Annotated in this window: 47 protein-coding genes (1 of these 47 running past the window's edge); 17 read left to right on the top strand and 30 right to left on the bottom strand. The window is 66.4% G+C overall.

Features of this window, described 5'->3' with window-relative positions; translation table 11 throughout:
• The 4 genes from M4578_RS15245 to M4578_RS15230 form a co-directional block, all read left to right on the top strand.
• On the top strand, nt 1-1634 hold the 3' portion of the coding sequence (locus tag M4578_RS15245; RefSeq protein ID WP_258094152.1) for a GMC family oxidoreductase. It extends 7 nt beyond the left edge of the window; only the last 1634 of its 1641 coding nucleotides appear in the window; the start codon falls outside the window, past its left edge; it ends in the stop codon at nt 1632-1634.
• Nucleotides 1635-1668: 34 nt separating this feature from the next.
• The gene (locus M4578_RS15240) at nt 1669-4002 is read left to right on the top strand and encodes a xanthine dehydrogenase family protein molybdopterin-binding subunit (protein WP_258094151.1); all 2334 of its coding nucleotides are present in this window, start codon (nt 1669-1671) and stop codon (nt 4000-4002) included.
• Between the two features lie 458 nt (nt 4003-4460).
• Nucleotides 4461-5552, top strand: coding sequence for a carboxynorspermidine decarboxylase (locus M4578_RS15235; protein WP_258094150.1), 1092 nt, complete (start codon nt 4461-4463; stop codon nt 5550-5552).
• 83 nt (nt 5553-5635) lie between these two features.
• On the top strand, nt 5636-6889 hold the full coding sequence (locus M4578_RS15230; protein WP_258094149.1) for a saccharopine dehydrogenase family protein: 1254 nt from the start codon (nt 5636-5638) through the stop codon (nt 6887-6889).
• A gap of 57 nt (nt 6890-6946) precedes the next feature.
• Here M4578_RS15230 and M4578_RS15225 read toward each other — a convergent pair whose 3' ends face one another.
• The gene (locus M4578_RS15225) at nt 6947-7741 is read right to left on the bottom strand and encodes a MurR/RpiR family transcriptional regulator (RefSeq protein ID WP_258094148.1); all 795 of its coding nucleotides are present in this window, start codon (nt 7739-7741) and stop codon (nt 6947-6949) included.
• 236 nt (nt 7742-7977) lie between these two features.
• Nucleotides 7978-8793 carry a sugar phosphate isomerase/epimerase family protein gene (locus M4578_RS15220; protein WP_258094147.1) on the bottom strand — a complete coding sequence of 272 codons (816 nt, stop codon included), beginning with the start codon at nt 8791-8793 and terminating at the stop codon, nt 7978-7980.
• Nucleotides 8794-9106: 313 nt separating this feature from the next.
• Between M4578_RS15220 and M4578_RS15215 the strand changes: the two genes are divergently transcribed.
• From M4578_RS15215 to M4578_RS15190, 6 genes are all read left to right on the top strand, one after another.
• The gene (locus M4578_RS15215; RefSeq protein ID WP_258094146.1) at nt 9107-10747 is read left to right on the top strand and encodes an ABC transporter substrate-binding protein; all 1641 of its coding nucleotides are present in this window, start codon (nt 9107-9109) and stop codon (nt 10745-10747) included.
• 111 nt (nt 10748-10858) lie between these two features.
• Nucleotides 10859-11860, top strand: coding sequence for an ABC transporter ATP-binding protein (locus tag M4578_RS15210; protein ID WP_258094145.1), 1002 nt, complete (start codon nt 10859-10861; stop codon nt 11858-11860).
• The gene (locus M4578_RS15205) at nt 11857-12840 is read left to right on the top strand and encodes an ABC transporter ATP-binding protein (RefSeq protein ID WP_258094144.1); all 984 of its coding nucleotides are present in this window, start codon (nt 11857-11859) and stop codon (nt 12838-12840) included. Before M4578_RS15210 ends, M4578_RS15205 begins: the two co-directional genes overlap by 4 nt.
• Nucleotides 12841-12850: 10 nt before the next feature.
• Complete coding sequence (locus tag M4578_RS15200) at nt 12851-13765, top strand: ABC transporter permease (RefSeq protein ID WP_258094143.1); 915 nt, start codon at nt 12851-12853, stop codon at nt 13763-13765.
• Between the two features lie 21 nt (nt 13766-13786).
• Nucleotides 13787-14656, top strand: a complete 870-nt coding sequence (locus tag M4578_RS15195; RefSeq protein WP_258094142.1) for an ABC transporter permease — start codon at nt 13787-13789, stop codon at nt 14654-14656.
• Nucleotides 14657-14679: 23 nt separating this feature from the next.
• Entirely contained in the window at nt 14680-15420 is a 741-nt protein-coding gene (locus tag M4578_RS15190) for a glycerophosphodiester phosphodiesterase family protein (RefSeq protein ID WP_258094141.1), read from the top strand.
• Between the two features lie 77 nt (nt 15421-15497).
• Here the strand turns inward: M4578_RS15190 and M4578_RS15185 are convergent, their stop codons facing one another.
• From M4578_RS15185 to M4578_RS15145, 9 genes are all read right to left on the bottom strand, one after another.
• Nucleotides 15498-16295, bottom strand: a complete 798-nt coding sequence (locus M4578_RS15185) for an amino acid ABC transporter ATP-binding protein (RefSeq protein WP_274705649.1) — start codon at nt 16293-16295, stop codon at nt 15498-15500.
• A 1-nt stretch (nt 16296) separates the two neighbouring features.
• A complete protein-coding gene (locus M4578_RS15180; protein WP_258094140.1) occupies nt 16297-17268 on the bottom strand; it encodes an amino acid ABC transporter permease in 972 nt (323 codons plus the stop codon).
• Nucleotides 17265-17654, bottom strand: a complete 390-nt coding sequence (locus M4578_RS15175; protein WP_258094139.1) for a RidA family protein — start codon at nt 17652-17654, stop codon at nt 17265-17267. Before M4578_RS15175 ends, M4578_RS15180 begins: the two co-directional genes overlap by 4 nt.
• The gene (locus M4578_RS15170) at nt 17651-18379 is read right to left on the bottom strand and encodes a helix-turn-helix transcriptional regulator (RefSeq protein WP_258094138.1); all 729 of its coding nucleotides are present in this window, start codon (nt 18377-18379) and stop codon (nt 17651-17653) included. The genes M4578_RS15175 and M4578_RS15170 overlap by 4 nt, the downstream gene beginning before the upstream one ends.
• Nucleotides 18380-18408: 29 nt before the next feature.
• Nucleotides 18409-18804: a PaaI family thioesterase gene (locus tag M4578_RS15165; protein ID WP_258094137.1), complete on the bottom strand. Its 396-nt coding sequence runs from the start codon at nt 18802-18804 to the stop codon at nt 18409-18411.
• Nucleotides 18801-19919, bottom strand: a complete 1119-nt coding sequence (locus tag M4578_RS15160) for an aminotransferase class V-fold PLP-dependent enzyme (RefSeq protein WP_258094136.1) — start codon at nt 19917-19919, stop codon at nt 18801-18803. The genes M4578_RS15165 and M4578_RS15160 overlap by 4 nt, the downstream gene beginning before the upstream one ends.
• Nucleotides 19912-20679, bottom strand: coding sequence for an enoyl-CoA hydratase/isomerase family protein (locus M4578_RS15155; protein WP_258094135.1), 768 nt, complete (start codon nt 20677-20679; stop codon nt 19912-19914). The genes M4578_RS15160 and M4578_RS15155 overlap by 8 nt, the downstream gene beginning before the upstream one ends.
• Complete coding sequence (locus M4578_RS15150) at nt 20676-21851, bottom strand: CaiB/BaiF CoA transferase family protein (protein WP_258094134.1); 1176 nt, start codon at nt 21849-21851, stop codon at nt 20676-20678. The genes M4578_RS15155 and M4578_RS15150 overlap by 4 nt, the downstream gene beginning before the upstream one ends.
• Nucleotides 21852-21925: 74 nt before the next feature.
• Nucleotides 21926-22822, bottom strand: a complete 897-nt coding sequence (locus M4578_RS15145) for a transporter substrate-binding domain-containing protein (protein WP_258094133.1) — start codon at nt 22820-22822, stop codon at nt 21926-21928.
• 852 nt (nt 22823-23674) lie between these two features.
• On the opposite strand from M4578_RS15145, the gene M4578_RS15140 reads away from it, so the two are divergent.
• Nucleotides 23675-27745 carry a Calx-beta domain-containing protein gene (locus M4578_RS15140; protein WP_258094132.1) on the top strand — a complete coding sequence of 1357 codons (4071 nt, stop codon included), beginning with the start codon at nt 23675-23677 and terminating at the stop codon, nt 27743-27745.
• 450 nt (nt 27746-28195) lie between these two features.
• On the opposite strand, the gene M4578_RS15135 is transcribed toward M4578_RS15140, so the two are convergent.
• Complete coding sequence (locus tag M4578_RS15135; RefSeq protein ID WP_258094131.1) at nt 28196-29419, bottom strand: surface lipoprotein assembly modifier; 1224 nt, start codon at nt 29417-29419, stop codon at nt 28196-28198.
• 119 nt (nt 29420-29538) lie between these two features.
• Nucleotides 29539-30243, bottom strand: coding sequence for a hypothetical protein (locus M4578_RS15130; protein ID WP_258094130.1), 705 nt, complete (start codon nt 30241-30243; stop codon nt 29539-29541).
• Between the two features lie 158 nt (nt 30244-30401).
• Between M4578_RS15130 and M4578_RS15125 the strand changes: the two genes are divergently transcribed.
• Together M4578_RS15125 and M4578_RS15120 are read left to right on the top strand one after the other, a co-directional pair.
• Nucleotides 30402-32636, top strand: a complete 2235-nt coding sequence (locus M4578_RS15125; RefSeq protein ID WP_258094129.1) for a sensor histidine kinase — start codon at nt 30402-30404, stop codon at nt 32634-32636.
• A complete protein-coding gene (locus M4578_RS15120) occupies nt 32636-33289 on the top strand; it encodes a response regulator transcription factor (protein WP_258094128.1) in 654 nt (217 codons plus the stop codon). The genes M4578_RS15125 and M4578_RS15120 overlap by 1 nt, the downstream gene beginning before the upstream one ends.
• Before the next feature lie 483 nt (nt 33290-33772).
• Here the strand turns inward: M4578_RS15120 and M4578_RS15115 are convergent, their stop codons facing one another.
• The 9 genes from M4578_RS15115 to M4578_RS15075 all read right to left on the bottom strand — a co-directional run bounded on the left by M4578_RS15115 (nt 33773) and on the right by M4578_RS15075 (nt 42771).
• Complete coding sequence (locus M4578_RS15115) at nt 33773-34882, bottom strand: NAD(P)/FAD-dependent oxidoreductase (RefSeq protein ID WP_258094127.1); 1110 nt, start codon at nt 34880-34882, stop codon at nt 33773-33775.
• Nucleotides 34879-35982, bottom strand: coding sequence for an alpha-hydroxy acid oxidase (locus M4578_RS15110; protein ID WP_258094126.1), 1104 nt, complete (start codon nt 35980-35982; stop codon nt 34879-34881). The genes M4578_RS15115 and M4578_RS15110 overlap by 4 nt, the downstream gene beginning before the upstream one ends.
• Nucleotides 35983-35994: 12 nt before the next feature.
• A complete protein-coding gene (locus tag M4578_RS15105) occupies nt 35995-36852 on the bottom strand; it encodes an ATP-binding cassette domain-containing protein (RefSeq protein WP_258094125.1) in 858 nt (285 codons plus the stop codon).
• Nucleotides 36849-37670, bottom strand: a complete 822-nt coding sequence (locus tag M4578_RS15100; protein WP_258094124.1) for an ABC transporter ATP-binding protein — start codon at nt 37668-37670, stop codon at nt 36849-36851. Before M4578_RS15100 ends, M4578_RS15105 begins: the two co-directional genes overlap by 4 nt.
• 1 nt (nt 37671) lies before the next feature.
• A complete protein-coding gene (locus tag M4578_RS15095; protein WP_258094123.1) occupies nt 37672-38583 on the bottom strand; it encodes an ABC transporter permease subunit in 912 nt (303 codons plus the stop codon).
• Nucleotides 38576-39583, bottom strand: a complete 1008-nt coding sequence (locus tag M4578_RS15090) for an ABC transporter permease subunit (protein ID WP_258094122.1) — start codon at nt 39581-39583, stop codon at nt 38576-38578. Before M4578_RS15090 ends, M4578_RS15095 begins: the two co-directional genes overlap by 8 nt.
• Before the next feature lie 97 nt (nt 39584-39680).
• On the bottom strand, nt 39681-40031 hold the full coding sequence (locus M4578_RS15085; protein WP_258094121.1) for a RidA family protein: 351 nt from the start codon (nt 40029-40031) through the stop codon (nt 39681-39683).
• A 32-nt stretch (nt 40032-40063) separates the two neighbouring features.
• A complete protein-coding gene (locus M4578_RS15080; RefSeq protein WP_258094120.1) occupies nt 40064-41167 on the bottom strand; it encodes an NAD(P)/FAD-dependent oxidoreductase in 1104 nt (367 codons plus the stop codon).
• Nucleotides 41164-42771 (bottom strand): ABC transporter substrate-binding protein, encoded by a 1608-nt coding sequence (locus M4578_RS15075; protein ID WP_258094119.1) that lies wholly within the window; start codon nt 42769-42771, stop codon nt 41164-41166. Before M4578_RS15075 ends, M4578_RS15080 begins: the two co-directional genes overlap by 4 nt.
• Before the next feature lie 163 nt (nt 42772-42934).
• Here M4578_RS15075 and M4578_RS15070 point away from each other — a divergent pair, with 163 nt between their 5' ends.
• Nucleotides 42935-43873 (top strand): LysR substrate-binding domain-containing protein, encoded by a 939-nt coding sequence (locus M4578_RS15070; RefSeq protein ID WP_258094118.1) that lies wholly within the window; start codon nt 42935-42937, stop codon nt 43871-43873.
• A gap of 64 nt (nt 43874-43937) precedes the next feature.
• Here the strand turns inward: M4578_RS15070 and M4578_RS15065 are convergent, their stop codons facing one another.
• From M4578_RS15065 to M4578_RS15045, 5 genes are all read right to left on the bottom strand, one after another.
• The gene (locus tag M4578_RS15065; RefSeq protein WP_258094117.1) at nt 43938-44867 is read right to left on the bottom strand and encodes a CobW family GTP-binding protein; all 930 of its coding nucleotides are present in this window, start codon (nt 44865-44867) and stop codon (nt 43938-43940) included.
• A complete protein-coding gene (locus M4578_RS15060; RefSeq protein ID WP_258094116.1) occupies nt 44857-46470 on the bottom strand; it encodes an amidohydrolase in 1614 nt (537 codons plus the stop codon). The genes M4578_RS15065 and M4578_RS15060 overlap by 11 nt, the downstream gene beginning before the upstream one ends.
• Before the next feature lie 57 nt (nt 46471-46527).
• Nucleotides 46528-48027: an ABC transporter permease gene (locus tag M4578_RS15055; RefSeq protein WP_258094115.1), complete on the bottom strand. Its 1500-nt coding sequence runs from the start codon at nt 48025-48027 to the stop codon at nt 46528-46530.
• Nucleotides 48024-49088, bottom strand: a complete 1065-nt coding sequence (locus M4578_RS15050; RefSeq protein WP_258094114.1) for a quaternary amine ABC transporter ATP-binding protein — start codon at nt 49086-49088, stop codon at nt 48024-48026. Before M4578_RS15050 ends, M4578_RS15055 begins: the two co-directional genes overlap by 4 nt.
• 79 nt (nt 49089-49167) lie before the next feature.
• Nucleotides 49168-50070: an ABC transporter substrate-binding protein gene (locus M4578_RS15045; RefSeq protein ID WP_258094113.1), complete on the bottom strand. Its 903-nt coding sequence runs from the start codon at nt 50068-50070 to the stop codon at nt 49168-49170.
• Between the two features lie 198 nt (nt 50071-50268).
• Here M4578_RS15045 and M4578_RS15040 point away from each other — a divergent pair, with 198 nt between their 5' ends.
• Nucleotides 50269-50961, top strand: coding sequence for a GntR family transcriptional regulator (locus tag M4578_RS15040; RefSeq protein ID WP_258094112.1), 693 nt, complete (start codon nt 50269-50271; stop codon nt 50959-50961).
• A gap of 41 nt (nt 50962-51002) precedes the next feature.
• Here M4578_RS15040 and M4578_RS15035 read toward each other — a convergent pair whose 3' ends face one another.
• The 3 genes from M4578_RS15035 to pdxR all read right to left on the bottom strand — a co-directional run bounded on the left by M4578_RS15035 (nt 51003) and on the right by pdxR (nt 56477).
• On the bottom strand, nt 51003-53447 hold the full coding sequence (locus M4578_RS15035) for a GcvT family protein (protein WP_258094111.1): 2445 nt from the start codon (nt 53445-53447) through the stop codon (nt 51003-51005).
• Between the two features lie 79 nt (nt 53448-53526).
• Complete coding sequence (locus M4578_RS15030; RefSeq protein WP_258094110.1) at nt 53527-54861, bottom strand: aspartate aminotransferase family protein; 1335 nt, start codon at nt 54859-54861, stop codon at nt 53527-53529.
• Between the two features lie 146 nt (nt 54862-55007).
• Complete coding sequence (gene pdxR / locus M4578_RS15025; RefSeq protein ID WP_258094109.1) at nt 55008-56477, bottom strand: MocR-like pyridoxine biosynthesis transcription factor PdxR; 1470 nt, start codon at nt 56475-56477, stop codon at nt 55008-55010.
• A gap of 545 nt (nt 56478-57022) precedes the next feature.
• Between pdxR and M4578_RS15020 the strand changes: the two genes are divergently transcribed.
• Both M4578_RS15020 and M4578_RS15015 read left to right on the top strand, forming a co-directional pair.
• Nucleotides 57023-57307, top strand: coding sequence for a helix-turn-helix domain-containing protein (locus M4578_RS15020; protein ID WP_258094108.1), 285 nt, complete (start codon nt 57023-57025; stop codon nt 57305-57307).
• Nucleotides 57307-57671, top strand: a 365-nt coding sequence (locus M4578_RS15015; RefSeq protein WP_258094107.1) for a HipA N-terminal domain-containing protein, incomplete at its 3' end; no start/stop codon positions are given. The genes M4578_RS15020 and M4578_RS15015, both read left to right, overlap by 1 nt.

The following is a 57671-nucleotide window of genomic DNA, read 5'->3' as shown; positions in this document are numbered from 1 at the left end:
CACCGTCCTTTGATTATATCGTCGTCGGCTCCGGCTCGGCGGGCGGCGTCATCGCTGCCCGGCTGAGCGAGAGCGGCAAGCATTCGGTGCTTTGCCTCGAGGCGGGCACCGAAACAGAACGCTATATCTGGAGCCGTTCGCCCATCGGCAGCGCCTTCATGATCCAGAACCCCAAGGTGAACTGGAACGATTTCTCCGAGCCGAACCCGAGCCATGGCAACCGGCCGATCCATGTCGCCCATGGCAAGATCCTCGGCGGGTCGAGCGCGATGAACGGCACCCTGGTCAACCGGGGCCAGAAGCGCGACTACGACAACTGGGCGCAGATGGGCTGCACCGGCTGGAGCTTTGACGAGCTGCTGCCCTATTTCAAGAAGGTCGAGAACACCCGGATCGGCGCGGACAAGGATCGCGGCCGGGACGGCCCGATCACCGTCACCCGATACGACAAGATCACGCCCTTCTTCGATCTGTTCATCGACTCGGCCAAGGCCGCAGGGCTGCCCTATAACGACGATTATCTGGGCGACACGCAGGAAGGCGTGGCGATGACCCAGATCTCGGTCAGAAAGGGCCGCCGCAACAGCACCGCGACCCAGTATCTGGCGCCCGCGCGCAAGCGGCCCAACCTGACCATCTGGGGCGGGGCCGAGGCGCTGTCCCTGACCTTCGACGGGCGGCGCTGCACCGGGCTGCGCCTGCGCCGCAAGGGCCGGGTGGAAGAGATCCGCGCCAACCGCGAGGTGATCGTCTGCGCCGGGACCATCAACAGCCCCAAACTTCTGGAGCTGTCGGGGATCGGAAATCCCGAGGTCCTGCTGCGCCACGGCATCGCGACGGTACAGGCGCTGCCCGGTGTCGGCGAGAACCTGCGCGAGCATTACGGGCCGCAGATGAAATGGCGGCTGAACCAGAGCGGTATCTCCTTTGCCAATCGCGGCCACGGCTGGCGCTTCCTGCGCGAGATCCTGCGCTATGTGACCTATGGCGGCGGCTTTATCGGCCAGGGGATCGGCGGTATCCGGGTTTGCGCGCGCTCGCATGAGGGCGTGGAGGAGGGCGACATCCAGATGGTCGTCAATCCGTTCCTCGTCGATGTCATCGGCGGCAAGAACGGCGTGGGCGGCAAGCGGCGGATGTCGCGGGTCGAGGCGTTTTTCGTCACCCCGCAGATCCAGCGGCCCGAAAGCGCGGGCAGCATCCATATCAAATCCGCCGATCCTTCTGTCCCGCCGGCCATCGACTACAGGTTTCTGGAAACCGAGAACGACGTGCGTGTGGCGGTCGAGGGCATCCGGCTCGCGCGGCGCATCGCCGGGGCGGCACCGCTGGCGCCGCTGATCGAGCAGGAGATGGCGCCGGGGCCCGCGACGCAAAGCGATGAGGACATCGTCGCCTTCATCCGCAACACCGGCACCACCAGCTATCATCCGGCGGGCACCTGCAAGATGGGGCAGGACAGCCTGTCGGTTGTGGATGCGGAGCTGCGGGTCAAGGGGATCGCGGGGCTTCGGGTGGCCGATGCCTCGGTGATGCCGGTGATCGTGTCCGGCAACACCAGCATCCCGACGATGATGATCGGGGAAAAGGCCGCCGCGATGATTCTGGCCGATGCGGAGCGGGATCGCGCATGATCCGCGGAACGCGGGAACAAGGCAGGGAAACGAGATGAAATTCAGTCCGGGACAAGCGGTCGCCCGCAGCGAAGACCACCGCCTTCTGACCGGCGGGGGCCGGTATTCCGACGACGTGCGCCTGCCGGGCCAGAGCTATGCCGCCATCGTGCGCGCGGATCACGCCCACGCCCGGATCGCGGAGGTCGAGACCGGCGCGGCGCTGGAGATGCCGGGCGTGCTGGCGGTGCTGACGGGACAGGACTGGGCTGCCGACGGGCTGGGCGGGATGGTCTTCAAGGGCCATCTTCTGTCGGAACCGCTGCAAAGCCCCGGCGGCGTGGTCTTCACCAACCCGCCGCGTATCCCGCTGGCCATGGAGCGCGTCCGCTATATCGGCGAGCCGATTGCGGTTGTCGTCGCCGACAGCCCGGCGCGGGCGGTGGATGCCGCCGAGGCGGTGCTGGTCGATTACGATGCGCTGCCCGCCGTGGCCGATGTGCTGGCCGCCATCGCCGAGGGCGCGCCGCGCGTCTGGGACGACTGCCCCGGAAACGCGATTTTTCTGCATGGCGAGGGCGACCGGGAGGCGACCGACCGCGCCTTCGAGACCGCGCCGCATGTGCTGCGGCAGCGGCTGGTGGTGAACCGGGTGCATGCCAATCCGATGGAGCCGCGCGCCTTTACCGGCGATTACGATGCCGGGCGCGATCACCTTACCGTCTATGCCGGGGTGCACCGGCCCTTCGAATGCCGCAACGCGCTGGCCGACCATGTCTTTCGCATTCCGCGCGACAAGGTCGATGTGGTGCCGGGCGACATCGGCGGGTCCTTCGGGCTCAAGGGCTCGATCCCGCCCGAGGTGGCGCTGGTGGCCTGGGCGTCGAAACGGGTGGGCCGTCCGGTCAAGTGGACCGCGACCCGCAGCGAGATGCTGACCGCCGACGACCACGCCCGCGACATGGTGGCCGATGCCGAGCTGGCGTTTGACGACGCGGGCAAGCTGCTGGCCTTCCGCACGCGCAACACCAACAATATCGGCGCCTATATGTCGACCAACGGTGCAGCCCCCGCGACCAACAATATCGGCTCGCATGCGGGGACCTACACCATCCCGCATATGTTCGTGGAGGTTCTGGGGGTCTGGACCAACACCAACCCGACCTCGCCCTATCGCGGTTCGGGCCGGCCGGAGGCGACCTATGCCATCGAACGGATGATCGACCTTGCGGCAAAGAAGCTGGGCATGGATCCGGTCGAGGTCCGGCGCCGAAACCTGATCCCCGAGGATGCCTTCCCCTACAAGACGCCGCTGGAGTTCACTTACGATTGCGGCGAGTTCGAAAAGGTCATGGACAAGGCCCTGGTCGCTTCGGATTACGCCGGGTTTCCCGCCCGGCGCGCGGATGCGGCGGCGCGCGGCAAGCTGCGCGGCATCGGTGTGGCGATGGGGATCGAGATCGCGACGCGACCGGGGATCGAGCATGTGGGGCTGAAGTTCGCCCCGGACGGAGGTGTCACGGTTCTGGCCGGCAGCACCAATCACGGCCAGGGGCACGAGACGATCTATACCCAGTATCTCGTCGATCGGCTGGGTCTGGACCCCGAGAGCGTGACGGTGGTCGAATCCGATACCCGGCTCATGGCCGCGGGCAACGGCACCGGCGGGTCGCGCAGCGCCGCCTTTGGCGCGGCGGCGATCCTCGAGAGCATCGGGCAATGCGTCGAGCAGGGACGGCGCATCGCCGCGCATCTGTTACAGGCCGGGGCGGCGGAGCTGGTCTTTGACGAGGGGGTTTATCGCGTCGGCGCGACCGGGCGGAGCATCGCCTTCACCGAGGTCGCCAAGGCGGCGTTCCAGCCCGAGGCCCTGCCCGAAGATCTGGCTCCCGGTCTCGGGGCGGACGGTTCGGCCCGGATCGACGCGCCGAATTTCCCGAACGGCTGCCATGTCTGCGAGGTCGAGATCGACCCGGCCTTCGGCACCGTCGAGATCGTCGCGCATACGGTCTGCGACGATGTCGGGTTCGAGCTGAACCCGATGCTGGTCAAGGGGCAGATCCAGGGCGGGGTGCTTCAGGGGCTGGGCCAGGCGCTGATGGAGAACCTTGTGTTCAGCGAGGACGGCCAGAACCTGACCGGCTCGTTCATGGACTACGCCATGCCGCGCATGACGGACAGCTGCTCGCCGCAGGTGCTGAGCCACCCGGTGCCGACCGCCACGAACCCGGCGGGGGTCAAGGGGGTGGGAGAATCCGGGACGGTCGGCTCCTTGCCTGCGGCGATGAACGCGATTGCCGATGCGCTGGCGCCGCTCGGGATCGACCACATCGATATGCCCGCAACGCCGGGCCGGGTGTGGGAGGCGATCCGCGCAGCGCGGGGATAGGGAGAGTTCGGCAGGTTTGAGGCCCATATTGCCCGGTTCCGGCATCGCTCGCCGATGGCATTGCGTAGGTCCGCCGCTGCGTGAGACCCTCTTTCAAAAGAAAAGGTCCGGGTACGCGTTCATCCGCATCGGCCTGCTGTCGCCCGTTGATTTCGAGACCCGGGGTCAGAACCCGAACCAGGCAGGTCTCCATAAGATCTGGGGCATTTCCTTTGGAATGTGCCGAGCACATTCTTTCATGGCCGTTCGGGAAATTGTTGGACATTGCGTCCAGCGACAAGGGTGGGACGTCTGGGCGGGATAGGGAGCGAAAGAGCCCCGCAAGGTCATCGCGCTGGGGCAGGGCGGGGGGAACGGGCAGCGTGCGGCTTGCAGCCCGGGGTCATGCGCTATAGACGGCCCCGGCATCTCCTGGACCGGTGCAGTCCCGTCCCGACCCGACAGAGGCCCCGACGCGTATGCAGACACCCTATTACCTCATCGACAAATCCCGTCTTCTCCCGAACATGGAAAAGATCGCCTGGCTGCGCGAGCGCTCCGGCGCCAAGGCGCTGCTGGCGCTCAAATGCTTTGCCACCTGGTCGGTCTTCGACATGATGTCGGACTATATGGACGGCACCACGTCGTCCTCGCTCTTCGAGGTGAAGCTCGGGCGAGAAAAATTCCCGGGCGAGACGCATGCCTATTCCGTCGCCTGGGCCCCGCACGAGATCGACGAGGTGCTGGCGAATTCGGACAAGGTGATCTTCAACACTGCGCAGCAGCTTGGGCGGCTCGAAGAGGTCAGCCGCGGTCATACCCGCGGGCTGCGGGTCAATCCCGGCGTCTCGACCTCGGGCTTCGATCTCGCCGATCCGGCGCGGCCGTTTTCCCGGCTTGGCGAGCATGCGCCCGAGGATATCGAACCGGTGGCCGAGCTGATCAGCGGCTTCATGTTCCACAACAATTGCGAGAACGCGAGCTTCGAGCGCTTCGACGAGATGCTGGGCCAGATCGAGGCGCGCTTCGGTCCGCTCATCCGGCGGATGAGCTGGATTTCCCTCGGCGGCGGCATCCATTTCACCGGCGAAGGCTATCCGCTGGACAGGCTCGCCGAGCGGCTGAAACGCTTTGCCGGCGAGAACGGCGTGCAGGTCTACCTTGAGCCCGGAGAAGCGGCGATCACCAACTCCACCACGCTGGAGGTCACGGTGCTCGACACGCTGTTCAACGGCAAAAATCTCGCCATCGTGGACAGCTCGATCGAGGCGCATATGCTCGACCTGCTGATCTACCGCGAAAGCGCGAAGATGGCCGAGAGCGGCGACCGGGAGTGGATGGTCTGCGGCAAGTCCTGCCTGGCGGGGGATATTTTTGGCGAGTTTCGCTTTCCGCAGGATCTGAGACCCGGTGACCGGCTGTCCATTCAGGACGCCGCAGGCTACACCATGGTGAAGAAGAACTGGTTCAACGGCGTGCAGATGCCTGCCATCGCCATTCGCGAGCTGGACGGCACCGAACGTCTGGTGCGCGGCTTTACCTACGAGGATTTCGCGGCGGCCCTGTCGTGATCTATCCGCGTCCCGAAGATGGGGCGCCTGTTGACCTGGCGACCGCCATGGCGGTGCGCCTCATCATCTGAGGGGATTCAGACTTGAAGAGAAATGTGCTCATCATCGGCGCCGGCGGCGTCGCCCAGGTGGTCGCGCATAAATGCGCGCAGAACAACGATGTGCTGGGGGATCTGCATATCGCCAGCCGGACCAAGGCGAAATGCGATGCGATCATCGCCAGCGTCGAGGAAAAAGGCGCGATGAAGGTTGCGGGCGTCTTCACCGCCCATGCCGTCGACGCCACCGATGTCGAGGCGGTGGCTGCGCTGATCCGCGAGACCGGCGCGCAGATCGTGATCAATGTCGGCACCGCCTTCGTGAACATGCATGTGCTGGATGCCTGCATCGCGACCGGCGCCGCCTATATCGACACCGCGATTCACGAAGAGCCCGACAAGATCTGCGAAACCCCGCCCTGGTATGCCAATTACGAATGGAAGCGCCGCGACACCTGCGCCGAGAAGGGCGTGACCGCGATCCTTGGCGCGGGCTTCGATCCGGGCGTGGTCAACGCCTATGCCCGCTTTGCCATCGACCAGATGGACGAGGTCAAGAGCATCGACATCGTGGACATCAACGCGGGCAACCACGGCAAGTATTTCGCCACCAATTTCGACCCGGAGATCAATTTCCGCGAATTCACCGGCGTGGTCTATTACTGGGAAGACCGGCAGTGGAAGGAGACGACCATGTTCGCCTCCGGCCATGAATGGGATCTGCCCGTGGTCGGCCCCTCCAAGGCCTATCAGTCCGGCCATGACGAGGTGCATTCGCTGGCGACCAACTATCCGCAGGCCGATGTGCGGTTCTGGATGGGGTTCGGCGATCACTATATCAACGTGTTCACCGTTCTGAAGAATATCGGCCTGCTCTCCGAACAGCCCGTCACCACCGCCGAGGGGCAGGAGGTGATCCCGCTCAAGGTGGTCAAGGCCTGTCTGCCCGATCCGGCGAGCCTCGCACCGGGATACACCGGCAAGACCTGCATCGGCGATCTGGTGAAAGGCACCAAGGGCGGCGAGGAGGTCGAGCTTTTCGTCTACAACGTGGCCGATCACAAGGATGCCTATGAAGAGGTCGGCAGCCAGGGCATCTCCTATACCGCGGGCGTGCCCCCGGTCGCGGCGGCGATGCTGGTGGCAAGCGGCGAGTGGGACGCGAAGACCATGAAGAATGTCGAGGAGCTGGACCCCAAGCCGTTCTTCACGCTGCTCGACCGCATCGGCCTGCCGACCCGCGTGATCAAGGGCGGCCTCAAGGGCGAGGACATGGCCTGGACCGACTACGCGGGCTGATGGAGAACAGGCAGTTCTGCGGCGCGGATGTGGGCCGCAGAACTGCGCGCTGGCGCGTCAGCTCCGGTTGGTCGGGCTGGCTTTGCGCCGCAGCTTGACCTGATCGGCCAGCAATTCGCACAGCACCACCTTGGCCACCGAAGGGCCGATCTCGCCGCGTTCGGGCAGGGGAGAGAGCGGTGTGGCGATGAGCAGCTTGTCGCAAAGCCCTCCCAGATCGGCGATCCGGCGGCCGGAGACGGCGATGCGATAGGCCCCGCGGTCGCCGGCCAGCGACAGCATGCGCTCGGTCTGCCGGGTCAGCCCGGTTTCCGAGATCGTCATATAGACCGAGCGGTCGTCCAGCGCGCCGACGATCTCCTCCGCGATCACGGGGTCGTCGAGACCGCGCGCCACCAGACCGATGCGCGAGAACCGATAGGCGAAAAGCCGGGCCACGATGCCCGAGACGCCTGCGCCGAAGATGTCGATGTTGCGGGCGGCGGTCAGACGGGCGGCGACCTCGCGCAGATCCTCCACGGAGGTGCCATCGACCGTCGCCCGCACCGCGTCGGAAATCCGCGTGCCGAGATCGGTCTCGCGCGGTTCGGCGCCGTTGCGATAGGCGATGTCGGAGGCGAGAGAGATCTTGAAGGCGGGAAAGCCGTCGAACCCGAGCTTGCGGCAGAACCGGACGATGCTGGCCTCGCCGCTGCCCGACAGCGCCGCGAGATCGGACATCGAGGCGCGGACCGCGACTTCGGGCTCTTTCAGGATGAAATCGGCGATCCGGGCCAGCGCGTCCGGCAGATCGTCGCGGCTGGCCTCGATCGCGCGCAGCGCGTCACGCATCAGCGGGGTCTTTTCGGACATGGTAAAGAACACCTCTCCCCGCGGGTTCCGATCCATCGCAGCATGCAGGCATGCATCGTCGTATAGTGTCGCGCGGCTTGCCGCAGCTCAAGCGCTGCGACCGCAGGGCAGGCCCGGCGCCGCCCGCTGCGGTGGCGGTGCAACAGGCGCGCGCCGGACAGGATGGGCGGAACGCGACCTCCCCGGCGCTGGTGTCAAGGCGCGGGCGGCGGAGCACGCGCCCCGCCGCCGGAGGCTCAGCGGGCGAGCCCCAGCTCTTCGAGATAGGCCGCAGAGGGGAGGATGCCGCTCTTGTCGCGCAGCTCCATGATCAGGCGGGGCTTGCTATTGAGGCGGGCCAGCGCGGCAAAGACCGCATGCCAGTTGACCGTGCCCTTGCCGATGGCCCAGTGACGGTCGGCATGGCCGTCGGCATCCTGAAGGTGGATATGCTCCAGCAGGTCACCGGCGCGATGGACGAAGAAATCGACCGGATGCGCGCCGGTGGTGCCATGGGCGTAATGGGCGTGGCCGGTGTCGATGGAGACCTTGACCGCCGGGCTGTCGAAGCTGCGGGCGAGATCGCAGCGGATGTCGGCGTCCTTGTCCTCGATATTTTCCAGCACCATGGTCACGCCGGTGTCCTCGGCACGGGCGATGACCGGGTCGAGCGTGGCATGGACCAGATCCACCACGTCCTGCCGGGCGTTCGGCATATTGTCGAGGTTGTTGTACATCCAGGTGGAATAGGGGCTGTGGATCACCATCTGCGTGGCGCCCAGGGCCGCGCAGACCGCAAGCCCCTGATCCATGCGCTGGGTGACCACTGCCCGCAGGTCGGGATCGGGGTTGGCGAGCGACAGGCCCCAGAACGGCCCGTGGATGCCAAGCCGGCCCTCGTAGCCGTCGAGCAGCGCCAGCGCCCGGTCGACCAGCGGCGCCCAGTCGCCTTTCAGCACCTCGGCGGTGATGAAATCCTGCAGCTCGAGGTCGCGCTGATCGGCGATCAGCCAGTCGCGGTGGGTTTCGAGCGTATCGAGCGGCATGGCAGCGCCAAGGGTGGGAAGGGACATCGTCAGGGCCTCTGTGGCTAGGGGATCGCCCGCCGGGGCGGCGGGCCGGTGGAGCGCTGGCGGCGCGAAAAGCGGCACCGGCGCCGCCGGGGTAGGGGCGCCATATGACGGATTGATTACAAAACTCCATATATTTGTGGATATGTGGAGAAATGCTCCACATTTCTCCGAAGGTTCAGCAAAGCGTCGCCGAACCGTCATGAAGACCGGGTTTCTACGGCCCTGTTGACGGCCGCGCCCTGCGGCCTGCCCCTCCAACCCGACCGCCCTGGGCCGTTCTCCCCGACCGCCCGGCCTTTGAGGAGACAGAGAGATGATCCGTATGAACAGACGCCATGCACTCGGTGTCATGGGCGCCACCGCCGGCGGGCTGCTGCTGCCCGCACGCCTGCGCGCCCAGGGCGCCCGCCCGTCGGTGACGGTTGCGGTGCAGAAGATCACCAACAACAACACGCTCGACCCGTGGAACGAACAGTCCAACGTGGGCGAGCGCGTGCTGTACCCCAACCTTTGGGAAGGCCTGATCCTGCGCAACTGGATGGGCGACCAGGGGCCGGTGCCCGGTCTGGCCACCGAATGGACCCGTATCGACGACAAGACGCTGGAGCTGAAGCTGCGTCAGGGCGTCAGGTTCCACAACGGCGACGAGATGACCGCCGAGGATGTCGCCTTCTCGTTCTCCAAGGAACGCGTTTTCGGCGACACCGAACCGGCGGGCGGCAAGACCATCTTCGCCGAGAACTTCAAGCCGGAGACGGCCAAGGACATTCCGGCGAACGTGCCGGGGATCGGCCGCCGCAAATGGCCGTCGCTGGCCGGGGTCGAGATCGTCGACAAATACACCGTGCGGTTCCACAACGCGACGCCGGATGTCACGCTGGAAGGCCGCCTTTACGCCGGTGGCAGCCAGATCCTGAACCGCCGCGCCTGGGACGAAGCCGCGACCTACGCCGACTGGGCGGCCAAGCCCGTCACCACCGGCCCCTATTACGTGGAAGAGCATCGCCCCGACGTGTCGCTGACGCTGCATGCCTTTGACGACTACTGGGGTGGCCGCCCGCCGCTCGAACGGATCACCTTTGTCGAGGTGCCCGAGGTGTCGAGCCGGGTGAACGGCCTGCTGTCCGGCGAATACGATTTCGCCTGCGACCTGCCGCCGGACCAGATCGGCAATGTGATGAAGGCGGACGGGTTCGAGGTGCAGAACTCGACGATCTGGAACCACCGGATTTCGGTGTTCAACACCCAGAACGAGATCCTGGCCGATCCGCTGGTGCGGCGCGCGATGACCCATGCAATCGACCGCGAGGCCATCGTTCAGGCGCTCTGGGGCGGCATGACCAACATCCCCGCCGGTCTGCAATTCGAAAGCTTCCGCGCGTCGGACATGTTCATCGAAGGCTGGACGGTGCCCGAATACAACCCGCAGCTGGCGAAAGACCTGCTGAAGCAGGCGGGCTACAAGGGCGACGCGATCCCCTACCGCCTGCTGAACAACTACTACACCAACCAGACCGCCAACGGGCAGATCATGGTCGAGATGTGGAAGCAGGTCGGCCTGAACGTCGAGATCGAGATGAAGGAGAACTGGGGCCAGATCCACGATCCGGCGGGGGTCAAGGGCGTGCGCGACTGGTCGGCCTCGAACACCATCAACGACCCGATCACCCCGATGGTGGTGCAGTTCGGCCCGAATGGCGAAATGCAGCAGAAGAAGGACTGGTCCAACGCCGAGCTGAACGACCTGTCGGTCGTGATGGAAACTTCGACCGACCGCGCCAAGCGCAAGCAGGCCATCGCCCGGATGCTGGAAATCGCCGAGCGCGAGGATCCCGCCTATCAGGTGCTGCACCAGAACGCGGTCTTCACCGGCATGCGCTCGGACCTGCACTGGAAGGCGGCGCCCGCCTTCGCGATGGATTTCCGCGCCGAGAACTGGACGACCAACGGCTGAGCTTTCGGCTCAGGATCTCCCCGGCGGGCCTTGCGCCCGCCGGGGTTTTTCCCGTTGCCGCGTCCCGCGTTCGGGGCGTGGCGGTATTCTACCGACTGGAAAGGAAAGCTCATGGCCAATCTGGTCGAGATCCGGGATCTGCGCGTCGCCTTCGACGGCGTTCCGGTCCTGCATGGGGTCGATCTGGAGGTCGCCCCCGGCGAGGCGCTGGGTCTTGTGGGCGAGAGCGGCTGCGGCAAGTCCGTGACCTGGCTCGCGGCACTGGGTCTGCTGCCGTCGAAGGCGTCGGTCACGGGCCGGGTGCAGCTCGGCGAGACCGATCTCACGGGCGCGCCGCAAAGCGCGCTCGAGACCGTGCGCGGCGGGCGCATCGCGATGATCTTTCAGGACCCGTCGAGCGCGCTGAACCCGGTGCTGAAGATCGGCAGGCAGCTTTGCGAGGCGCTGAGGCTGCATCGCGGGCTGACCGGCGCTGCGGCCAAGACCGAGGCGCTGCGGCTGATGGATCTGGTCGGCATCCCCGATGCGCGGGGGCGGTTCAGGCTCTATCCGCATGAATTCTCGGGCGGTCAGTGCCAGCGGCTGATGATCGCCATGGCGCTGGCGGGCGAGCCCGATCTGCTGATCGCCGACGAACCGACCACGGCGCTGGATGCGACGATTCAGGCGCAGATCCTGGATCTGCTGGCGCGGCTTCGGGCGGAAATGAACATGGCCACGGTGTTTATCAGCCACGATCTCGGCGCGGTGGCGCAGGTCTGCGAACGGGTCTGCGTGATGTATGCGGGCCGGATCGTCGAGCAGGGTTCGGTCGGGCAGCTGTTCGAGCATCCGCGCCATCCCTATACCCGAGGCTTGTTCGATGCGCTGCCGCGGCTCTTCGGGCCGCGGACGGCGCTGGTGCCGATCCCCGGCACCGTGCCCGATCCGCGCAACCTGCCCGGCGGCTGCGCGTTCCAGCCGCGCTGCGCCCATGCGCAGCCGTTCTGCCAGAGCGCGCTGCCGGACCTGCTGCCGCAGCGCGACGGGCGCAAGCTCGCCTGTGCCTATCCGCTGCCCGAACGCGGGCAAGGCGGAGAGCGGCAGGCCGCGCGCGAGGGCGTGTTCCAATGACCGCCTTGCTCGAAGCGACCGATCTGGTGCGTGTCTACACTGGCCGTCAGGGCCTTTTCGGAAAGGCCGCGCCGGTGCGGGCTGTCGATGGCGTCAGCCTGCGGGTGATGCCTGGCGAGACGCTGGGCATCGTCGGGGAAAGCGGGTCGGGGAAATCCACGCTGGGCCGCATGCTGCTGGGGGTGGACCCGGCGCAGGGCGGCACGGTGCGGTTCGGCGGGACGCCGATGCCGGAACGGGCCACACCCGCATGGCGGGCGCTGCGGGCGCGGATGCAGATGGTGTTTCAGGATCCGCTGGCCGCGCTCGACCGGCGCCTGACCATCGCGGCGCAGATCCGCGAGCCGCTGGAGATCCACCGCATCGGCGATGCACGGGCGCGGGCCGCGCGGGTTGGAGAGCTGATGCAGGCGGTCGGGCTGAGGCCGGATCAGGCGGGCCGTTATCCGCACGAACTGTCGGGCGGTCAACGCCAGCGGGTGGTGATCGCCCGCGCGCTGGCCTCCGGGCCCGAGCTTCTGGTCTGCGACGAGCCGGTGTCGGCGCTGGATGTGTCGATTCAGGCACAGGTCGTCAACCTGCTGCGCGAGCTGCAGCGGGAGGGGCGGCGGAGCATGGTCTTCATCAGCCACGACCTCAAGGTCGTGCGCAACCTGTGTGACCGGGTCGCGGTGATGTATCTCGGGCGCATCGTCGAGGAAGGCCCTTCGGAGCTGCTCTTCGCGCGGCCCCGGCATCCCTATACGCGCGCGCTGATCTCGTCGGTGCCCGAACCGGGCCGCCCGCTCGATGGCCGCGTGATCCTGCAGGGAGAGCCGCCGAACCCGGCAAAGCGGCCCTCCGGCTGCGCCTTTCACCCGCGCTGCGCGCTGGCAACGGATGTCTGCCGCAACACCGTGCCCGAGCTGCGGCAGACCGATCCCGAGCAGACCGCCGCCTGCCACCACGCCGACGGCACCGCCGCGTCCCGCGCCGCATGAGGAGCGACCGATGATCCGCTTTGTCACCATTCGTCTGCTGCGCGCGGTGATCACCGTGCTGGCGGTGATGACCTTCGCCTTTGTCGTGCTGCGCATGTCCGGCGACCCGGCCGAGGTTCTGCTGGGCCCCGACGTGCCGCAGACCGTCATCGACGCGTTCCGCAAGCAATGGGGTCTGGATGCGCCGCTGTGGCAACAGTACCTCTCCTATATCGGCGCGATTTTCTCGGGCGATTTCGGCCTGTCCATGCGCGACCGCTCGCCCGCGATCCAGCTGGTGATGGAGCGGGTACCCGCGACGCTGCAACTGACCATTCCGGCGCTGCTGCTGAAGCTCGGGATCGGCATTCCGGCAGGGGTCTATGCCGCGCTGCATCGCGACAGCGCGGTGGATCGTGGGGTGATCTTCCTGGCGATCCTCGGCTTCACCATCCCGTCTTTCGTGATGGGTCTGGTGCTGGTTCTGATTTTCGCGGTCACGCTGGGCGTGCTGCCCTCGGGCGGCTTTGGCAGCTGGCAGCACGCGATCCTGCCCGCGATCACCATTTCCATCGGCGGCATCGGCATCCTCGCCCGGTTCTCACGCTCGGCGATGACCGAGGTTCTGGGCCAGCCCTATATCCGCACCGCCTCGGCCAAGGGCGTCAAATGGCGCGACGTGGTGCGCGGCCACGCGCTGCCCAACGCGGCGGTGCCCATCGTCACCATCGTCGGCTTTATGGTCGGATCGCTGATCGCCGGGGCCGTGGTGGTCGAGACGATCTTTTCCTGGCCCGGCATCGGGCGGCTGCTGATCGTTTCGGTGTCGAACCGCGACCTTGCAGTGGTGCAGTGCATCCTGCTGCTGATCGCGGCGGTGATGGTGGTGTCCAACCTGATCGTCGACCTGCTGTACGGCTGGCTCGACCCGCGCCTGCGCGCGTGACCGGAACATGAGGAGAGCCGCATGACCCTTGCCAGCCAGCCCGATACCGCCCCCCGCCGCCGCCTTTTGCCGCGCCGGATGAGCTCCGTTCCCGCCGCCGTCGGCTTTGGCCTCATCTGGCTGGGGCTGGTGGTGCTCACGGCGGTTTTCGCCGACCTGATCCGCCCCTATGACATCACCCAGATGGACCTGTCGGCGCGGCTCTCGCCGCCGGGCACGCCGGGCCACTGGCTGGGCACCGACGAGCTGGGGCGCGACGTGTTCTCGCGGCTGATCCAGTCGGTGCGCGTGTCGCTGGTGATCGCCTTCGGTGCCACGATCATCTCGGCGGTGTTCGGCACGACGCTGGGCTTTCTCGCCGCGCAGTTCCGCGGGGCGGTCGAACATTTCGTGGTGATGCTGGCCGATTTCCAGGCGGCGCTGCCCTTCCTGATCATGTCGCTGGCGGTGCTGGCGTTTTTCGGCTCCTCCATGGTCCTGCTGGTCGGGCTGATGGGGTTCTACGGCTGGGAACGTTATGCGCGGATCGCGCGCGGGCTGGCGATTTCCGCCGGGGCGCAGGGCTATGCGGCGGCGGTGGTGCAGCTTGGCGCGACGCCGCGCCGGGTCTATCTGAACCATATCCTGCCGAACGTCGCATCGACGCTTATCGTGTCGATGACGCTGACCTTCCCCGAGATCATCCTGATGGAATCGGGGCTGTCCTTTCTGGGGCTGGGCGTGCAGCCGCCGGAAACCAGCCTTGGGAACATGGTGGGTTTCGGGCGCGAATATCTGACCACCGCGCCCTGGATCATGCTGGGGCCCGCCGTTGTCATCATGCTGACCACGCTGTCGATTTCGCTGGTCGGCGACTGGCTGCGCGACAGGCTCGACCCGACCATCCGCTGAGCGTGTTTGAAGGGAGACACACCATGACCGCCATCATCGGCCATCGCGGCGCGCGCGACATCTGGCCCGAAAATTCGCTGACCGGCTTTCGCGGGGCGGCGGAGCTCGGCTGCGACGCGATCGAGTTCGACGTTCATCTGACCGACGCGGGCGAGCTTGTGGTGATCCACGACCCGACGCTGGAACGCACCACCGAGGGCCGGGGCGAGCTGCGCAAGCTGGCGCCGGGCGACCGCGCCGTCACCCGGCTGAAGCACAGCGACGAGACGATCCCGACGCTGGACGAAGTGCTGGCGGTTCTGGCCCCCGCCGGGATCGCTCTGCATGTGGAAATCAAGCTTGATGCGCGGGGCGTGGCCTATCCCGGCATCGCGTCACGGGTGATCGACCGGCTGAAGGCGCACGGTGTGGCGGGCAGGGCGCATCTGACCTCCTTCGATCTCGACGTCCTGCGCGCGTGCAGGGCGCTCGCCCCCGAGATCCCGCTGCTGGTTTCGTCCGATGCGGCGCTGATCGCCGCGCAGGGCGGGCTTGAGGCGTTCATTGCCAGTGTCGGCGATCTGGCGGACATCATCGCGCTTCGCCACGATTTCCTGTCCGATGTGTTTGACATCGCGACAGGGCTCTGGCCCGCCGGGCGGCTTTGTGCCTGGACGGTCAACGATCCGGTGCTGATGCAGAGCTGGCTGGCGCGCGGCGTCGGGCACCTGACGACCGACCGCCCCGATCTCGCGCTGCAATTGCGCGACGCGATGGCTGTTTGACAGGCCGCGACCGGACGAAAGGGCCCGGACCGTTGTGCGGCCCTTTGTCTTCGCATGCCCCCGGCGCGCTGCGGTTTCTAGAGCACTTTTGCAAGAAACTCCCGCATCCGTTCGGTTTTCGGTGCGGTGAAAAGCTCCGACGGCGGCCCCTGTTCGACGATGTGGCCGCCTTCGAAAAAGACGACCCGGTCCGCGAGTTCGCGCGCAAACCCCCATTCGTGGGTCACCACGATCATCGTCATGCCCTGGCGTGCGAGGTCGGCCATGACGGCAAGGACCTCTCCCACCAGTTCCGGGTCGAGCGCCGAGGTCGGCTCGTCGAAAAGCATCAGCTTGGGCTTCATGGCAAGGGCGCGGGCAATGGCAACGCGCTGCTGCTGGCCACCGGAAAGCGCCTTGGGGTAGGCTCCGGCCCGGTCCGCGAGACCGACGCGGGCGAGAAGCTGGCGCGCGGTTGCCTCGGCGTCGGCACGGCGCTGGCCACGCACCGAGACGGGCGCCTCGGTGATGTTCTCCAGCACGGTCATGTGCGGGAAGAGGTTGAAGCTCTGGAACACCATGCCGATGTCGGCGCGCTGCCGGTCGATATGGCTTTGGGGCAGCTCGCGCAATTCGGGGCCGCGGCGGGTCTGCCGCTCCTGATAGCCGATCAGCTGACCGTCCACCTCGACGCGGCCTTCCTGGATCACTTCCAGCCGGTTGATACAGCGCAGGAAGGTGCTCTTGCCCGAGCCCGAAGGGCCGATGAGCGCGACGACTTCGCCGCGATGAATGTCGAGATCGAGCCCCTTCAGAACCTCATGGGTGCCGAAACTCTTGCGCAGGCCGCGAATGCGGACGATGGGGTCGCTGTCGGTCTGTGTCGCGTCCAGCATCTCAGGTCTCCGGGTCGGTTTCAGCGTCAATCGGGGCCGGTTTCGTGGCGGAGGCCGGGAAGATCGCGCGCCATGCACCGGTCATGCGTGTCATGACGCCGGGGGTGGCGTTGCGCAGCGCCCCGCGCGCGAAATGCCGTTCGACATGGTACTGCACGACGGCGAGCACCGTGGTCACGGCCACGTACCAGAGCGTTGCCACGACAAGCAGCGGAACCACCTGAAAGGTCCGGTTGTAGACCGCCTGGGCCGAGTAGAGCAGGTCGCCCACGGCAATGACGCTGACCATCGAGGTGCCCTTGAGCAGACCGATCAGCTGATTGCCGAAGGCCGGCAGGATCGCGCGCATGGCCTGCGGAATGACGATGCGGGTCATTTGCCGGCGACGGTTGATGCCAAGCGCCGACGCGGCCTCGAACTGGCCCTGATCCACCGAGAGGATTCCGCCACGCACGATCTCTGCCGCGTAGGCGCTTTCGTGCAGGGTCAGGGCGAGGATCGCGGCGCCGATGGGCGTGATCAGGTCGTTCGTATCCGCCGTCCAGAATGGCGGCAGGAGCGGCAGGCCGAAACGGATCTCGGGCAGCAGGTAGGCGATGTTGAAGGTGAAGAGGATCAGCACCAGCAGCGGCACCGAGCGGAAGAACCAGACATAAAGGAAGCTGGCGGCTTGCAGTACGGGATTCTGCGACAGGCGCGCCACGGCCAGAAGCGTTCCCAGGACAAAGCCCAGGACAATCGTCAGAAGCGTCAGCCAGATCGTGGCCCAGAGCCCCAGCAGGATCGTGCGGGAGGTGAAGTACTGCCCGACCACGTCCCACTGGAAGCCGGGATTGTTGGCGACCTTCCACAGCAGATCGGCGATCAGGGCAATCACGACGATGCCGATCACGGCGCGGACGGGATGACGGCGGGGCTTCAGCGGGCCGGTGAGCGGGCCGCCCTGGGGGCCATGTCCGTTGCTGTCGCTCATGCGGCGCCCCTCCGTGCGATCATTTCGATCTCGACGCGGGCCCCCTTGGGCAGCGCGGAAACTTCCACCACGGAACGGGCCGGCGCATGGCCGCCGAAGATCTCGGCATAGGCGGCATTGATCTCGGCAAAGGCCCCCATGTCGGTGACGAAGACGGTGGTCTTGATCACGTCGTCCAGCGTGGCCCCGGCGGTGGCAAGCACGGCGCGGGCGTTGGCGAGCGACTGCCGCAGTTCCCCGGCAGGGTCATCGCCCGTCAGGGCCCCGGTTGCGGGATCAATCGGGAGCTGGCCGGACACGAAGACCAGATCCCCAAAACCGACGGCATGGGAATAGGGACCGATGGCGGCGGGCGCTTCGGGGCTTTCGATAAGAGCGAGTGTCATTTCGGATCCTTGGGAGAGGATGGCGCGGCGGCGTCTGCATTGCCGCGCACTTCACTCAGGTAGTTGTAGATGGAGTGACGGGTGACCGAGAGCGCGGTGGCCAGTTGCGGCACGGATTCCCGCAGCATGAAGAACCCCTCGTTCTCGAGACGCTCGACGATGGCGATCTTGTGCGTGCGATGCATCACGTCTGGTGCGATGCCGATGTCCTCGATCGCGCGCGAAAGCAGCTCGCGCCTCAGGCTGTCCACGTCCACGGGATAGCTCTCGCGGCTTTCCCCCTCGCTCATGCCCAGCGAGGGCAGGTCGGCGGCACGGGCGTGGGTGCCCGACAGGTTCCATTCGGCGAAGGCGCTGACATGTTTCCACTCGGTGACATCGACATTCACGCAAAGACAGCCGAGCACCTCCTCCGCGTCACGGATGAAGAGCGTCGAGGACCGCAGGGTGCGTCCCTCGGGCGTGGTGGACATGTAGTTCAGGCTGTCGTTGAAATCCTGAGCCCGGATTTTGCCGAGCAGGAAATTCGTCGTCGGCCCGCCGGCTTTGCGGCCGGTCAGCCCCCCGGCGATCGCGACGATGGAGTTGGGCACGCGGGACAGGTCATGCACCACCACCTCCGACCGGGGGCCAAAGGTCGCCGCCAGCCCCGCAACCATGCCAGCCGCCTGGGCGAGATTGGGGTGAAGCTCTTGCAGCGGAACGGCTTTGACGTCGGTGGACATGCGGTTTCTCCCGGTCGGAAAGGGCAGCGTCATCGTGCTGGACGCTCGATCAGGAGGCATAATGCGCGGGCGGTGCAGAGGCGTCTACCGCTCTCGGTCTCGATGACCACCTCGTAGGAGGCGCTGGTCTTGCCAAGATGCGCGGCCCGCGCCGTCGCCACCACCCAGCCCTCGCGGGCCGAGCTGTGGTGGCTGGCGTTGAGCTCCACGCCCACGGCGATCTTGCCGAATTGGGCCGCGTGCAGCACCGCCGCGCGCGAGGCGGTGCTTTCGGCAAGCATGGCCGAGGCGCCCCCGGCGAGCAGCCCGAAGGGCTGCCGGTTCGGTGCCACCGGCATGCGGCAGACATAGGTGTCGATCCCTTCGGACACGGTCTCGATGCCCATGGTCTCGGCGAGGGGGGTGAAATCGGGTTTGGGGGTCATGCGACGGCATCCGTGGTCAGGGTGGCGAGCGTGCCGGCCGTGGCGGCGATCTCGTCCGGCGAGGTGAAGAAACCGCAGGAGAGGCGCACGGGCGCAGGGCCCGGAACGTCCCGTCCGGCCAGCCGGGTCTTGCCAAGCGCCATCAGCACGGCGCCCGCCTCCTGGCCGGCCATTGCGAAACAGACAAGCCCCGCCATCCGGGGCGCCTCGGCCAGCTCCACACCCGGCACTTGGGCGAGGGCGCTGCGCATGGCCTCTGCCGCTTCGGCCGTGGCGGCGGTGAGTTCGGCTTCGCTGCCCTGCGCGGCGCGCCAGTCGAGCGCGGCCTCCATACCGGCCCAGACCGGTTTGGGCAGCGTGCCGCGCTGAACGTCCTTCGCGGTTTCGGGCGGGGACGAGGCCCCCCCGAGCAGCGACAATGCGTCAGGCGCGATATAGAGCGCCCCGGCCCCTTCCGGGCCCATCAGCCATTTCTGGCCCGGCCAGGCATAGAAATCGACGCCCAGTGCGACAAGATCGAGGGCGATGGCGCCCGCAGCTTGCGCGCCATCCACCAAGAGCGGCACATTGGCGGCTCGGGCCGCTGCCGCGATCTGCGGCAAAGGCAGGACACGACCGTTCGCATAGCCCACATGCGACAGCATCAGCAGCGCGGCGGGCGTTTTCAGCGCGGCGGCGACGCGCGCGGCGGCTTCGGCATCGTCGGTGCCTTCGAGCGCGAGACCCTCGACCACCAGGCCCCGGCGGGCGGCAAAGGACCTGAGCAGGCCGAGCGCCGCCGGATGTTCCATGTCGCTGGTCAACAGGCGGGCGCCCGGCGGCAGGGTCAGCCGGTCGAGGACGATCGAGAGCCCGTCCACGGTGCCGGAGGTCAGGGCAATCTGCTCGGGCTGCGCGCCGACGATCCCCGCCATCCCCACGCGGCAGCGCTCCATCATCTCGTCGATCTTCACGAACCGCTTGCCGGAAATGCGGCCGCGTTCCGCGTCCTCGGCAATCGCCCGGCGCATGGCGTCGGCGGCGACGGCGGGCATCGGCCCGGCGGTGCCGGTATTGAGATAGCCGAGCCTGGCAAGCGCGGGCAGGTCGGCGCGAATATCGGACAGGTCACGCATTGCCGGTCCCCGCGAAGCTTGCGCTGGCCGCCATGGCTTCGTCGCTGGCGGCCAGTTCCGGTAGGACACGGTCGGCATAGGCAACGGTTCCGGCAAGGCTTGCCGCCCCGCCGTTGCGCAGCTCGCGCATCCAGCCGAGAGTGGCCGTCAGCGCCTTGGGAGCGGTCGCCGCCAGTTTTGCGCCGTAGCCAAGGGCGCATTCGAGCGCTTCTCCCTGCGGTACGACACGGGTCGCAAGCCCGCAGGCGGCCGCATCGGCGGTACCGATCCAGTCCTGTCCCAGAACCAGCCGCGCCGCGACCGAGGGACCGAGGCTGCGGGTCAGCAGGAAAGAACCCATGATGCAGGGGCGCCCGGCGGAGAGTTCCGGCATGCCGATCCGGGCGCCTTCGGCCACCACGACGAGATCGCAATGCAGCGCGAGCTGTAGCGAGCCACCGGCGGCCACCCCCTCGATCGCGGCGATCAGCGGTTTGGGATAGGCGGCCAGCTTTCGCTGCGTGCCTTCATAAAGCGCGTGCTGCTCGCTGCGGTCCTCTTCGCTCAGAAGCGCCGCTTCCTTGATGTCGAGCCCCGCGCCAAAGGCCTTGTCGCCCGCCCCCGTCAGGATGACCGCGCGCACGTCCTCGTCCGCCGCCATCTCGTCGAGCGCCCTGTCCAGAAGACGCATGAGACCCAGCGACATCGCGTTGCGCCGTTCGGGACGGTTGCTGGTGAGAATGGCGACATTGTCGCGGATTTCGGTGATCAATGCGCTCATTGGGCCAGCTCCCCGGCGAACTCGCTGCGCAGCTCGGCGCCGCTTTCGTCAATGCCCCGCACCCGGCGCGGCAGGCTGCGGTCGTCGAAATGGCCGAACCGCAGCGGCGGGCGAATGATCCGCAAGGGCGAGCCATCGACATTCACCGCATCGACCACACTGCCGTTGGCGTCGACCTGCGGTGTCGCGATCACTTCGCGGTAGTCCTTGACCTGCCCGGCGGTGATGCCGACGGCATTGAACTGCGCCAGCCAGAAGGCCGCGCTGTTCCTGGTCAGAACCTCGGCAATCCGCGCGTTCAGGGTCTCGCGGTTCTCGACCCGCTCCTTGACCGTCACGAAGGCGGGGTCCTCGATCCACTCCTCGTGACCGAGGATGGCGCAGAGCTTTTTCCAGTGCGGCACGATATGCGCCGAGAGCACGATCTGACCGTCCGAGACCGGAAAGACATCGGCGGGCGCCGCATAGGCGGCCTTGTTTCCGACGCGGGGCGGCACGATGCCGGAGGCGAGGAATTCGGCGTATTGCTGGGCCTGCAGGAAGATCCCCACATCAAGCATCGAGGTCCGCACGGTATCGCCCTGGCCGGTTTTGCCGCGTCCGACAAGCGCGGCGAGGATGCCGACGGTCAGCATGGCGCCGGAGGCCGCGTCAATGATCGGCACGCCGGCCTTGGTGGGCTCCTGACCGGCGTCGCCGGTCACCGACATCAGACCCGTTTCCGCCTGCAACACGATGTCCACGCCGCCACGGGCCTGCTCCGGTCCGGTCGCCCCGAAGGCCGAGAGCCCGGCATAAACGAGGCCCGGATTCTCGGCCCGCAGCGCATCCGCGCCGAGCCCGAGGCGGTCCATCACGCCGGGGCGGAAGGCCTCGACCACCACATCGGCCTCGCGGCAGAGGCGCTTGGCAAAGGCCAGATCCCCGGCGTTCTTCAGATCCAGCGCGATGGTCTCCTTCATGACGTTGAAGGCGGCAAAGGTCGGCGCGGTCGGGCCGCCACCGGCTTCCTTGGAGCGGGTCAGGCGCATGGGATCGCCCTCGTGCCCCTCGACCTTGATGACCCGCGCGCCCAGGCTGGCAAGCAGGTCGGTCGCGCAAGGGCCGGCGATGAGGCGGGAGAAATCGACGACGGTGATCCCGTCGAGCGGGGCGGCCGGTGTATCGGTCAAGGGAAAGGCCTTTCATTTCTTGGAAGCCCGGCGGCATTGAGGATGCCGCCGGCCGGATCTTGAGGAGGGACGATTTACTTGGTGACGAGGTTGATGCCGGGCTCGATCGCGGAGGAGCCGATGCCCCAGTGGTCAAGCGCTTCCTGATAATACCCGCTTTCGACCATCACGGTCATCGCGGCCGCGACGGCCTCGGCGATGGCGGTGTTGTCCTTGGCCACGGTCATGCCGAGCAGGAAAAAACCGGCCTCGGGCAGCGGCACATCATCCACCGGCACGCCCTGGGATTTCTGGTAGACGGTGTTGAAGTCCGAACCGGCATAGGCGTCGATCCGGCGCGAGATCAGCGCCAGCATCATCGAGGGAGCATCGTCGAAGGAGGACAGGGTCGGCACTTCGAGGCCGGCATCGGCGCAGACCGTCTCGAAGGTCGAGAAGATCGAGTACGACCCCTTCACCTCGCCATAGGTCATGCCGCAGACATCCTGGGCCTTTTCGATTCCGAGCGGATTGCCCTTGGCAACGACGATGGAGTTGTCGGCCCGGATGTAATCGACAAAAGTATAGGATTTCTCGCGCTCGGCACTGTCCGCATTGGTGGAGACGGTCAGGTCGATCTGACCGGAATCCAGCGCCAGAAGCTGCGAGGCGGTGTTGGGGAAAACCGTGGTGTCGAATGCGACACCCATGATCTGCTCCAGGGCCGAGACAAGATCGGGTGTCAGGCCGCGGACGTCCTCGGCGGTGTCGCCGGGGAAGTTCACCGGCGCGATGCCGTTTGCGAGCGCCACGTCGAGGCTGCCCTTCTCCTGCACCTCCGCAGGCAGCATGGCAAAGATCGCATCGTCTTTCTCGAAGCTCGGCGAGAGCTGCGTCTGCTTGGTCAGGTCGGCGATTGCTTGCGCAGACAGCGGGGAGGCGGCGAGGGCGACGGCAAGGCCGAGCGCGGCGGCGGCTTCAGTGTATTTCACGTTAAGTACTCCCTGTGAGGATCCGTGCTTTGGCGGAGGCGCCTGGCCGCTGTTTTTGTTTGCGGCCCGATTTCTACAAAGTGTCGATTCGGTTACCGAGGTCGAGAAATAGTTACTCAACTTGTAGATTAATTTTTACTTTTAGTCGAAATTGATGCCAAAGTGGGCGCAGAAACTGAGACGCCGCTCCGCCAAAGGGTGTTCGACATGAGGTCAGCGCGCAGGCTGGGCGGGCTGCCGGTCGAGCGGACCAACCAGGTTTGCTGCGCCGGCTGTCGATTTCGGCAGAGAACTGACCCGGTCAGCCCGGAAATTCCCACTCGGAACTGACACATGTTTGAGCTCACCACTGAGGTGATCAGCGGGGAGCAAGGGAGTGATCGGCTTGGGATCTTTGAGCGTGATCCGACGCCGGGCGTTGCGAGACCAGCTTTGGGAGGAAATTAACGATATGCGCCAGATCAGAACCGCGAGCTCTCTTGCAACGGCGACCGCCGCGATTTGGGTACTGCGCCGGTTTTTTTACGCGCTCTTAGAACGCGGGCATCGGGCCGGGGCTGCGTGTCTTTTGCCGGCGCGCCGACCACGCCACGGACCGAAGCATATACCCCAAGGGCCTCAACAGAAGGCTGTTTCAAATCCAGGCATGGAAAAATCGAAGAGCCGCTCTCTCCGCCCGGACGGACAAATTCGATTGCGCAGAACGGCTCGACTGGGGCGATCCCGTTACCGACGTCCTGACCCTAGAATGGCGTTGCACGGAGAAAGAAAACCTGTTCCCTTAAGGCCATAGATGCCAGCCAATTTGGTTAGCGTGTTTGGATGTATCCGTAATTCCGTAGGGGAGTTCTTATGCCTGTCGTTTCCATCTCAACCGCCTTCGCCACCGAAGGCGACGCTCTCTATTTCACCGTCACTCTGGATGAAGCCGCCTTCGATGTCGTCACGGTGAATTACCAGACCGTTCTGGGTACGGCCAACAACAGCGATCTGTATTACGCTATCACCAATAGCAATAACCGCGGCACGCTGACGTTCGCGCCCGGCGAAACCTCGAAGACGCTGACCGTCTACACCCGTAGCGATTCCGATGACGAGCGCGACGAGAATATCATGCTGCGCCTGTCGGGCCTGTCCGAAAATGCCAGCTTCGCCAGCGGCGAGGACATCGAGCGCGCCATGGGAATCATTCTCGACAACGACGGGCAGGGCAGCAATCTGGCGTTGCTGGTTTCGGATGCCGAGCTCGTCGAGGGCGACGGTGGCACCAAATATGCGGAATTCGATCTGGTGTTGTCGCGGCCAGCCGATGAAAGTTTCAGCGTCAGCTACCGCACCCGCGATATTTCCGCCACCGCCGGCGAGGATTACGCGGAATGGAACGGCAGCGCGCGCTTTGCCGTGGGCGACCAGATCAAGACGGTGCGCGTGCCGGTCTATGGCGATAATCTTGCGGAAGTGACGGAAAGCTTCGCGCTTGTCGTGACCGATCCCGGCAGCCCCAACCTGCCGGTGGAGGGCCTGGTCGGCGAGGCAGTGATCCGCGACGACGACACGCAACCGCAGCCGGTGGTGTCGATCTCCGCTGCCAAGGCGGTCGAGGGCGAGGGGCTGGTCTATACCGTCACCCTCTCCGAGCCGACTTTCGATGCGGTGACCATGACCTATCGCGCGGTGCCCGGTACGGCTTCGGACGGCGATCTCTACTACAGCCCGACCTCCAGCTACAACTGGAACACGCTGACCTTCGCGCCCGGCGAGACCTCGAGGACGGTGACCATCTACACCGAAAGAGACAGCACCGACGAACGCGACGAAAGCGTGGTGCTCCACCTGTCCGGCCTGACCGAAAACGCGAGCTTTGCGGGTGGCGAGGAGGTCCTGTCCGGCACCGGCATCATTCTCGACAACGATGGCACCGGCAGCGATCTTGCACTTCTGGTGTCGGATGTGCGGCTGGTCGAGGGCGACAGCGGCACCAAGGAAGCGGTGTTTGAAATCCGCCTGTCGCAGCCCGCTCCGACGGCGTTCAGCGTCGGCTACCGCACCCGCGACATCTCGGCTACGGCGGGTGAGGATTATGAGGAGACCGTGGGCAGCCTGTCCTTTGCCGAGGGCGAGGAGGTCAAGGTCGTGCGGGTGCCGGTCTATGGCGACACCGTCGCCGAGATGACCGAAAGTTTTGCGCTTGTCATTGATGAACCCACGGGGCTCAGCGTCGCGACGACGGGCCTGGCCGGTGAGGCGACCATTGCCGACGACGACAATACCCCGGGCCCTGTGGTCTCGGTTTCGGTGGCCAGGGCGACCGAGGGCGAAGCGCTGATCTATACCGTGACGCTTTCCGAGCCCGCCGGGGACGAGGTGGCGCTGAGATATCAGAGCTTTGCGGGCACTGCGGACGAAGCCGACCTCGACTACGACTTCGAATCCGACCGCAATATCAACACCCTGAGCTTTGCGCCGGGCCAGATCTCGAAAACAATCATTGTCTACACCGAAAGAGATAGCACCGACGAGCGCGATGAAAGCATCGGGCTGCGGCTCTACAATCTTACCGAGAACGCCAGCTTTGCCGGGGGGGAGGACCAGCTCTTCACCAACGGTGTAATCCTCGACAACGATGGCGTTGGCGGGAACATGACGCTGCTGGTCTCGGGCGCGACTCTGCTCGAGGGCGACGACGGCACCAAGGAGGCAGTGTTCGAACTGCGCCTGTCGCAACCGGCGTCGGAAGCGATCCTGCTCACCTACAGCACCCGCGACATCACGGCCAAGGCCGGCGAGGATTACGAGGCAGCGGTCGGCACGGTCAGCTTCGCGGTCGGGGAAGAGGTCAAGGTCGTGCGCGTGCCGGTCTATGGCGACACCGAGGTCGAGTTCACGGAACGCTTCGGCCTGCGGGTCGATGCCTCTGCCGTGCCCTATCTGGGGATCGAGAATGTCGAGGCCGAGGCGGTGATCCGCGACGACGACACCACGCCGAACCCGGTGATCACCGTCAGCCCGGCCACGGCCACCGAGGGCGACGCCCTGCTGTTCACGCTGACGCTGTCTGAACCGTCGGACGATGCCGTGACGGTGGATTACAAGCCGCTGGTCGGCACGGCGGACGAAAACGACCTCTATTACAGCCTGACGTCGCGCAACAACACCGGGACGCTGACCTTCGAACCCGGGCAGACCTCGAAGACGGTGATCATCCACTCCGAAAGAGACAGCATCGACGAACGCGACGAGGTCTTCTTCATGGAGTTCTCCAACGTCATCGGCGCCAGCCTTGCCGACGGGGCGCCCTCGGTCTCGGTCAGCGGTACGATCCTCGACGATGACGGGGTCGGGCTGAACCGTACCGCCACCGTCCAGCCCATGGTGCTGCGCGAGCATGGCGTCGCTTCCTTCATCTACGAGATCCCGGTGGAGCTTTCGACACCCGCCAGCGCACCGCTGAGCTTCAACGTCGAGGCCATCGACCAGACCGCGCTGGCGGGGCTGGACTATCGGCTCTTGGACACCCGCCTGAACTTTGCCGAGGGCCAGAGCGTCGCGACGATCACCATCGAGGTGCTGGGGGACTCCAGCATCGAGACGACCGAGGCCTTTACCCTCTCGCTCGAACCGGTGGCGGGCACGCCCTATGCGGGCTCGATCGCCGATACCGTGATCTACATCCGCCCCGGGCCGCTGCTGCCCAGCCCGCAGGATGACGTTCTGGTGGGCACCGTCGGCGATGATCTGATCGACCTGCTGGCCGGCAGCGACCATTATCGCGGGCTCGAGGGCAACGACACCGCCTTCGGCAACCATGGGGCCGATACGATCATCGGCGGTGCCGGCTCCGATCGTCTGAACGGCGGTCCCGGCGCGGATCTGCTCATCGGCGGCGAGGTCGAGGATGTCAGCACCACCGCGGGGGCACAGGTCTATCGGCTCTATCAGGCGACGCTCGACCGTCTGCCCGACACGCAGGGGTATGACAACTGGTCGGCGCGGATCGACAGCGGCGAGATGACTCTGCTCCAGGTAATCGGGGGCTTCGTCAACAGCCCCGAGTTCCAGTCGACCTACGGCGCGCTGAACAACCGGGCCTTTGTCGAGCTGCTCTATCTCAACGTGCTCGGGCGCGAGGCGGATGCCACGGGCCTTGCCAACTGGACGGCGCGGCTCGACAGCGGCACGTCGCGCGAGCAGGTCGTGCTCGGTTTCGCCCAGAGTGCCGAGTTCATCGACAATACCAACGAACCCGCCAGCGCCTATGTCGCGGCCGGTGTCGCGGCGACCTATGCCGATGACGTCTTCCGGATCTATCAGGCGACGCTCGACCGGGCGCCGGACCTCAACGGCCTGATGAACTGGTCTGCAAGGCTGGGTGAGGGCACCGAAATCCTCACGGTGATCTCGGGCTTTGTGAACAGCACCGAATTCCAGAGTGTGTATGGCAATGTCAGCAACACCGGTTTTGTCACGCTGCTTTACAACAATGTGCTGGGCCGCGATCCCGATGCCAACGGGCTGGCGAACTGGACGCAGCGCCTCGAGGACGGGATGAGCCGCGAGGCGGTCGTGCTCGGCTTTGCCGCCAGCGCGGAGTTCATCGCCAAGACCGAAACCGCGTTCATGACCTATATGCGCGCCACCGAGGGCGACAGTTTCCGCGGCGGTCCAGACAACGATCTGATCTATGGCGGGATGCTGGCGGACGAGTTTGCCTTTGACGTATCGGACAAGGGACGCGATCGGGTTCTGGAACTCGATGCCTGGGATACGCTGAGTTTCAGCGGCTTCGGCTATGCCGACGCGGACGACGCACGGTCGCACATGACCGAAGTGGGAAAGGACCTGGTGTTCGCGGATCAGGGCGTCTCGGTCGTCTTCATGCGTGCGGATCTGGAGACCGTTGCAAACATGGAGATTCTCGTCTGACGAGAGTTTCAGGCATCGCGGCGACAGACTCACTTGTCAGCGTTGACGGTCGATGTCGTTGCTCGGCGCGTTCAGGGACAGCAGAAGGGGCGGCCATGGCCGCCCCTTCGTGAATGAGACGGCCCGAGACTGGATGCCATCAGGTCCACGCGGCATCGCGGTGTTCGGATCCAAACTTCGGAAAGGTGGGGGCCGGACTTCTGACCCGCCGGGATATGTGGTTGCTCTTCGCAACCGGGGCAGGATGCTGACGCGGGATTGCGACACGGATCAAGCCGTGGCGCGATTGGCGTCTGGAAAGGGCGACCGGCGTTTTCGGCGATGCCTTTCCCCCATGTCCTCCCGACGCAGCGGCTGGCATGTCCGAGAACGGTGCCTCCGTCACCAAAGACGCCTGGAGGGTGGCGGTCGCGCGGCCCCTGACGTGCCGAGGATCGGGAACGGCGACGCTCAAAAGCGCCGCGTGACCCCGATCAGGATGCGCTGGTTGTCGTAGCTGTAAAGCGTGTTGGTCGAGCGCTGCTTTTCCACCCCGAGTTCCAGCACCGGGGCAAAGCCGCCCACGGCCCAGTCGCGATGGGTCAGCTTCAGATCAATGTTCTGCCGGTGATCCGAGCGCGTGATGCCCAAAAGACTGTCCGGACCGTCGCGCTCCTGCCGGCTGAAGGTCATCGTCAGATCCGCCAGAAGCCCGCCGCGAAACGCATAGCGCGCGCCCAGCGTGATCGCGCCCGTATCGCCGGCTTCGGACGCAAGGACGTCGTCGGTGCGTTCGAGTTGCAGCCCGAAGCTCAGTTGCAGCCGCTGGCTCGCGATATGGGTCAGCGAGGCGGCGAGAACGCTGCGGGTGGTCCCGGAGGCGGTGCGCCGCTCGTAGTCGATCTGCTCGCGGAGGAGGGTAAACGACAGGTTGGTGCGGGCCCTGGAATCCAGCGCGCGGCCCCAGTTCAGATAAAGCCCGCGTGAGCTGGAGTAGGGCTTTGAGTCGATCCAGCGCTGCCCCAGGATCAGCCCGCCACCGAACCGGCGGCGGTGATCGCCGAATTGCAGAAACCCCAGCTCGGCGCGGGCCTGGATGTCGTCGGGCGCGCCGCCGTCGTAAAGCCGGGCGTCGAGGCTTGCGCCGAACCGCAGGCGCAGATCCTCGCCGAGCTTCGGCAGGGCGGCAAGGCCGAACGCAAGCTCGACGCCCTTGGCGGGTTGGGCGCGCGACGCGGATTTCAGGCGGAAGGGCAGATCGCCGATGACGACCGTCTCGGCAGCGGTGCGCCGCGCGGCATTGCTTTCGGGGGTGTAGGCAAAGCGGAAACTGCCCTCCCAGTTCTTGGCGCGGTCGATCCGGTCGATGCGCCGGTCCACCTCCTGCGCCAGATCGCCGGACAGGTTGGCCCCGCGTGCGAGCGCGTAGTGATAGCGGGCGCGTTCCGTCTGGCCTGCGCTCTCCAGCGCGGCGGCAAGTTCGAGACGGACGCTGGCGTTGGCCGGGGCCAGCGACACCAGTCTTTCCAGATGGGGCAGCGCGGCGCGCGGCCGCCCGGCGCGCACATGGGCCATGGCCAGCGCCCAGAGCCTGCGTGCCTCGGCCTCCGGCTGGGGTTGCGCGCCCATGGATTCAAGCGCCGCGATGGCCTCGCCATAGGCTCCGGCATTGACCTGCGCTTCGGCACGGGCCATCGCATCGGTCCCCTGTGCCCCTGCCTTGTGAGACAGGGGCAGGGTGCCGAGAACGATCCCGGAGACAAAGATCAAGGCGGCGCGGCGAAGCGTTTCGCCGCGCCGCGCCGTCCAGGACATCATTTGGCTTCGATGTAGTACTGACCGGCGATGGCGCCGTCGAAGATCGCCGGGTTCGCCGAGTTCGGAAGCTTGTAGCCGCCGACCACCGGCCCAAGCGCGGCCTTGCCCTTGTCGCCAAAGAAGGCGCCGCCAAGGGTGATCAGCGTGTCCGCCGTGACGCCGCCCTGGGTCAGATCGCCGGTCAGCGTGACGCTGAGTCCGCCGATCTGGGTCGCGGGCACGTTGATGCCGTTGATGACCATCGCGGGGTTCACCGTCCGGTTGATGGTGCCGCCAAAGCTGTTGTCCACCGTCAGGGTGCCGTTGATCGTACCGGTCTCGCCGGTGACCAGCGTCCCGGTAAAGTTCGACGCGGTGCCGGTGAACGGGTTCGTCGTCTGGCCGTCGGTCCAGTCGACATTGAGGTCCAGATCCCCCTCGACCTGGGCCACGACATTGTTGGCGTCGGTCACATCCGCGCGCATCTTGCCGGAATAGGCCGCCTGGATCGAGGTCGGCATGTTCGACGTCGGCGCCATGGCGCTCACACGGTCGAAATTTTGCTGGAAGTTCATCGCGGAGCCCGAACCGGAGCCGCCGCTGCCGGCGCCGGCCCCCTGGCCGTTTCCGCCGCCGCCGCTGCCGCTGTTGCCCAGGCACCCGGCCACAGCGGTGGCGAGCGCCAGCGCCAGGCCGGCGCGCGCAAGAACGTGAATACGCATCTGTCTGATCCCCTTAAAAAATGACAGTGCCCGTCGATATGAAGGCCAAAAAGGGGCCTGTCTCCCCCCCGTTCAGGGGTATGCAGGTGATCCAACCTCCTCTAAGCAGGGGGAACATTTCAGGTTTTGCCAAAACCATCCGTCTTTCACCGGTCGCCATGAAGCAGGCTTATTCTCACCTCTCCCCGGTCTCGGTCGCCCTGTCGGTGCTGATCGCCGGTCTCGTGGCGGCGGCGCTGGTGCTCTGGCTCGCCCATCGTCAGCCATGGCTCGGGCTAACCCTCGAACCGGGGTTGTCAGACGGGGTGACGGTCCGGGCGGTGCATCCGCGAGGCAGTGCCGCAGGGCGGATCGCGCCCGGTACGGAACTGCTGGCGCTGCGCGCCGGAACCGCGCCGGGCGATACGGCGCTGGCGCTGTCCTCCGAAGACCTGATCGAAGAGCCCGATGCGCTGCCCGGTCCCGACATCATGCGCGCCTTCCTCCGGCGCCAGGCCGCAATTCACGCGCTTCTGCAAAGCGGGCCCGTCGTGGCGACGGCGCGGCCCCCGGACGGGGGGGCAGCGGTCGAGGTGACGCTTGTTCCGCAGCCGTCGCGGCCTTTGTCGGACCTGCCCGGCGCCTTTTGGCTTCAGATCGGCGTCGGGCTCGTCGGGATGGTTCTCGGCGGCTGGGTGATGGCGCTGCGGCCCGGCGACCGCGCGGTACGCTGCTTTGGTCTGGCCGGGGCCGGGCTGATGACCTCGGCCTATGCCGCGGCCCTCTACAGCACCCGCGAGCTGGCGCTTGGAGCGGTGCTTTTCCCGCTGGCCTCGAAGGTCAATTTCCTCGGGACCCTGCTGTTCGGCATCGGCATGGTCAACCTGTTCCTGATCTACCCGGCGCGGATCGCCGGACGGGTGGTGCTCTGGGTCGTGGCGGCATTTTTGTCGAGCTTCATTCTGGCGGTCTTTCTCGACTGGCCCGATGCGCTGCTCGACCGGCAGCTTCCCGTCGCGCTGGCCATGCTGGCGCTGCTCGGGGCGATCCTGGTGCAGGTGGTGAAGGCGCGGGGCAACCCAACCACCCGGGCCATGCTGGGATGGTTCGGACTCTCGGTGCTGCTGGGGGCAGGGGGCTTTGGCCTGACGGTCACCCTGCCGCTGCTCATGGGGCTGCCGCCCGTTCTGTCGCAAGGCCATGCCTTTTTGTTCTTCCTGGTGATTTTCGCCGGGCTCGCCATGGGGATCGCGCGCTACAGGCTGTTCGATCTGGCCGACTGGTCGTTCCGCATTCTCTTCTATCTCGGCGGCGTGGTCCTGCTGCTGGCGCTGGACGCGGCGCTGACGCTGCTTCTGGCGCTCGACCGCGCCCCGGCGCTCGGCCTGTCGCTGGCGCTTGTGGGGCTGGTCTATCTGCCGCTGCGCGACCTTGTGGCCCGCTGGCTGCGGAACGAGCGGGGCCTGTCCCGCGAGGAGCTGTTCTCGCTGATGGAAGAGGTGACGCTGGCCGCGGACGCGCCAGGCCGCGACGCGGCATTGACGCGGCTGCTGCAACGGCTGTTCGACCCGCTGCGCATCGAGCAGGGCAGGCCGGTCAGCGGCCTCACCCGGCTGAGCCAGGGCGGCGAGATACTGGAGATGCCACTGCCCTACGACCTGCCCGGCGTGCGGCTGCATTGGGCGCGGCAGGGCAGGCGGCTGTTCAGCTCGCGCGACGAGCGTCTGGCGCGCAGCGTGACCGGCATGCTGGAACGTTCGGTCGCCCGCCAGCGGAGCCATGACGCGGCCATCGAGACCGAGCGGCAGCGCATCAATCGCGACATGCACGACAATATCGGGGTGCAGCTTCTGGGCGCGCTGCATTCCAGCGAAACCGAGCGCAAGGACATGCTGATCCGGCAGACTCTTTCGGATCTGCGCCAGATCATTTCGAACCCGGTGCAGGGGACAGTCGGTCTGGCGCGGCTGCTGGGCGATCTGCGCCGCGAGATCGGCGATCATCTCGAAGCGGCGGGGGTCGAGCTCGACTGGCGGGACGGCGGGCTGTCGCGGGCGGAGGACGGTGCTGACGAGCTGCCGCCGCAGCTGGTACAGACGCTGCGCGCGCTGCTGCGCGAGAGCGCGGGCAATATCCTGCGCCATTCCGGCGCCGGCCATGCCGCGGTCACGCTTGCCCGGGTGGCGGGGCCGTCGGGCGAGTGGCTCGAGATCCGCATCGCCGATGACGGGACGGGGCATTCGGCGGCCGGGACGGGCGGGGGCAACGGGCTCGCGAACCTGCGGTTCCGGATCGAGGGCTGCGGCGGCACGCTCCGGATCGCCTCCGGCCCCGATGGCACCCGGATCGACGCGGCGCTGCCGCTGGTCTGCGACGGGGCCGGCGGGGCGACGGCAGCGGGAGGCGCTGGCTGATGCGGATCCTGATTGTCGAGGATATTTCCGAGACCCGGCGCTGGCTGGCAGAGATCGCCGCCGAGGTCTTTCCCGATGCGCAGATCGACACCGCCGATACGTTGCGCCGGGCCCGGATGCTGCTGCCGAACGCGCCCGATCTGGCACTGATCGACCTGGGTCTGCCCGACGGGTCGGGGCTGGATCTGCTGCGGCAGCTACGCGATGCGCAAAGCCCCACGGTCTGTGTGGTCACCACCGTGATGGGCGACGACGCAAGCGTCGTCGGCGCGCTGTCGGCGGGGGCGCAGGGCTATCTGCTCAAGGAGAACCCGGCCACCCTTCTGATCCACCAGCTCCGGCAGATCCACATGGGTCTGCCCGCGCTGTCACCGTCGATCGCGCGGCGCATCATGGAGCATTTCAGCCTGACCGGGCCGAACGCCACCGCCGGGCAGGATCTGACCGAGCGCGAGACCGAGGTGCTTGCCCTGATCGCGCGGGGCCTGCGCAACAGCGAGGTCGGTCGCGAACTCGGCCTCGCGAACACCACCGTCGCGAGCTACATCAAGTCCATCTACCGCAAGCTCGGCATCTCGTCGCGGGCCGAAGCCTCGTGGCACGCCACGCGAATGGGGCTCAATTCCGGCGGTCAGGGACCACACAGCCGCTAGACGCAAGGGCTAGGCGTGCAGTCCGACCAGCCGCGACAGCAGGATCATGGTGTAGAGCGTGCCACCGATGTCTTTTCTCTACGCGCGCAGACGTCATCTTCCGCAACGCCTGAAAGTCTTCATGGACTGGCTGGCCAAGCTCTTGCGCAGTGAAGGGGTCGTGGAAACGCCCGACCGGATTTGACGGCGGGCGTCGCAACCTCACCGGCGCCGGACGCTCGCAGCGAGCGTCCGGTCGGCTTCATGTCATGGGCCGTCTGCTTGCCTCGATAGATTGGCCGTCCACCGGCGACATCTTCGCGATCTCCTCGCCATGCACGCAAGAACAGCCACCGTCCTCGAGCGCAATCACCCTCCTGTGGGCGTCAAAGCGGGTCCCGGCATCCTGCGCCGGGTCGCTCTTCAGCCAGAGTCCGAACCGGGCAGGCACGTAGCCGGCACAGGGCAGGAAGCTCTGTTCTGCGGTCCGGCTGGAATGCGGTCTCACACCTCTTTGTCTGGCGCGGCTTCGAAATAGAACCGTGCCGGGCGCATGGTGTCGAGCGCCGCCTCGGATGTGCCGTCGAGGATCTCGGCGGCGGCGATCTCTGCCCAGACCGGACCCCAACCGATGCCGCCATGGGAAACGGCGGAGTAATAGCGCGGCAGCCAGGGAAGCCGGCCGATGACTGGCCCGCCCTGGGGCATCGCCCTGATGCCCACGCGGTGCGCCGCGGGTGACACCCCGGCAAGTGCGGGCACGCTTTGCGCGACATCGGCCAGCATCGCCGTGCCGTCGTGGCCGTTGTTGCCGTGCCGGGCGGTCAGCCCTGCGCCGCGCCAGTGGACGGCGGTGCCGAACGCGCGATCCGGCCGGATCAGCCAGCGGGCGCCGTTCACCACATGACGCGGCAGGCCGGTGCGTCCGCCGCCGCCGTAGAGCATCACGCCGGGCACGAGCGCGACCGGAATCGCGAGCCCCGCCATGGCAGCGATATGGGTCGCCTGAGCGCCGCCGGCATTGACCACGAGATCGGCTTCGATCCGGCTGCCATCGGCAAGACCGACCGTGGCAGCACCCGGCCCCCCGATCGCAAGCGCCACCACGTCGTGGCCCAGCCGCAAGCTGCCGCCGCTCAGGCGGAAGACCCGCAGCAACTGCCCGATCATCGCCGGAGCATCGATCCAGCCCGAGCGCAGCTCGAAGGCGACGCGCTCGGCGTCGGGCAGGGCGAGCTCTGGTGCAACGTCGCGCAGATCCGCCGCGCCCAGGATCTCGATCTGCGCGCCCTGCTCGCGGCAGCGCGCCACGGCATCGTCGAACTCAGGCACCGCGCCTTGCGTCGTCAGCGTGCCGCACCAATCGAGCCAGTCGCCGCCGATCTCTTCGGCCAGCCGGTCGAAATGCGCCTTCACCGAACGCCGCAGGCGTCGCCGCGCCTCGGCCTCGGGCCAGCTAAGCTGCGGAAAAGAAGACAGCCAGGAGAAGGAGGCGCCGCTGGTCCCCGAGCCCGGCGCGCGCCCGTCGATCAGCACGACTTCGGCACCGCGCTCGGCCAGCCGGTAGGCGATATTCGCGCCGATGGCCCCGGCGCCGATGACCGCAACCTTCATCGCGGTGCCCGGAAGATCCCGGGTGTCAGGCCGCGGACGGAAGCGCAGCCCAGATGCCCGAGCGTCGTCCAGAACTCATCCTTCAGCAGCTCCAGCACGCGACGGACCCCGGCTTCGCCATCGGCGGCAAGCCCGAGCGCGCAGGTGCGGCCCAGTGCGACCGCATCGGCGCCAAGCGCCAGGGCGGTGGCGATGTCGCTGCCACGCCTTATGCCGCTGTCGAAGACAATCGGCACATCGGGCCCGGCCTCGGCCCGCACCTCGGCGAGCGTGGTGATCGCGGCGGGCTCGCGGTCGATGGTGCGGCCGCCGTAGTTGGAGACATAGAGCCCATGCGCCCCGGCCTTCAGCGCGGCGCGCGCATCGGCACGGCTGGTCACGCCTTTGACGAGGCAGGGCAAGGGGGCCGCGCCGATCACCCGCGCCGCCTGCTCCCAGCTCCAGCGCGGTTCGGTGAAATCGAGCAGTTCGCGCAGCATCGCCGGGTCGGATTTTCCGGGACCGAAATTCGACGGCGCCCCCGCGCCGGGCATGGAAAAGCGATCCTCCATCATGCGCTCGCGCCACTGGCGGATCGGCGAATAGGTGACGCAGATATAGCGATAGCCCGCGTCTTTGGCCCGGTGCATCATGTCGATCACATGGTTTTCCCTGCCGCAGAAGGTCATCTGAAAGACCAGCGCGGCGGGAGAGGCGGCGCGCACCTCCTCCAGTGTATGTCCGGCGGCGACGGGCACCATCTGGCGGATGCCGGCGGCATGGGCGGCGCGGCCCACGGCGAGCATGCCGTCGGGGTGAAACAGCGTCTCGCCGCCGCCGAAGGGTGCGGTGAGGGCGGGGAAGGACAGCGCTTCGCCGAGAAAACTTGTGCTGGTGTCGGGATTGGCGACCCCGGCAAAGAGCGGCACCTCGTAGAGATAGCCGTCGAAGGCCGACACATTGGTACGGGCGGTGACCTCGTCGCCTGTGCCGCAATGCAGGTAGTTCCAGACCGTCTCCGACAGCGCCCGCCGCGCCGCCACGCGGATGCCGCGCATCGAGGCGTATTTCCGGGATGTGGCATAGCGGTCGTCACGACGGATCTCGTCTTGCTCGGTCATCGTGGTCTCCTGTCAGGCGCCGCGTGCGGCACGCAGCGCGGCCCGGCGGGCCAGTCGTGCGCGGATGGCGCCGGTGTCGGTCGAGGGCGTCGCGGCGAGAAGCTGGCGGGTATAGGGGTGTTTCGGGTCGCCGAAGACGGCGTCGCGGCTGCCGCGCTCGACCACCTCTCCGGCCTGCATCACCATCACCTCGTCCGAGATCCGGCGCACCACCGAGAGATCGTGGCTGATGAAGATATAGGAAAGGTCGAAATCGCGTTGCAGATCGGCCAGCAGGTTCAGAACCCGGGCCTGTACCGAGAGATCCAGCGCACTGACCGGCTCGTCGAGGATCAGGATGCGCGGGTTGACCATCAGCGCCCGGGCGATGGCGATGCGCTGGCGCTGACCGCCCGAGAACATATGCGGGTAGCGCCCGGCATGGGCGGCGCTCAGGCCGACGCGTTCCAGCATGTCGCCGACCCGCGCGCGCCGCTCCGCCGCATTGAGGCCGGTGTTGAGCAGCAGCTCCTCGGCCAGCGCGTCGCCGACCTTCTGACGCGGGTTGAGCGAACCATAAGGGTTCTGGAAGACGATCCGCGCCTTGCGCCGCAACTCCGCCGAGGGGCGAAAGCGGGCGATGTCCACCGCCTTGCCGTCGATAAGGAGCGTACCGCCGCTGGCCGGGTCGATCAGCGTCAGGATCCGGGCGAGAGTGGATTTGCCGCAGCCCGACTCGCCCACAACCGACAGGGTGCGGCCCTGGCGCAGCACCAGGTCGACGCCCTTCAGGGCGCGCACCGGACTGGCCTTGCGCAACAGGCCGCCCTTGCCGGGATAGTCTCGGATCAGCCCCTGGGCTTCGAGCACGATGGGAGGCCGGACGGTCATTGGAACGTCACCCCGTCGAGCGGCCCGTCGCCGCCGCGCTCCGGCAGGGCCGAGAGCAGCGCGCGGGTATAGGAATCCTGCGGCGTCTCGAAGAGCGACAGCACGTCCGCTTCCTCGCGCTTCACGCCCTGGTACTGGACGACAACGCGGTCGGCGGTTTCCGCCACCACGCCCATGTCGTGGGTGATCATGATCAGCCCCATGCCGCTCTCCTCCTGAAGGTCGATGAGCAGGTCGAGGATCTGCTTCTGAATGGTCACGTCGAGCGCCGTCGTCGGCTCGTCGGCGATCAGCAGCTTGGGGGCGCAGGCGATGGCCATGGCGATCATCACCCGCTGGCACTGGCCGCCGGACATCTGGTGCGGAAAGGCCGTGAGCTTGGCCACCGGGTCGGGCAGCCCGACCGCCTCCAGCAGCGCCAGCGTGCGCACGCGGCGGGCGGCGCGGCCAAGCCCCTGGTGCTTTTTCAGCACCTCGCCGATCTGGAGGCCGACGGTGAAGGCCGGGTTCAGAGAGGCGACGGGCTCCTGAAAGATCATCGCGATGTCGCGGCCGATGATGCGGCGGCGGGCGCGCGGGCTCAGCGCCATGAGATCGGTGCCGTCGAAGCGCACCAGATCGGCGCGGACCGTGGCGGTGTCGGGCAAAAGCCCCATCACCGCCAGCATCGCCACCGACTTGCCCGAGCCGCTTTCGCCGACGATGGCCAGCACCTCGCCCCCATCGACATGCAGGTCGATGCCGGAGACGGCGGTGAGCGGGCCCTTGGCGGTGTCGAATGTCACCGTCAGGTTGCGGATTTCGAGAAGATGGGACATCTCAGCTCCTCTTGAGCCGGGGATCGAGCGCATCGCGCAGCCCGTCGCCGCACAGGTTGATCGCCAGCACGGTGATCAGGATGGCGAGGCCGGGAAAGGTCACGACCCACCAGGCGCGCAGGATGAACTCGCGCGCATCGGCGAGCATGGTGCCCCATTCCGGGGTGGGCGGCTGCGCGCCGAGCCCGAGAAAGCCGAGCGCGGCGGCGTCGAGGATCGCGGTGGAGAAGGAGAGCGTGCCCTGCACGATCAGCGGCGCGAGACAGTTGGGCAGGATCGTCCACACCATCAGCCGCAGCGGCGAGGCCCCGGCGATGCGCGCAGCAACCACGTATTCGCGGGTCTTCTCGCTCATCACGCTGGCGCGCGCGAGCCGGGCGAAATGCGGTTGCAGCACCAGCGCGATGGCAATCATCGCATTGGTGAGCCCGGGGCCGAGGATCGCCACCAGCACCAGCGCCAGCAGCAGCGAGGGGAAGGCGAGGATCACGTCCATCACCCGCATGATCAGCGTGTCGATCCAGCCGCCGAAATAGCCCGATACCAGCCCGATGGCGATGCCGCCGGTCAGCGCGATAGTCACCACCATCAGCCCGATCAGCAGCGAATAGCGCGCGCCGAAGATCAGCCGCGAGAGGATGTCGCGGCCAAGCGCGTCGGTGCCGAGCAGATAGGCGCCCCGACCCCCGGTCTCCCAGACCGGCGGCAGCAGCAGCGCATCGCGGTATTGCTGCGTCGGGTCGTGCGGCGCGAGCAGCGGCGCGAAGAGCGCGACGAGCACCAGCAGGCCGATCACCGCGAGCCCGATCACGGCGCCCCGGTTGCGGCGGAAATCGCTCCAGAATCCGGCCAGCGCGGCGCGGGCGGTGCCGGTGTCGGGGGCGTCTGTGGCGAGCGTGACGGGATCAGCCATGACGGATCCTCGGGTTGATGACGGCATAGAGCAGATCCACGATCAGGTTCACGATCATCACCACCACGGCGATGACCAGCAGGCCGCCCTGCACCACCGGGTAATCGCGTTTCGAGATGGAATCGACGATCCACTTGCCGATGCCCGGCCAGGAAAAGATCGTCTCGGTGAGGATGGCGCCCGCCATGAGCGAACCGACCTGAAGCCCGATCACGGTGACCACCGGGATCAGCGCATTGCGCAGCGCGTGGCGGCCCACCACCAGAGCGGGGCCGAGCCCCTTGGCCCGCGCGGTGCGCACGAAATCCTCCGACAACACCTCCAGCATGGCCGAACGCGATTGCCGCGCGATCACCGCCGTCGGGATCGTGGCCAGCACCACCGAGGGCAGGATCAGATGTTGCACCGCCGAGCGGAAGGCGCCCGCCTGTCCCGAGATCAGGCTGTCGATCAGCATGAAGCCGGTGACCTGCGGGAAATAATACATCAGCGAGATGCGGCCCGAGACCGGGGTCCAGCCCAGGGTGCCGGAAAACAGGATGATCATCAGCAGGCCCCACCAGAAGATCGGCATCGAATAGCCGACCAGCGCGGCGGACATCGAGATCTGCTCGAACCAGCTACCGCGCTTCACCGCCGCCAGCACGCCCAGCGGCAGGCCGATGCAGATCGCCAGCGCCATGGCGCAGAGGCCCAGCTCCATCGTGGCGGGAAAGAAGGTCAGGAAATCCTCGGTCACCGGGCGGTGGGTGACGAGCGAGGTGCCGAGATCGCCCCGTAACAGGTCTCCGAGATAGGAGAGATATTGCTGCCAGAGCGGCCGGTCGAAGCCGTATTGCGCCATCAGCTGCGCATGCCGTTCCGGTGTCAGGCCGCGTTCGCCGGCCATCAGCATGATCGGGTCGCCGGGCAGCACCCGGACGAACCCGAAGGCGACGACGGTGATGCCGAAGAAGGTCGGGACCAGCACCGCCAGCTTTCCCAGAAGGTAACGGAGCAAGGATGCATCCTTTCGAAAGGCCGGGTCGCGCCGAAAGGGACGCGCGACCCGGCAGTCGGCGCGGCCCACGGGGATGGGGGCCGCGCATGCGCAAGGCTCAGTCGACCGCGGCGGTCACCACGATTTCCACCAGGCGTTTCGGGTCGCCCAGATCGCAGCCGCCGATGGCCGCGCGCGACGGCATATGCGCGGTGTCGAGCCATTCCATCCAGGCCTCGTTCATCTGCGCCTTGGCGGACATGTCCGAGAGATAGACGCGGGCCTGAAGCAGCTTGGTCTTGTCGCTGCCGACCTGCGCCAGCAGCGCGTCGAGCTTTTCGCAGATCTCGGCGGTCTGACCCTTCATGTCGAGCTCGAGATCGGTCGCCGCATGGCCCGAGGCGTAAAGCACGCCGTTATGGACGACGCCGCCGTGAAGATGCGGGCGGGAATTGTAGCGTTTGGTCATTGTCTGTCTTTCGGTCTTTGGGTTGGCCCCGCTCAGGCGGCGGGGCTGTAGGGATCGAGGCTCACCTCGGGGGTCTCTCCCGCAACGATGCGGGCGAGCTGACGGCCGGCATAGGGGCCGATGGTCAGGCCGGCGGCGCCCAGCCCGTTGCCGAGGATCAGCCCGTCGATGCCCGGCACCGGGCCGAGGATCGGGCGGAAGCCGGGCGGGGCGGGTCGGAAACCGATGCGGGTTTCCAGCAGCGTGGCATCGGCGAGGCCGGGGGCGTAGCGCAGCGCGGCGCTCAGCACCTCGTGCTGGCCTTCGCAGGTCACGCGGTAATCAAAACCCTTGCCGTCCTCGCGGGTGGCGCCGACCACGACGCGGCTGTCGTCGAAGGCCAGCAGGTAATGGCTCGCCATCGGCAGCAGCACCGACCAGCGCGAGGTATCCGCGCCCTTCATGCCGAAATGCAGGATCTGCCCGCGCTGCGGCTTGACCGGATGATGCAGCCCCAGCGGGCCGAGGATCTGCGAGGCCCAGGCACCGGCGGTCACCACGATCTTGTCCGAAGGGATCTCCTCGCCGCGCCCGTCCAGCACCCGGGCACGGGCGCCGTCGAGCTCCAGCGTCGCGAGATCGCTGAGGAATGTCGCGCCGAGCGCCACCGCCGCGCGCAACATCGCCGGCGCCAATTGCCGGGCATTCACCCGCGCGCCGCCCGGCACATAGAATGCCTTGAACGCCGGGTTGATCGGCGGGAAATGCACCTGCGCCTGCTCCGGCGAGATCTCCTCGAAACCGCCGGACTCGGGCGCCTCGGCGGTGCGCCGCGCCAGCCGCTCGCCCGCCGCGTCGTAATCGGCAGGGTCTTCGGCGGTCACCAGCGCGCCGACCTTGCGATAGCCGACATCGCTTTGCCCGCGTTCGGCGAGCCCCACGACCAGCTCCTCATAGTATCGCGCCCCGGCAGCGTACATCCTGTACCATTCCGGCTCGTCGAGCTTGGTGGCCCAGGGGCAGACGATGCCCGCTCCCGCCAGGGTCGCCTTGCCCTGGTGTTCCTGATCCACGACGGTCACGTCATGCCCGGCAATGGCCAGATGATAGGCGGTACTGGCGCCGAGGATCCCGGCGCCAATCACAGTCACTTTCATTCGACGGTCACCCCCGACAGGCGCGAGGAGCCGAAAATCGCCGGCACGTAACCCTGCACGCTCTTGTTCACCGCGGTGATGGTGTCGGCGCCGCCGAGGACGACCACCGGCACCTCGTCATGCACGATCTGCTGGGCCTCGTGATAGAGCGCGATCCGCTCTTCCTGATCGGTGATCGCGCCGGCCTCGCGCATCACCGCGTTGAAGTCGTCGTCGCACCAGGCGCCGATATTCGAGGGCGCGGTTTTGCCCTCGGGCGAGCAGGTCAGGTAGTTGTTGGGGATCTGGCTGGGATCGGGGAAATCGTAGATGCCGCCGAACATGCCCACCTGCGCCTCTCCGGCGCGGGCGCGCTGGATGTACTCGGCCCATTCATAGGTCACGATCTCGGCCTTTACGCCGATCGCGGCCCAGTCGGCCTGCACGATCTCGGCGGCGCGGCGGCCGTTCGGCATGTAGGGGCGCGCCACGGGAACCGCCCAGACCTGGGTTTCGAACCCGTCGGGATAGCCGGCCTCGGCCAGCAGCGCCTTGGCGGCCTCGGGGTCGTAGGGCCAGGGCGCGATGTCCTCCGCATGGCCCCAGAGCGCCGGCGGCACCACGGCGCCGGTCACATGGCCCATGCCGCTATAGACCACCTCCACCAGCGTCTCCATGTCGATGGCCTGCGCCAGCGCCTGACGCACCTTCCGGTCCTGAAATTTTTCCTCGCCGAAGTTGAAATGCAGCATGCCGGTGGAGGCGACGGGAGTCTGCACCGCGTCGACCGTGTCGGAGGCCTCGATGGTCTCCTTGTCTGCGAGGTTGGGATAGAGCCCGATCAGGCATTCCCCGGCCAGCGCCCGTTGCAGCCGGACCGTGGCATCGCCCGAGATCGCCATCACCACCGCGTCCACCATGGGCGTGCGCAGAGCGTCACCGATTGCCGCGCCCCAGGTATCCGCGAAGGGCAGCAGGCGGACGATGGCGTCGGTCTGATAGGCCTGAAGCTGGAAGGGGCCGGTGCCGATGGGTTGCAGATCCATCTGCTCGGGCGTGCCGGCGGCCATCATCGCATCGGCATATTCGGCGGATGTGATGCCGATGGAGCCATGCGCCATGGTGCCGATGAACGCCGCCAGCGGCGCTTTCAGGGTGAAGGCGACGGTATGCTCGTCGAGCTTCTCCACCGTCTCGAGATTGTCCGCCAGCTTGGCGTTGAAAGTCGGGTAATTGCCGCCCGAGACCTCGTAGAACGGATGCTCGGGGTCCATCATCCGCGCGAAGGTGAAGACCACGTCATCGGCGTTCATCGGGCGGGTGGGGGTGAAGGCGCCGTTCGACTGCCAGCTCACGTTTTCGCGCAGGTGGAACGTGTAGGTCTTGCCATCCTCCGAGACCTCCCAGCTTTCGGCCAGCGCCGGCTCGATACCCGAACCGCCGCGCTCGACCGAGACGAGCCCGTCATAAATCTGACCCAGCACATAGGCGGTGGTGCCGTTGCTGGTCAGCTCCGGATTGAAGATCTCGGGCGCGCCTTCGAGGCAGACCGTCAGCACCTGGGCCTGGGCAGCCGGCGCGAGGGCGAGCGCGGCAGCGCCGCACAGATATGCCAGTTTATTCATTTCAGTACCTTCCTGTTTCGCATGTGTCTCATCCTTGGCGTTGCCCAGCTGGTTTTCCCGGATGACACCATGCGAGCGACAGGATAACATGAAAGTCAAATCGCTTATTCTCCAGGCGTTATAACGAAACCTCATACTGTAGCGGACCAAGGGGGTCTCCGGGATGAACATTCGCCAGCTCGAAGCCTTTCACGCGGTGATGGAGACGGGTTCTGTTACACTCGCAGGGGAGCGGCTGGGAATCTCCCAACCCGCCGTCAGCAAGCTCTTGAAATCGTTTTCGGAAAACTGTGGTTTCCGGCTCTTCACCCGCAGCGGCGGCCGGATGCTGCCGACCTCCGACGCGCAGCTCTTGGCCTCCGAAGTCTCGCGTCTGTTCTCGGGGACGGACCGGATTCAGAAGCTCGCCCGCGCGGTGCGGGATCGCGAATGGGGCGAGGTCACCATCGCCGCGCCGCCGGCGCTTTCCGCCCGTTTTCTGGCCCATGCGCTCGGCCCGCTGATGGCGGCGCAGAAGAACATGCACATCTCGATCACCAGCCAGTCGAGCCCGCGAGTCGCCGAGCTGGTCGAAGGCCAGCAGATCGACATCGGCCTGTCGGTGCAGCCCTTCGAGCACCCCAATGTGCGCTCCGAGCTGGTGATGCGTTTCGCAATGATCTGCGCGCTGCCCGCCGCGCATCCGCTGGCGTCCAAACGGTTGATCCGGGTGGAGGATCTCAAGGATGAACCGTTTATCGGCCTGGCCCGCGACGATTGCTCGATCATGACCATAGACCGCGCCTTTCAGTTGCGCGGGGTGCAGAAACGCGCGGTGGTCGAGGTGCCGATGTCGGAAACCGCCTGCGATTTCGTCGCTGGCGGTGCCGGAGTTTCCATCGTGCCGCCCTTCGTCGGGCTGGGTTACGGCGAGGACAAGCTCGTCCGCCGCCCGGTCGTACCGCTGACCACGATGAATGTCTGGATCATGCTGCCGGCGTCCCGCCCGCCATCGCTCGCCACGGAGCGGATCGTCGAGGTGCTGCGTGCCAAGCTCCGGCATTACGATGTAGATGCGGGACGGGACAGCGCGCCGGATCTTGAAAACCTAGAACAGTCCTAGCGGCGCAGGGCTGTTTCACGCCGTGTGAAAAGCATTAATTATTTACATAATCTTCATTATCTGCTCATACCTCACGCATGACCCGGGCCAGACTCTCCGGATCGACCCGCGTTTTCAGACCGAGCGCGACGAGCCGGCAGCCACCTGTCACAGACTGCGATACCGGCTCGAGCGTTGCCCGCTTCCCCACCATATTGAACAGGCGCGGTTCTTCCGGGGCATCCGCGAAGATGACGAAGCCCTTCGCGCGCAGGCATTGCGAGGACATCAGCCTTGCAAGCGCCTCGAAACGTTCGCGCGGGACGGGATGCGGCGCCTCGAAGGTCCAGCTTGTGAAATCGTGGCCCGGCGTGACGCGATGCGGCAGTTTCGGCTGACCTCGCGCTCCCATCCCGGCGAGCTCCAGCAGCGGCAGAAAGGCGACATCCGCATGCCGTGTTTTCAGCACATGCGCATAGGGTGCCGAGACGGCCAGCATCTCCTCGATCGCCGTCAGCCGCGCGGCATCGACAAGATCGGTCTTGTTCACCAGCACAAGCTCACAGACATTGGCATGGTCCAGCAACAGCTCGGTGTCGATGTAGTCGAGCGCGCCGACCTGCTCTGCGTCGATCATGTAGATGCTGGCATCGCGCGTCACCAACCCCGCCGCCTCGACCTCGCGCAGCGAGCCGTCAAGCGCAACGGGGTCGGTCACCCCGCTCGCCTCGACAAGAATTGCGTCGGGCGGCGCCTCCTGCCGGGTCAGCGTCTTCACTTGCAGCAGAAAATCGGCGTTCAGCGTGCAGCAGACACAGCCGTTCTTCAGCGAGATCCGGTCCTCGGTCACGGTCTCGACCAGATCGAGGTCGATGTTGATCGCACCGAAATCATTCACGAAGACCACGATCCGCCGGCCCGAGGCCGTCGCAAGAAGGCGGTTCACCAGGGTGGTCTTGCCCGCCCCCAGAAAGCCGCAGATCGACAGCAGCGGGACGGGCGCGTCAGCCGCCATGGACCAGCATCCCGTCGAGATAGGTGGCGACCACCGGAATATCGCGCAGCCGGTCGGGCGCGGCGGTCAGCGGGTTGTCTTCCAGAATGACAAGGTCCGCGCGTTTGCCCGGCCGGATCGAGCCAAGCCTGTCCTCCATGCGGATCTGATAGGCCGCATCAATCGTCACCGACCGCAATGCCGTCTCGACGTCGATCCGTTCGGTCGGGCCGATGCAGCGGCCGGTCTTGGTCAGCCGCGCGGTGGCCACCTGCACCAGCTCCAGCGCGGAAGCGTCGGTCATCGGCGTATCCGCATGCAGCGAGACACGCATCCCCGCCGCCACCGCCGAGCCGACCGGCATGTAATGCGCGGCGCGGTCCGGCCCGAACAGCGCGTCCTCGATCGGCGCGCCCCAATGGGTGATGTGGTTGATGAAAAAGCTGCACAGCACGCCAAGCCGCCGCGCCCGTTCGATCTGATCGGCGCGCATCAGCGCGCAATGTTCCAGCCGGAAGCGGTGATCGTCGCGCGGGGTCTCGGCCAGGATCTGCTCCAGCACATCCAGAACCATGTCGATGGTCCGGTCGCCCTGCGTGTGCACCGTCATCTGCCAGCCCTGCGCGAAATACTGGCGCAGCATCGTCTCGAAGAAGGCCTGCGGATAGTTCGGCCCGCCCACATGACCGGGCTTCAGATTCATCCGCTCGCGCGTGATGCGGGTGTCGAGATAGGGCTCGGTCACCCAGATATTGCCGATGAACACCGATCCGTCGGCGTGAATCTTGACCCCGGCCATCCAGAACCGGTCATCGGGGTCGGCGATCTTTTCCACCGCCATATCCGGCGCGGTGGCCTGCTGATAGGCCGCCATGCGCGGCATCGGCAGACCCTGCCGCAGCGCCGCCCGGTACGAGGCCTTGTAGAACGGCATATAGAGATGCTCGGTCACCGTGGTGATGCCGTTGCGCAGAAAGGCCGCGATTTGCGCCTGGAATTCCTCGGCCAGCCGATCCTCGCCCCAGGCTTCGTAGAAGGTTTCCAGCGCGGTCCAGGTGATCGCCTCGGCGATGCGCCCCGTGGGGCGCCCGGTCTCGTCGCGCTCGACGATGCTGCCGGTGGGGGTCGGGGTCGTCTCGTCGATGCCGCAGGCGGCAAAGCCGGCGGAGTTCAGAAACAGCGCGTGACAGTTCGAGGTCTGGATGCCGATGGGATTGTCAGGCGCAAGCGTGTCCAGAAACGCCCGCGTCGGGTTCTCCATGTCCGGGTGCAGCGTCGGATCGAGCCCGAAAAAGATCAGGTGCTCGCCCGGCGCCGCCGCCGCGACCCGCCGCTTGATGCGCGCGACGATGGCGGCATAGGTCGGCACCGTCTCGGCCCGGATGTCCACCACCGGCGCGCCGCGCGTCTTGGCCGCCCAGAGCGGATGCGAATGCGCGTCGATAAAGCCGGGCAGCAGCGCGCGCCCCTTCAGATCGACCTCCACCGCGTCCGGACAAACTGCCCGCACATCGCCGAGCGCGCCGACCGCGCAGATATAGCCCCCGTCGATCGCCACCGCTTCGGGTGCGTCGCCGTCCTCCATGGTCAGGATGCTGCCGTTGTGAAAGATCGTCGTACTCATCTGGGAGGGTCCGCTCTGTCTTGGTCGGAAGGGAGAAAGAAGGTCGGGCGGCGCATCCTAGCGCCGCCGCCCCTGAACGATCCGGTCGAGGATCATGGCGCAGAACAGGATGGCGACGCCCGCCAGAATGCCCTGCCCTTCCGAGGCGTATTGCAGCGCCTCGAGCACATCCTGCCCCAGCCCCTGCGCCCCGATCAGCGAGGCGATGACCACCATCGCGAGGCTCAGCAGGATGGTCTGGTTGATGCCCGCCATGATCGAGGGCATGGCCAGCGGCAGGTCGATCTTCCAGAGCAGGTAGCGGGGGCTCGCGCCAAAGGCCATGGCGGCCTCGCGCACCGAATGGGGCACGCCGCGCAGGCCCAGCACCGTCAGCCGCACCACCGGCGAGCTGCCGAAGATCATCGTGGCGACGATGGCCGCCGGTTTGCCGGTGCCGAAGAATGCGATGATCGGGATCAGGTAAACGAAGCCGGGCATCGTCTGCATGAAATCCAGCACCGGGCGCACCACCATGTAGACCTTTGGCTTTCTCGCACAAAGGATACCCAGCGGAATGCCGAGGCTGATCGAGATGCAGGCCGCCGTGCCCAGCAGCGCCAGCGTCTGCATGCTCTTTTCCCAGAAGCCCAGAAAGCCCAGATAGGCCAGCGCGGCGGCGGTCAGGGTGCCGGCACGCGCGCCGGCCGACAGCACCGTCAGCAGGATGGTGAACCCGGCCATCACCGGCCAGGGCGTCTTGACGAAAATGGTCTCCAGCGTGTCGAGCACGCCGCGGATCGCCACCACCAGCGCATCGAAGAACCACGCCGATCCGGTCGCGGCGCTGCCCAGCCAGTCCTTGACCCAGGCGGCGGCGGTCGCGGGGATCGCGGGATCGACGGGGAATTGCTGTAGAAAGCCGATCCGTCCGGGAAAGCTGAACTCGGTCGCGCAGGCCACATAGGTCAGCAGGCAAAGCAGCACCGCCGACACCAGGCTCGGCCCGCCGTGGCCTCCCAGCCGGGTGGGGCGCGACCGCCACGCCACATAGCGCCGCATCAGCGCGGGGTTGGCCAGCAGACCCTGCACCAGCTTGATCCCCAGGATCAGCGCCACGGCGGTGGTCATGAGCACCGCCGCCTGCCCGTCCGCCGCATCGGCCTGCTGGCGGATGTCGTCGATGGAGCCTTCCAGCGACGCGATGGTCCGGCGGAACGAATCCACATTATCCGCCGATTTCTCGATGGCGGCGGCCAGTTGCTGACGGCGGATCTCGAGCGTCTGCTCGATCATCTCGACCCGCTGCCGCAGCGGCCCGCCCAGATCGCCCGAAAGGCCCCGGACGAACTGCACCACCGCGACGGTTTCGAGGATCAGGAAGACAGTGAAGAGCGCCCAGAGGTTGCGCATCCCGAACCAGACCGATCCGAGAAGCGCCGCGGCCGGGTTGAAGCTCGGGACATAGCTTTGCGCATCGCCGATCCGGCGGAACTGGGCGCGGTAATAGCTGGCATTCTGCCCCACGAAATCGCGGATGCTGTCTTCGGGCAGGGCATCGTTTATCGGTCTGGTCATGTGGCGGCGGTTCCCGTGATGACTCCGTTCAGCAATTCGTGGCGCGAGACCGCGCCCATCGGCCGCCCCTGCGCATCGTCGACGACAATGGGGCTGTCGGTTTCGGCGGCGATCTCGATGAGCTGCCGGAGTGTCGCGCTTTCGGGCATATGCGGCGCATCGGCGGTCAGGCCCGGTGTGAAACTGTCGAGCGGCCGCAGCAGCGAATGCGCCTTGATGAGATTGATCCGCGAGATGCCCGAGACGAAATCGGCCACGTAATCGTCGGCTGGGTCGAGGATGATCTCTTCCGGCGTGCCGGTCTGCACGATCACCCCGTCGCGCATGATCGCGATCCGGTCGCCGATGCGCACCGCCTCTTCCAGATCGTGGGTGATGAAGACCGTGGTCTTTCCCATGTCCTTGGCCAGCGTCATGAACTGCTCTTGCAACTGCCGCCGGATCAGCGGGTCGAGCGCCGAGAAGGGCTCGTCCATCAGCAGCACCTCGGCATCGGCGGCGATGGCGCGGGCCAGCCCCACGCGCTGCTGCATGCCGCCCGAAAGCTCATGGGCGAACTTGTCACCCCAGTCCGAGAGATTCACCAGATCCAGCGCATCCTGCGCCCGCGTCCAGCGCGCGTTGCGCGACACGCCCCGGATCTCCAGCGGCATCGCCACATTGTCCCGCACCGAGCGGTGCGGCATCAGCCCGAAATCCTGGAACACCATGGCGATGGATTTGTTGCGCACCGCCAGCAGCTCGGACTCGGAGAGCGCGGTCACGTCGCGGCCCGCCACCACCACCTTGCCCGCCGTCGGGCTCAGCAGACGGTTGATGTGGCGCACCAGCGTCGACTTGCCGCTGCCCGACAATCCCATGACGCAAAAGATCTCGCCGCGCCGCACCTGAAAGCTGGCATCGGCCACGCCGACCACGCAATCGAACCGCTCCAGCACCTCGGCCTTGCCCAGCCCCTCGGCGCGGATGGCGGCCATGGCCTCGGCATCCCGCGCGCCGAAGATCTTCCAGACATTGGCCACCTCCACGACGATCTCGGCGGTCTCCAGAGGATCAGTCATGCGCCCTGCGTCCTTCGCTCGTCCTTGGAAAGAAACCCTGGGCAGGGCTGACCCTGCCCAGGGTGGGTTGCGGCTTGGCTCACAGGCCCAGCCATTCGTCGATGCGCTCGCTGTTGGCGGCGACCCATTCCTCGGCCACCTCGCGCGGCGCGCGACCCTTGACCACGATCTCGTTGGTGAAGGCGTTGACCGTGTCGGTATCCATCGCGATCCGCGACAGGAACTCGGCCACCAGCGGCGCGCGCTCTTCAAGCGAGGCGGAATAGGCCACATGCACCGTCTTGTCCTGATCGCCCACCGTGATCTTCGACTTCTCGAACCAGGCCGGATCTTCGTTCGGATTCACCATCACATAGTGTTCGGGGTCGAACGGCGGCTCTTCCAGCCGGATCATGTCGAAGACGAACCAGTTGTAATGCGGCGCGTAGCAGTAAAACACCGCCCCCTCGCCGCGCTCCATCGCGCTCGAGAACGAGGCGCTTGCCACCTGCTCCTCGGTCTGCACCGGCTCGAAGAAATTGGCGATGCCGTAATCGCGCACCTTCACGAGATTCTGGTTGGTCGAGGTCCAGCCCGGAGCGCCAACCCAGATTTCGCCCATCCCGTCGCCGTCCTTGTCGAAGAGCGCCGCCGCCTCGGGCGTGGCCAGATCGAAGACCGAGGTGATGTTGTTGGCTTCGGCAAATTCGCGCAGCGCACAGAACGCCGAAAAGCCGGTGTAGTAGTTTTCGCTCAGGCGGACCGTCTGCTTCTCCTCGATGAACTCTTTGCGCAGGCTTTCGAGATTGGGCAGCCACACATCGGGATGCACGTCGATCTCGCCCTTGCCCCGGTCCATGCCCGCAAAGATCACCGCATTGGCGCCGGGCACGATTTCGACCTGCTGGCCGAGTTTGCTTTCGATGACCACCGAAACCAGCGCCGCCATCGCCCGGCCGCTGGCCCAGTTCGGCTCTGCCACCGCAATGGCATCCTGCGCCATGGCGGCCGCCGGAGCGAAGGCAACACATTGCGCTGCAAACAAAATATTCCGGAAGATTTTCATTTTACCTACCCTGTTCTGTTGATAATTTATCTGACATGTTAGATACGATTATTGACATGTCAATTGAAGCGTTTCTTGACGCACCCCGCGACTTGTCGCGTGGTAGGAATTTAGGCAGTTGGAGAGGATCGGGGCATGAAGGACGATGAGCGGCAGCAGACCGGCGCCGGAAAGATGCTAGTCATGTTGCGTGACGAGGCTTTTGTCGTTCTGGAACGGATGATCGTGACCGGAGAGATCGCGCCTGGGGAATGGGTTTCGGAAACGCAGCTCATGTCGCTCTCGGGGCATAGCCGGGCCTCAGTGCGTTCGGCCATGCAACGCCTCCAGGATCAGGGGTTGCTCGAAATCTTTCCGCGCCGTGGTGCGCAGGTTTGTCCGCTCGACTTCAAGATGCAGTTCCGGTCGCTGGAGCTGCGCCGCGCGCTGGAGTGCCTTCTGGCGCGCGCCGCGGCAGAACGGGCCACGCCGGAACAGCGGGCGGAGTTCATCGAGATCGCCGAAGGGTTCGCGGCGGTTTCCCTGTCCCTCGATGCCGCGGCCATGCGCGAGCTCGATTTCCGCAGCCATGCGCTGATGCTCGACGCGGCGGACAACCCCTTTGCCTCCAAGGCGGTCTTCTCGACCAAGGGGCTCTGGCGCCGGTTCTGGCTGCTGCACTACGAAAAGCACGGCGACATCTTCAGGATGGCGAACCTGCATTCCGCCGTGGCCCGCGCCATCGGCGAGCAGGACCCGACCCGCGCCGAAGCTGCGGTGCATGCGCTGCTCGACTATGTCGAGGAATTCGCGCTCAAGGTCGTGGGCTACGACAAGGCGGCCAAGTGACCCCCCTGCCCGCGTGTTCCCGAGCATCGCGCCGGTGCCGGTCATGCGCGCGCCCGTTCGCTGCGCGGATCGTATAGCGGGCGCAGGCTGGCACGCGCGGGAACCCTGACGCCCATCACGTCGATCTCGTAGCGCGCGGCCAGAACGTCCGCGGCACTTTCCCCCGCGCAGGGCACATAGCCCAGCCCGACCGCCGCACCCAGGTGATGCCCGTATCCGCCTGAGGTCAGGTGTCCGACATAGACGCCGTCGCGCAGGATCGGCTCGTTGTGATAAAGCAGCGGCTCCGGATCCTCGAGCAGAAACTGCACCATCCGTGCCTGCGGACCGGTCTCCTTGCGTGCCGCAACCGCCGCCTTGCCGATGAAATCGGGTTTGCCGAGGTCGACCGCAAAGCCCAGCCCCGCGTCGATGACATGATCCTCGCAGGTGATGTCATGGCCGAAATGGCGGAACGCCTTTTCCATCCGGCAATTATCGACCGTGTGCATGCCGCAGAGCCGCAGACCGCAGCCCTCGCCCGCCTCCAGAAGCACCTCCAGCACATGGCCGGCCATATCCGCCGAGACGTAGATTTCCCAGCCCAGCTCGCCCACGTAAGACACCCTGTGCGCGCGGGCGAGCCCCATGCCGATCTCGATCTCCTGCATGGTGCCGAAGGGGTTTGCCGCAGTCGAGAAATCGTTGGGCGAGACCCGCGACAGGAGCTCGCGAGACCTCGGCCCCATGATCGCAAGTGCCGCTTCGGCGGCGGTCATGTCGGTGATCACCACCCGGAACGCCCCGGCATGGCGCCGCATCCAGGTTTGATCCTGTAGCCGCGTCACGGCCGGGGTCACCACCAGATAGGCATCGCCTGCCAGCCGCGTCACCGTCACATCCGCCTCGATCCCGCCGCGCAGGTTGAGGAACTGCGTATAGACGATGCGCCCGACCGGCACCGACATGTTCGCCCCGCACAGCCAGTTCAGATAAGGCTCGGCATCCGGCCCCTCGACACGGATCTTGCCATAGGACGACATGTCATAGAGACCAACGCCCTCGCGGATGGCCCGGTGCTCGGCGGCGGCATTTTCGAACCAGTTCTGCCGCTTCCAGCTATAACGATACGCGGGCTCCTGCCCCTCGACCGCGAACCAGTTCGGGCGCTCCCAGCCGTTGACCTCGCCCATGACAGCCCCGCGCGCAAGCAGCTCGGCGTGAAAGGGCGAGCGGCGCACGCCGCGCGCGGTTTCCATCTGCCGATAGGGGAAATGATCGGCGTAGAGCAGACCCAGCGTCTCCGTCGCGCGATTGGCCAGATACCGGCGGTTGCCCTGAAAAGGCTCCATCCGCGCGATGTCCACATCGCCCAGATCGAAGGGTTTTTCGCCCGCATCCATCCATTGCGCCAGCGCCATGCCCGCGCCACCCGCCGACTGGATGCCGATCGAGTTGAACCCGGCGGCCACCCACACATTGTCGAGCTCGGGCGCAAGCCCGATGTGATAGGCGTCGTCGGGCGTAAAGCTTTCCGGCCCGTTGAAGAAGGTGCCGATGCCCGTTGTCGCAAGCACCGGCATCCGCTCGCAGGCGGCAGCGAGGATGGGCTCGAAATGGTCGAAATCCTCGGGCAATTGGTCGAACTCGAAATTCGCCGGAATGCCGTCCAGGGCCCAGGGTTTCGCACGCGGCTCGAAGGCGCCGACCAGCATCTTGCCCGCGTCTTCCTTGTAATAGGCGCATTCGTCGGGCACCCGCAGGATCGGCATCGGCCCCAGCCCGGCAATCGCCTCGGTGACGATGTAGAAATGTTCGCAGGCCTGAAGCGGGACGTTGACACCGATCATGCGCCCGACCTCATGCGCCCACATGCCACCGCAGTTCACCACCATCTCGGTCTCGATGTGCCCCTGCGACTGCCCGTCATCGCTGATCCAGTCGACCCCGGTCACCCGCCGCCCGTCACGCCGCACGCCGGTGACGCGGGTCTGTTCATGGATGCGGGCGCCAAGTTGCCGCGCACCCTTGGCCAGCGCCATGGCGATGTTCGAGGGATCGGCCTGCCCGTCCTTTTCCAGAAAGATGCCGCCGGTGACGCCCCGGTCGTCCAGCATCGGATACATCGCCTTCACCTCGGCGGCGCTCAGTTCTTCGACCGCCACACCAAAGGCCCGGCCCATGGCCGCCTGCCGGTAAAGTTCCTCGCGCCGCTCCTCGGTCAGCGCCACGGTGATCCCCCCGAGCTGCCGGAACCCGGTCGCAAGGCCGGTTTCATCTTCGAGCCGTCCGTAAAGCTCCTGCGAATAGCGCGCGAGCTTGGTCATGTTGGAGGAGGGCCGAAGCTGCGCAATCAGCCCCGCCGCGTGCCAGGTGGTGCCGCTGGTCAGCCGCTTGCGTTCGAGCAGGACGATATCGGTCCAGCCCAGATGCGCCAGGTGGTAGGCCACCGAACAGCCAACCACGCCACCGCCGATGATCACAACTCTCGCCTTGTCGGGGATCATGAAACCTCGTCTCCTTCATGCACGTCTTTTGCCGCCCGTCGAACGACGGGCTACGGGGCCGCCGCACCTGCGGCTCTGATCAGCGACCGAAGCCCGCCGCGTAGAGATCCTTGAAGCTGCGGTCATAGGCCTCCATCACGGGCCCGACGTCGTCCATGGACAGGCAGAGCGGCGGCACCATGCGCAGCACGTTCTTGAAGTTCCCCGATTTGGACAGAACGATGCCGTGTTCGCGCGTGCGCTCGAAGACAAAGGCCGTCTCTTCCGGCGCGGGCTCTTTGGTCTCGCGGTCGCGCACCAGTTCGATGGCCTGCATGAATCCGGTCCCCCGCACGTCGCCGATGATCTCGTAACGCGCCATCAGATCCTGAAGACCCGCATGCAGCGCCGCGCCGACCTCGCGCGCGTTCTCGATCAGGCCGTCCTGCTGGATCACGTTCAGCACGGCGCGGCCCGCGGCACAGGCCACCGGATTTGCGCCATAGGTGTGGAACAGGAACTTGCCCGCCATCGCCTCGGCGATATGCTTGCGCACCACCACCGCGCCGATGGGAATGCCATTGCCAAGCCCCTTGGCCATGACCACGATGTCGGGCACCACGCCGTGATGGTCAAAGCACCAGAGCCCCCTGCCCGTCTTGCCAAAGCCCGACTGCACCTCGTCCACGATCATCAGACCGCCTGCTTCGCGCACCCGCTTCGCGGCGCCCGCCATATAGCCCTCGGGCATCTCGATGATACCGCCATAGCCCTGCACCGGCTCGATGATCATCGCCGCCAGATCCCCCGACGTGGTGTGCGCGATCAGCCGGTCGAGATCGTCGAGATAGGGATCGGTCCCCGCGCCAAAGGCACCCCGGTACTGGTTCGGCTCGGCGGCAAAGCTGATATTCGGCAACTGCGCGATGTTGTGACGGAAATTCTTGACGCCGGTCACCGCCTGCGCCCCGTAGGTCGCCCCGTGATAGGAGTTCCGCAGCGCGATCACGTCCTGATTGCCGGTCGAGCTGCGCGCCAGCATCAGCGCAAGGTCGATCGCCTCGGTACCGGAGTTGGTGAAATGCACCACCCAGTCCTCACCCTTGGGCATGGTCGCGGCCAGCTCCTCGGCCAGATGCGCGGGCACCGGATGATAGAACATCGTGGTGCAATGGGTCAGCTGCGCGACCTGCTCGGTGACCGCCTCGACCACCGCAGGGTGGGCATGGCCGATGCTGATGCAGAGATTCATGCCCAGAAGGTCGATCAGCCGGTTGCCCTGCTCGTCCCAGACATATTGCATCTTGCCGCGCTTCAGGATCAGCGGCTTCGCGTAAGGGACAAAGGAGCGCTGCGTCGCCGCGTAATAGCGCTCCCGCTTGGCAATGATCGCCTCGGTCGACCAGTCGATTGCGCCTGCTGCTGCACCGTCCATGTTCCGCTCCTTATCATCCGGTCCGCGCCGGTTGCGGCGCGATGTCTGTCAGGAGGTTAGGACGAAGCCTCGCGCATCATAAGGGACAGATGAAACCAAAATAAGGGACAGATGGCGCGCATCCTGCCACGCCGGACAGCGGCGGGTCAGACCCGCTGCTGCGCGAATTCGTCGGCGATCTCGCGCATCCCCGCCTCGATCTGCCTGGTCCCGACCATGGCAAAGCCCATGCGAAACGACCGGCTGATGCCCTCGTTCATGTAGAACGGCGCGCCGTCGTCCACGATCACGCCGCGCGACAGCAACCGCCGGGCGAAATCGCTCGAGTCGAAGCCGTCATGCCCCGTCAGCCAGAACGAGGTGCCCCCGCTCGACTGCACCGCGAACCCTGGCAGATGGGCCGCTATCGCCGCCTCCATACACAGCCAGCGCTCGCGCTTGTGCCGCATCATCTTGCGCAGATGGGCATCGTAAAATCCCATCTGGAGGAAATAGGCCAGGGTCTCCTGCACCAGCGTCGGCGTATGGCGCAGCATCGTCCGCCGCACCGCGCGCGCCTCGTGGATCACATCGCGATGCGCCACGACAAAACCGATCCGAAGACCCGGCGCGAGCGTCTTGGAAAGGCTGCCCACATAGATGACGCGCCCCGTCTCATCGAGCGCGCGGAGCGTGGCTTCCGGGCGCCGGCCACTGTGAAGCTCCGCCTCGTAATCGTCCTCGACGATCATGAAATTCCGCCGCTCCGCCGCAGCCAGCAGCGCCGCGCGCCGGTCGCCGGACATCGAGACCGAGGTTGGAAACTGGTGGCTGGGCGTGGTGTAGACCAGCGAACAGCCCTCCGGCACCGCCTCGGCAACAAGCCCCCCGGCATCCACCGGCACGGGCACCACATGATTTCCCGCCGTCAGAAAGGCGTTGCGCGCATCGGGAAACCCCGGATCCTCCATCGCGATCGCCCCCTCGGCGTGGTGGAAGAGCGTGGCGAGGATCGCCAACCCGTTCTGCGCGCCCAGCGTGATCATCACCTCGTCCTCATGCGCGGTGATCCCGCGATAGGTCAGCAGCCGCTGGCGGATCTCGCGCACCAGATGCGGGCTGTCATCCTGCACGGAATCCTGCGTCCAGTCGGCAATGGTCTTGCGGTTCATCGCCTTGCGCGAACATTCCCGCCAGGCCTCGACCGGGAAATATTTCGGATCGGGCTGGTTGAAGACGAAGGGATAGGGATAGCGGGCCCAGTCCGCCGGATGCTCGACCCGGCGCAGCGACGAGGGGCGGTTGCGCAGTTGCGGAAGCGGAGAGCCCCCTGCCCCGCCGCGGCTGTCCTGCGCGGCATCGGGCCGGACGAGGGTAAGGGCGGAGGGCGCGATGTAATAGCCCGACCGGTCGCGCGCGTCCACGATGCCCTGATCGACCAGAAGCGTGTAGGCGGCAAACACCGTGTTGCGCGACACCTGCAACTGATCGGCCAGTTCCCGGCAAGAGGGCAGCGCCATGCCCGGAGCGATCTGCGCTTGCGAAATGGCCAGGGTCACCGCTTCGCACACCTGATCCCGCAGCTTGAGCCGCGAGGAGTGCGGCAGGCGGAACGCAAAGGCGCTGGAACGGGCCATCGGATACCTTCGGCAAAGACCGGACGCGGGGGACGACAGCGGGACCAGCCCTCCTGTCTCGTCGCGTCACTCTGGCGGCTACCCGACCCCGGCGCAACCACCCGCGGCCTCACGGCATTCGGGGCAGGCAGCCGCCCGGCATGGGCGGCTTGATTGCCAAGCGGCATGCCATCTGCGGCGGCAAAAGCCGACCGATCGCCTTCTTCGTCTCTGCCGGACAGGTGTGAGCGATTCCCTCGGGACGCGCCCGCTAGGTGTTTGATCCCACGGTTTGATGGTGAGATCCATTCGCTGGAATGGAAGGAAGCACTATGGGGCAAGTTCGTCACGGCCGCGCCACGACCACGCACACCAAATGGGGCCCCAATTCATCTTGCGGGCATGTCATCGACGGCAATCGGCGTGCAATCCGATGCAAAGTGTTTCCGAATTAGAGAATATTCTTGCTCTCAGGCACCGTGTCCCAAAAAATTTCCGAATTAGATAACTTCGCGCAAGAACCCATGGTATAGAGGACCAGAGTTCGCGAATTAGGGAACACACCCATGGCCATCGAAACCGAAGAAGAGCGCCAGGCGCTCGTCGATCTCGGCGCCCGCATCCGCGCCAGCCGCGCCGACCGTCGGCTGACCCTCGCGGATCTCGCGCTGCGATGCGGCCTGCCGCGCTCGGCCCTCTCCGAGATCGAGAACGGCAAGCGCGACATCCGCATCTCCAGCCTGTTTCGGATCTCCGCCGCGCTCGGCGTGCCGATGGACGCGCTTCTGCGCAAAGGCCGCCCCCCCTCCCCCACCAGCGATGACGGCTACGATTTCGGGGATCTCGTCTGATGGCCGAAATCCCGGTCTTCTTTCACCGCTTTCAGGTCGGCACCGTCTCTGCCGCCGGCACGGATGTGGCCTTTGCCTACGACCCGCGCTGGCTCGGCACCGCCGCCGCCTTCCCGATCTCGGTCACCATGCCGCTGCGCGCCGCGCCCTACGACACCGCGCATATCGCGCCATGGCTCGCCAATCTGCTGCCCGAGGAACACCAGCTCGACATGCTGAGCCGGACGCTCGGCGTTTCCGCCGCCGACACGCTGGCGCTGCTCTCGGCCATCGGCGGCGACACCGCCGGCGCGCTCTCCTTCGGCGCGCCGGCCGACCCCGAGCGCTGGTCTTACGTTCCGCTGACTGCGTTCTATGACGACCC

Source organism: Salipiger pentaromativorans (genome assembly GCF_024721115.1).
Lineage (GTDB): Bacteria > Pseudomonadota > Alphaproteobacteria > Rhodobacterales > Rhodobacteraceae > Salipiger > Salipiger pentaromativorans.
The sequence above is the reverse complement of the archived record's forward strand: the minus strand, read 5'-3'. Positions and strand labels throughout refer to the sequence as shown.

Coding starts and splice junctions, on each gene's coding strand:
- M4578_RS15165 (WP_258094137.1), bottom strand. CDS start 18,804: ATGACCCCCAAACCCGATTTCACCCCCCTCGCCGAGACCATGGGCATC.
- M4578_RS15075 (WP_258094119.1), bottom strand. CDS start 42,771: ATGAATAAACTGGCATATCTGTGCGGCGCTGCCGCGCTCGCCCTCGCG.
- M4578_RS15125 (WP_258094129.1), top strand. CDS start 30,402: ATGAAGCAGGCTTATTCTCACCTCTCCCCGGTCTCGGTCGCCCTGTCG.
- M4578_RS15200 (WP_258094143.1), top strand. CDS start 12,851: ATGATCCGCTTTGTCACCATTCGTCTGCTGCGCGCGGTGATCACCGTG.
- M4578_RS15060 (WP_258094116.1), bottom strand. CDS start 46,470: ATGAGTACGACGATCTTTCACAACGGCAGCATCCTGACCATGGAGGAC.
- pdxR (WP_258094109.1), bottom strand. CDS start 56,477: ATGGCCCGTTCCAGCGCCTTTGCGTTCCGCCTGCCGCACTCCTCGCGG.
- M4578_RS15210 (WP_258094145.1), top strand. CDS start 10,859: ATGGCCAATCTGGTCGAGATCCGGGATCTGCGCGTCGCCTTCGACGGC.
- M4578_RS15190 (WP_258094141.1), top strand. CDS start 14,680: ATGACCGCCATCATCGGCCATCGCGGCGCGCGCGACATCTGGCCCGAA.
- M4578_RS15170 (WP_258094138.1), bottom strand. CDS start 18,379: ATGTCCACCGACGTCAAAGCCGTTCCGCTGCAAGAGCTTCACCCCAAT.
- M4578_RS15155 (WP_258094135.1), bottom strand. CDS start 20,679: ATGAGCGCATTGATCACCGAAATCCGCGACAATGTCGCCATTCTCACC.
- M4578_RS15040 (WP_258094112.1), top strand. CDS start 50,269: ATGAAGGACGATGAGCGGCAGCAGACCGGCGCCGGAAAGATGCTAGTC.
- M4578_RS15085 (WP_258094121.1), bottom strand. CDS start 40,031: ATGACCAAACGCTACAATTCCCGCCCGCATCTTCACGGCGGCGTCGTC.
- M4578_RS15055 (WP_258094115.1), bottom strand. CDS start 48,027: ATGACCAGACCGATAAACGATGCCCTGCCCGAAGACAGCATCCGCGAT.
- M4578_RS15115 (WP_258094127.1), bottom strand. CDS start 34,882: ATGAAGGTTGCGGTCATCGGCGCCGGGGCCATCGGCGCGAATATCGCC.
- M4578_RS15215 (WP_258094146.1), top strand. CDS start 9,107: ATGATCCGTATGAACAGACGCCATGCACTCGGTGTCATGGGCGCCACC.
- M4578_RS15225 (WP_258094148.1), bottom strand. CDS start 7,741: ATGTCCGAAAAGACCCCGCTGATGCGTGACGCGCTGCGCGCGATCGAG.
- M4578_RS15135 (WP_258094131.1), bottom strand. CDS start 29,419: ATGGCCCGTGCCGAAGCGCAGGTCAATGCCGGAGCCTATGGCGAGGCC.
- M4578_RS15105 (WP_258094125.1), bottom strand. CDS start 36,852: ATGACCGTCCGGCCTCCCATCGTGCTCGAAGCCCAGGGGCTGATCCGA.
- M4578_RS15140 (WP_258094132.1), top strand. CDS start 23,675: ATGCCTGTCGTTTCCATCTCAACCGCCTTCGCCACCGAAGGCGACGCT.
- M4578_RS15100 (WP_258094124.1), bottom strand. CDS start 37,670: ATGTCCCATCTTCTCGAAATCCGCAACCTGACGGTGACATTCGACACC.
- M4578_RS15045 (WP_258094113.1), bottom strand. CDS start 50,070: ATGGCGCAGGATGCCATTGCGGTGGCAGAGCCGAACTGGGCCAGCGGC.
- M4578_RS15235 (WP_258094150.1), top strand. CDS start 4,461: ATGCAGACACCCTATTACCTCATCGACAAATCCCGTCTTCTCCCGAAC.
- M4578_RS15240 (WP_258094151.1), top strand. CDS start 1,669: ATGAAATTCAGTCCGGGACAAGCGGTCGCCCGCAGCGAAGACCACCGC.
- M4578_RS15035 (WP_258094111.1), bottom strand. CDS start 53,447: ATGATCCCCGACAAGGCGAGAGTTGTGATCATCGGCGGTGGCGTGGTT.
- M4578_RS15020 (WP_258094108.1), top strand. CDS start 57,023: ATGGCCATCGAAACCGAAGAAGAGCGCCAGGCGCTCGTCGATCTCGGC.
- M4578_RS15030 (WP_258094110.1), bottom strand. CDS start 54,861: ATGGACGGTGCAGCAGCAGGCGCAATCGACTGGTCGACCGAGGCGATC.
- M4578_RS15110 (WP_258094126.1), bottom strand. CDS start 35,982: ATGACCGAGCAAGACGAGATCCGTCGTGACGACCGCTATGCCACATCC.
- M4578_RS15195 (WP_258094142.1), top strand. CDS start 13,787: ATGACCCTTGCCAGCCAGCCCGATACCGCCCCCCGCCGCCGCCTTTTG.
- M4578_RS15065 (WP_258094117.1), bottom strand. CDS start 44,867: ATGGCGGCTGACGCGCCCGTCCCGCTGCTGTCGATCTGCGGCTTTCTG.
- M4578_RS15050 (WP_258094114.1), bottom strand. CDS start 49,088: ATGACTGATCCTCTGGAGACCGCCGAGATCGTCGTGGAGGTGGCCAAT.
- M4578_RS15185 (WP_274705649.1), bottom strand. CDS start 16,295: ATGCTGGACGCGACACAGACCGACAGCGACCCCATCGTCCGCATTCGC.
- M4578_RS15205 (WP_258094144.1), top strand. CDS start 11,857: ATGACCGCCTTGCTCGAAGCGACCGATCTGGTGCGTGTCTACACTGGC.
- M4578_RS15160 (WP_258094136.1), bottom strand. CDS start 19,919: ATGCGTGACCTGTCCGATATTCGCGCCGACCTGCCCGCGCTTGCCAGG.
- M4578_RS15080 (WP_258094120.1), bottom strand. CDS start 41,167: ATGAAAGTGACTGTGATTGGCGCCGGGATCCTCGGCGCCAGTACCGCC.
- M4578_RS15120 (WP_258094128.1), top strand. CDS start 32,636: ATGCGGATCCTGATTGTCGAGGATATTTCCGAGACCCGGCGCTGGCTG.
- M4578_RS15070 (WP_258094118.1), top strand. CDS start 42,935: ATGAACATTCGCCAGCTCGAAGCCTTTCACGCGGTGATGGAGACGGGT.
- M4578_RS15180 (WP_258094140.1), bottom strand. CDS start 17,268: ATGAGCGACAGCAACGGACATGGCCCCCAGGGCGGCCCGCTCACCGGC.
- M4578_RS15095 (WP_258094123.1), bottom strand. CDS start 38,583: ATGGCTGATCCCGTCACGCTCGCCACAGACGCCCCCGACACCGGCACC.
- M4578_RS15220 (WP_258094147.1), bottom strand. CDS start 8,793: ATGTCCCTTCCCACCCTTGGCGCTGCCATGCCGCTCGATACGCTCGAA.
- M4578_RS15175 (WP_258094139.1), bottom strand. CDS start 17,654: ATGACACTCGCTCTTATCGAAAGCCCCGAAGCGCCCGCCGCCATCGGT.
- M4578_RS15130 (WP_258094130.1), bottom strand. CDS start 30,243: ATGCGTATTCACGTTCTTGCGCGCGCCGGCCTGGCGCTGGCGCTCGCC.